This window comes from Clostridium sp. AM42-4 (assembly GCF_003480105.1).
Taxonomy (GTDB): Bacteria; Bacillota; Clostridia; order Lachnospirales; family Lachnospiraceae; genus Brotaphodocola.
On record NZ_QUIK01000015.1, the window covers coordinates 1 to 57,671 of the forward strand.

At 49.4% G+C, this 57,671-nt stretch carries 53 protein-coding genes, 1 pseudogene and 1 riboswitch (1 of these 55 running past the window's edge); of the genes and pseudogenes, 4 read left to right on the plus strand and 50 right to left on the minus strand.

Annotated features, from left to right (window positions below):
- Positions 1-205 precede the first annotated feature (205 nt).
- The 12 genes from fsa to DW922_RS12175 all read right to left on the minus strand — a co-directional run bounded on the left by fsa (position 206) and on the right by DW922_RS12175 (position 12,824).
- On the minus strand, positions 206-859 hold the full coding sequence (gene fsa, locus DW922_RS12120; RefSeq protein ID WP_118721056.1) for a fructose-6-phosphate aldolase: 654 nt from the start codon (positions 857-859) through the stop codon (positions 206-208).
- 20 nt (positions 860-879) lie between these two features.
- Positions 880-2,217, minus strand: a complete 1,338-nt coding sequence (gene rpoN, locus DW922_RS12125) for an RNA polymerase factor sigma-54 (RefSeq protein WP_118726697.1) — start codon at positions 2,215-2,217, stop codon at positions 880-882.
- Positions 2,218-2,221: 4 nt separating this feature from the next.
- The gene (locus tag DW922_RS12130) at positions 2,222-4,141 is read right to left on the minus strand and encodes a sigma 54-interacting transcriptional regulator (RefSeq protein WP_118726750.1); all 1,920 of its coding nucleotides are present in this window, start codon (positions 4,139-4,141) and stop codon (positions 2,222-2,224) included.
- Positions 4,142-4,267: 126 nt separating this feature from the next.
- Positions 4,268-5,233: a D-2-hydroxyacid dehydrogenase gene (locus tag DW922_RS12135; protein ID WP_118721057.1), complete on the minus strand. Its 966-nt coding sequence runs from the start codon at positions 5,231-5,233 to the stop codon at positions 4,268-4,270.
- 35 nt (positions 5,234-5,268) lie between these two features.
- Positions 5,269-6,165: a TIM barrel protein gene (locus tag DW922_RS12140; RefSeq protein WP_118534065.1), complete on the minus strand. Its 897-nt coding sequence runs from the start codon at positions 6,163-6,165 to the stop codon at positions 5,269-5,271.
- A gap of 49 nt (positions 6,166-6,214) precedes the next feature.
- A complete protein-coding gene (locus tag DW922_RS12145) occupies positions 6,215-7,126 on the minus strand; it encodes a TIM barrel protein (RefSeq protein WP_118726698.1) in 912 nt (303 codons plus the stop codon).
- Between the two features lie 43 nt (positions 7,127-7,169).
- Positions 7,170-8,105 (minus strand): transketolase C-terminal domain-containing protein, encoded by a 936-nt coding sequence (locus tag DW922_RS12150; protein ID WP_118721058.1) that lies wholly within the window; start codon positions 8,103-8,105, stop codon positions 7,170-7,172.
- Complete coding sequence (locus DW922_RS12155) at positions 8,105-8,932, minus strand: transketolase (protein ID WP_118726699.1); 828 nt, start codon at positions 8,930-8,932, stop codon at positions 8,105-8,107. The genes DW922_RS12150 and DW922_RS12155 overlap by 1 nt, the downstream gene beginning before the upstream one ends.
- 23 nt (positions 8,933-8,955) lie before the next feature.
- A complete protein-coding gene (locus tag DW922_RS12160; protein ID WP_118726700.1) occupies positions 8,956-9,615 on the minus strand; it encodes an aspartate/glutamate racemase family protein in 660 nt (219 codons plus the stop codon).
- The gene (locus DW922_RS12165) at positions 9,612-10,451 is read right to left on the minus strand and encodes a sugar phosphate isomerase/epimerase (protein ID WP_118726701.1); all 840 of its coding nucleotides are present in this window, start codon (positions 10,449-10,451) and stop codon (positions 9,612-9,614) included. The genes DW922_RS12160 and DW922_RS12165 overlap by 4 nt, the downstream gene beginning before the upstream one ends.
- Positions 10,452-10,617: 166 nt before the next feature.
- The gene (locus DW922_RS12170) at positions 10,618-11,787 is read right to left on the minus strand and encodes an amidohydrolase family protein (RefSeq protein WP_118534059.1); all 1,170 of its coding nucleotides are present in this window, start codon (positions 11,785-11,787) and stop codon (positions 10,618-10,620) included.
- Positions 11,788-11,804: 17 nt separating this feature from the next.
- Positions 11,805-12,824: a 2-keto-3-deoxygluconate permease gene (locus DW922_RS12175; protein WP_118721062.1), complete on the minus strand. Its 1,020-nt coding sequence runs from the start codon at positions 12,822-12,824 to the stop codon at positions 11,805-11,807.
- Positions 12,825-13,214: 390 nt separating this feature from the next.
- Here DW922_RS12175 and DW922_RS12180 point away from each other — a divergent pair, with 390 nt between their 5' ends.
- Positions 13,215-15,134: a sigma 54-interacting transcriptional regulator gene (locus DW922_RS12180; RefSeq protein WP_118726702.1), complete on the plus strand. Its 1,920-nt coding sequence runs from the start codon at positions 13,215-13,217 to the stop codon at positions 15,132-15,134.
- A 488-nt stretch (positions 15,135-15,622) separates the two neighbouring features.
- Here DW922_RS12180 and hxlB read toward each other — a convergent pair whose 3' ends face one another.
- The 6 genes from hxlB to DW922_RS12210 are packed head-to-tail and all read right to left on the minus strand — an operon-like array spanning position 15,623 to position 19,393.
- Positions 15,623-16,174 (minus strand): 6-phospho-3-hexuloisomerase, encoded by a 552-nt coding sequence (gene hxlB / locus DW922_RS12185; RefSeq protein WP_118726703.1) that lies wholly within the window; start codon positions 16,172-16,174, stop codon positions 15,623-15,625.
- A 4-nt stretch (positions 16,175-16,178) separates the two neighbouring features.
- On the minus strand, positions 16,179-16,829 hold the full coding sequence (hxlA, locus tag DW922_RS12190) for a 3-hexulose-6-phosphate synthase (protein ID WP_118726704.1): 651 nt from the start codon (positions 16,827-16,829) through the stop codon (positions 16,179-16,181).
- Positions 16,829-17,275, minus strand: a complete 447-nt coding sequence (locus tag DW922_RS12195) for a PTS sugar transporter subunit IIA (protein WP_118726705.1) — start codon at positions 17,273-17,275, stop codon at positions 16,829-16,831. The genes hxlA and DW922_RS12195 overlap by 1 nt, the downstream gene beginning before the upstream one ends.
- Before the next feature lie 14 nt (positions 17,276-17,289).
- Positions 17,290-18,096 (minus strand): PTS system mannose/fructose/sorbose family transporter subunit IID, encoded by an 807-nt coding sequence (locus tag DW922_RS12200; RefSeq protein ID WP_118726706.1) that lies wholly within the window; start codon positions 18,094-18,096, stop codon positions 17,290-17,292.
- A complete protein-coding gene (locus DW922_RS12205) occupies positions 18,096-18,890 on the minus strand; it encodes a PTS sugar transporter subunit IIC (RefSeq protein WP_118726707.1) in 795 nt (264 codons plus the stop codon). Before DW922_RS12205 ends, DW922_RS12200 begins: the two co-directional genes overlap by 1 nt.
- 14 nt (positions 18,891-18,904) lie before the next feature.
- Positions 18,905-19,393, minus strand: coding sequence for a PTS sugar transporter subunit IIB (locus DW922_RS12210; protein WP_118726708.1), 489 nt, complete (start codon positions 19,391-19,393; stop codon positions 18,905-18,907).
- 322 nt (positions 19,394-19,715) lie between these two features.
- Between DW922_RS12210 and DW922_RS12215 the strand changes: the two genes are divergently transcribed.
- The gene (locus DW922_RS12215; protein ID WP_177304132.1) at positions 19,716-20,483 is read left to right on the plus strand and encodes a DeoR/GlpR family DNA-binding transcription regulator; all 768 of its coding nucleotides are present in this window, start codon (positions 19,716-19,718) and stop codon (positions 20,481-20,483) included.
- A 114-nt stretch (positions 20,484-20,597) separates the two neighbouring features.
- Here the strand turns inward: DW922_RS12215 and DW922_RS12220 are convergent, their stop codons facing one another.
- The 24 genes and pseudogenes from DW922_RS12220 to DW922_RS12335 all read right to left on the minus strand — a co-directional run bounded on the left by DW922_RS12220 (position 20,598) and on the right by DW922_RS12335 (position 47,363).
- Positions 20,598-21,590 (minus strand): tripartite tricarboxylate transporter substrate-binding protein, encoded by a 993-nt coding sequence (locus DW922_RS12220; RefSeq protein WP_118534056.1) that lies wholly within the window; start codon positions 21,588-21,590, stop codon positions 20,598-20,600.
- Between the two features lie 42 nt (positions 21,591-21,632).
- Positions 21,633-23,156: a tripartite tricarboxylate transporter permease gene (locus DW922_RS12225; protein WP_118726710.1), complete on the minus strand. Its 1,524-nt coding sequence runs from the start codon at positions 23,154-23,156 to the stop codon at positions 21,633-21,635.
- A 14-nt stretch (positions 23,157-23,170) separates the two neighbouring features.
- Positions 23,171-23,617 (minus strand): tripartite tricarboxylate transporter TctB family protein, encoded by a 447-nt coding sequence (locus DW922_RS12230; RefSeq protein ID WP_118721064.1) that lies wholly within the window; start codon positions 23,615-23,617, stop codon positions 23,171-23,173.
- A gap of 6 nt (positions 23,618-23,623) precedes the next feature.
- Positions 23,624-23,857, minus strand: coding sequence for a hypothetical protein (locus DW922_RS12235; RefSeq protein WP_118726711.1), 234 nt, complete (start codon positions 23,855-23,857; stop codon positions 23,624-23,626).
- 228 nt (positions 23,858-24,085) lie between these two features.
- The gene (locus DW922_RS12240) at positions 24,086-25,105 is read right to left on the minus strand and encodes a 4-hydroxythreonine-4-phosphate dehydrogenase PdxA (protein WP_118726712.1); all 1,020 of its coding nucleotides are present in this window, start codon (positions 25,103-25,105) and stop codon (positions 24,086-24,088) included.
- 287 nt (positions 25,106-25,392) lie between these two features.
- On the minus strand, positions 25,393-29,781 hold the full coding sequence (locus DW922_RS12245; protein ID WP_147353380.1) for a type II secretion system protein: 4,389 nt from the start codon (positions 29,779-29,781) through the stop codon (positions 25,393-25,395).
- 25 nt (positions 29,782-29,806) lie between these two features.
- Positions 29,807-30,403 (minus strand): prepilin-type N-terminal cleavage/methylation domain-containing protein, encoded by a 597-nt coding sequence (locus DW922_RS12250; protein ID WP_118726714.1) that lies wholly within the window; start codon positions 30,401-30,403, stop codon positions 29,807-29,809.
- A gap of 26 nt (positions 30,404-30,429) precedes the next feature.
- Positions 30,430-30,855 carry a hypothetical protein gene (locus DW922_RS12255; protein ID WP_118726715.1) on the minus strand — a complete coding sequence of 142 codons (426 nt, stop codon included), beginning with the start codon at positions 30,853-30,855 and terminating at the stop codon, positions 30,430-30,432.
- A gap of 26 nt (positions 30,856-30,881) precedes the next feature.
- The gene (locus DW922_RS12260; protein ID WP_118726716.1) at positions 30,882-31,673 is read right to left on the minus strand and encodes a hypothetical protein; all 792 of its coding nucleotides are present in this window, start codon (positions 31,671-31,673) and stop codon (positions 30,882-30,884) included.
- A gap of 3 nt (positions 31,674-31,676) precedes the next feature.
- Positions 31,677-32,372 carry a hypothetical protein gene (locus tag DW922_RS12265; RefSeq protein ID WP_118726717.1) on the minus strand — a complete coding sequence of 232 codons (696 nt, stop codon included), beginning with the start codon at positions 32,370-32,372 and terminating at the stop codon, positions 31,677-31,679.
- Positions 32,369-33,013, minus strand: a complete 645-nt coding sequence (locus DW922_RS12270; protein WP_118726718.1) for a hypothetical protein — start codon at positions 33,011-33,013, stop codon at positions 32,369-32,371. Before DW922_RS12270 ends, DW922_RS12265 begins: the two co-directional genes overlap by 4 nt.
- Before the next feature lie 11 nt (positions 33,014-33,024).
- Complete coding sequence (pilM, locus tag DW922_RS12275) at positions 33,025-33,993, minus strand: pilus assembly protein PilM (protein ID WP_118726719.1); 969 nt, start codon at positions 33,991-33,993, stop codon at positions 33,025-33,027.
- A 14-nt stretch (positions 33,994-34,007) separates the two neighbouring features.
- Complete coding sequence (locus DW922_RS12280) at positions 34,008-34,784, minus strand: A24 family peptidase (protein ID WP_118726720.1); 777 nt, start codon at positions 34,782-34,784, stop codon at positions 34,008-34,010.
- A gap of 14 nt (positions 34,785-34,798) precedes the next feature.
- The gene (locus DW922_RS12285; RefSeq protein WP_118726751.1) at positions 34,799-35,407 is read right to left on the minus strand and encodes a prepilin-type N-terminal cleavage/methylation domain-containing protein; all 609 of its coding nucleotides are present in this window, start codon (positions 35,405-35,407) and stop codon (positions 34,799-34,801) included.
- An 89-nt stretch (positions 35,408-35,496) separates the two neighbouring features.
- Positions 35,497-35,925 (minus strand): type II secretion system protein, encoded by a 429-nt coding sequence (locus tag DW922_RS12290; protein WP_118726721.1) that lies wholly within the window; start codon positions 35,923-35,925, stop codon positions 35,497-35,499.
- Between the two features lie 81 nt (positions 35,926-36,006).
- Positions 36,007-37,224, minus strand: a complete 1,218-nt coding sequence (locus tag DW922_RS12295; RefSeq protein WP_118726722.1) for a type II secretion system F family protein — start codon at positions 37,222-37,224, stop codon at positions 36,007-36,009.
- A 208-nt stretch (positions 37,225-37,432) separates the two neighbouring features.
- A complete protein-coding gene (locus tag DW922_RS12300; RefSeq protein WP_118726723.1) occupies positions 37,433-38,494 on the minus strand; it encodes a type IV pilus twitching motility protein PilT in 1,062 nt (353 codons plus the stop codon).
- 27 nt (positions 38,495-38,521) lie between these two features.
- The gene (locus DW922_RS12305) at positions 38,522-40,204 is read right to left on the minus strand and encodes a GspE/PulE family protein (protein WP_118726724.1); all 1,683 of its coding nucleotides are present in this window, start codon (positions 40,202-40,204) and stop codon (positions 38,522-38,524) included.
- 117 nt (positions 40,205-40,321) lie between these two features.
- The gene (gene thrH, locus DW922_RS12310; protein ID WP_118534050.1) at positions 40,322-40,921 is read right to left on the minus strand and encodes a bifunctional phosphoserine phosphatase/homoserine phosphotransferase ThrH; all 600 of its coding nucleotides are present in this window, start codon (positions 40,919-40,921) and stop codon (positions 40,322-40,324) included.
- A 99-nt stretch (positions 40,922-41,020) separates the two neighbouring features.
- A pseudogene (locus tag DW922_RS12315) lies at positions 41,021-42,208 on the minus strand (phosphoribosylaminoimidazolecarboxamide formyltransferase); the annotation flags it as partial.
- Positions 42,209-42,280: 72 nt separating this feature from the next.
- Positions 42,281-42,994, minus strand: a complete 714-nt coding sequence (locus DW922_RS12320) for an IMP cyclohydrolase (RefSeq protein ID WP_118543248.1) — start codon at positions 42,992-42,994, stop codon at positions 42,281-42,283.
- A 147-nt stretch (positions 42,995-43,141) separates the two neighbouring features.
- Positions 43,142-43,224: riboswitch (ZMP/ZTP riboswitch) on the minus strand.
- 58 nt (positions 43,225-43,282) lie between these two features.
- Positions 43,283-44,620 carry an FtsX-like permease family protein gene (locus DW922_RS12325; protein ID WP_118726726.1) on the minus strand — a complete coding sequence of 446 codons (1,338 nt, stop codon included), beginning with the start codon at positions 44,618-44,620 and terminating at the stop codon, positions 43,283-43,285.
- A gap of 97 nt (positions 44,621-44,717) precedes the next feature.
- Positions 44,718-46,577 carry a CARDB domain-containing protein gene (locus DW922_RS12330; protein ID WP_118726727.1) on the minus strand — a complete coding sequence of 620 codons (1,860 nt, stop codon included), beginning with the start codon at positions 46,575-46,577 and terminating at the stop codon, positions 44,718-44,720.
- A 12-nt stretch (positions 46,578-46,589) separates the two neighbouring features.
- Positions 46,590-47,363 carry an ABC transporter ATP-binding protein gene (locus DW922_RS12335; RefSeq protein ID WP_118707110.1) on the minus strand — a complete coding sequence of 258 codons (774 nt, stop codon included), beginning with the start codon at positions 47,361-47,363 and terminating at the stop codon, positions 46,590-46,592.
- A 371-nt stretch (positions 47,364-47,734) separates the two neighbouring features.
- Here DW922_RS12335 and pyrB point away from each other — a divergent pair, with 371 nt between their 5' ends.
- Positions 47,735-48,658: an aspartate carbamoyltransferase gene (pyrB, locus tag DW922_RS12340; protein WP_118543252.1), complete on the plus strand. Its 924-nt coding sequence runs from the start codon at positions 47,735-47,737 to the stop codon at positions 48,656-48,658.
- A complete protein-coding gene (locus DW922_RS12345) occupies positions 48,652-49,086 on the plus strand; it encodes an aspartate carbamoyltransferase regulatory subunit (protein ID WP_118726728.1) in 435 nt (144 codons plus the stop codon). Before pyrB ends, DW922_RS12345 begins: the two co-directional genes overlap by 7 nt.
- Before the next feature lie 767 nt (positions 49,087-49,853).
- On the opposite strand, the gene DW922_RS12355 is transcribed toward DW922_RS12345, so the two are convergent.
- From DW922_RS12355 to leuD, 8 genes are all read right to left on the minus strand, one after another.
- Positions 49,854-50,504, minus strand: coding sequence for an HAD family hydrolase (locus DW922_RS12355; RefSeq protein WP_118726729.1), 651 nt, complete (start codon positions 50,502-50,504; stop codon positions 49,854-49,856).
- A 239-nt stretch (positions 50,505-50,743) separates the two neighbouring features.
- A complete protein-coding gene (gene pckA / locus DW922_RS12360; protein ID WP_118721147.1) occupies positions 50,744-52,348 on the minus strand; it encodes a phosphoenolpyruvate carboxykinase (ATP) in 1,605 nt (534 codons plus the stop codon).
- A gap of 309 nt (positions 52,349-52,657) precedes the next feature.
- Complete coding sequence (locus DW922_RS12365; protein ID WP_118726730.1) at positions 52,658-53,572, minus strand: cell wall hydrolase; 915 nt, start codon at positions 53,570-53,572, stop codon at positions 52,658-52,660.
- A gap of 439 nt (positions 53,573-54,011) precedes the next feature.
- On the minus strand, positions 54,012-54,506 hold the full coding sequence (gene ybaK, locus DW922_RS12370; RefSeq protein WP_118721118.1) for a Cys-tRNA(Pro) deacylase: 495 nt from the start codon (positions 54,504-54,506) through the stop codon (positions 54,012-54,014).
- A 115-nt stretch (positions 54,507-54,621) separates the two neighbouring features.
- Entirely contained in the window at positions 54,622-55,866 is a 1,245-nt protein-coding gene (locus DW922_RS12375; protein WP_118726731.1) for a 3-isopropylmalate dehydratase large subunit, read from the minus strand.
- 14 nt (positions 55,867-55,880) lie between these two features.
- Positions 55,881-56,372 (minus strand): 3-isopropylmalate dehydratase, encoded by a 492-nt coding sequence (locus tag DW922_RS12380; protein WP_118721120.1) that lies wholly within the window; start codon positions 56,370-56,372, stop codon positions 55,881-55,883.
- A 22-nt stretch (positions 56,373-56,394) separates the two neighbouring features.
- Positions 56,395-57,639 carry an aconitase/3-isopropylmalate dehydratase large subunit family protein gene (locus DW922_RS12385; RefSeq protein ID WP_118726732.1) on the minus strand — a complete coding sequence of 415 codons (1,245 nt, stop codon included), beginning with the start codon at positions 57,637-57,639 and terminating at the stop codon, positions 56,395-56,397.
- A protein-coding gene (leuD, locus tag DW922_RS12390) for a 3-isopropylmalate dehydratase small subunit (RefSeq protein ID WP_118721122.1) crosses the window boundary here: on the minus strand, positions 57,639-57,671 show its end. The gene runs 450 nt beyond the window's last position; only the last 33 of its 483 coding nucleotides appear in the window; its start codon lies off the right edge, out of view — the gene reads right to left on this strand; the stop codon is at positions 57,639-57,641. The genes DW922_RS12385 and leuD overlap by 1 nt, the downstream gene beginning before the upstream one ends.

The following is a 57,671-nucleotide window of genomic DNA, read 5'->3' on the forward strand; positions in this document are numbered from 1 at the left end:
GTTTTAAACACTGTTCAATCTTTCATTTTCAAGGTTCATGTTGTTGCCGCGTCAGCAGCAACGTGTTATATACTATCACAGAGTTTTCTATCTGTCAACAACTTTTTTCACTTTTTTTTATTTTTTCTGTCGAAACCAGACTGAAGTCAGTACAGGGGTGGACGCACAATCGGCCCACCCCTGTATTTGTTTTATTCCCTGATTTTTACTCGCCGAATACAGCCTTGTAATCTGCCTGGAATTTTGCAATGCCCTGGTCGGTCAGCGGGTGCCTGGTCATCTGCTCTAATACCTTATACGGAACCGTAGCGATATCAGCGCCAGCCTTTGCACAGTCAATGACATGGATCGGGTTACGGATGCTCGCCGCGATGATCTCGGTCTGGATGTCGTGCATCATAAAGATCTCGGTGATCTCGTTGATCAGGTCGATACCCGGCATGGAGATGTCGTCCAGTCTGCCCAGGAACGGGGAAACGTAGGTTGCTCCTGCTCTTGCAGCCAACAGAGCCTGTGCTGCGGAAAAGATCAGAGTTACGTTGGTCTTAATGCCCTCTGCGTGCAGAACCTTAACAGCCTTTAAGCCCTCTACGGTCATCGGGATCTTTACTACCATATTCGGATGGATGGCTGCAATCTCGCGGCCTTCTTTGATCATGCCCTCTGCATCGGTGGTAGTAGCCTTTACCTCACCACTGATTGGTCCGTCCACAATAGAAGCGATCTCTGCGATAACCTGGTTGAAATCACGGCCCTCTTTTGCGATCAGCGACGGGTTGGTGGTTACTCCACAGATAATTCCCATATCATTTGCCTTGCGGATTTCCTCAACATTTGCGGTATCAACAAAAAATTTCATAATCTTATTCTCCTTTTTCTTTAAAATGCTTTCCGGTCAAAGCTTCCTCGAATTCCAATTTCTTCCCGGTATTTTGCCACAGCACGTCTTGAAATTTCAATGCCGCGCTCTTTCAAAAGCGATGAAAGCTTCTGATCGCTGTAAGGCTTATTCTTGTCTTCATTGCGGATCAGCTCCTTCATCAGTTCCTTGATCTGCATGGTTCCGACCGCATCGCTTCCTTCTGCTGCTGAAACCGATGCCGTAAACAGATGCTTCATCAATATGGTTCCGCACGGATACTGGATATACTTTCCCTTGATGGCCCGGCTCACCGTAGAAGTATGAATTCCAAGGCTTTCTGCCACATCCGTCATCGTCATGGGTTTTAAGAATCCGGTTCCATCCAGAAAATGCTCCTGTACATTCAGAATCTGCTCTGATATCTGAAGAATTGTCCTGCGTCTCTGTGCAATACTGTTCATCACAAAACGGATGCGCTCCAGTTTTTTCTGAAAATAAGCCCCAAGCTGAGGGTCTGTGGATTCCTTCATCATTTTCAGATAATAATCATTGATATGATAATCCTCCACCCATCCATCATTGAGTTCAATTTCCCATTTTCCGTCATCCTTCCGGAAAATAATATCCGGAACCACATAATCGTTGCGTTTTCCTCCAAACTCTCCCAGGGGTCTCGGATTCAGCTTTGCGATCTGATCTATGCATTTGCGTACTTCTGCGGTTGAGAGCTTCAGTGCCCGGGAAATGACACTGATCTTTCCATCTGCCACATCCTGCAGGTGTTCCTTCACCACCTGACTGACCGGAGCATTTTTTAGTCCCTGCATCTCCAGCTGTTTTAACAGGCTGTGTTTCAGGTCCGGTGCGAAAATCCCATAGGGCTCCAGTTCCTGCAGCACCTTCAGAGTCCAGGAAACTTCCGCCTCCGGCACTCCGGTTTTCTGCGCCACTTCCTCCGTCGGTATGGTAAAAAAGCCGTTATCATCCAGACAGTCTGTCATAAACTCTGCCAGTTTCCGGCTGCATGCTCCATCCGGCAGCTGATCCAGAATATAGTTTTTGATGCTTTCTGTCTCCGGCATTGGAATATCTTTTCTTCTTCGGTCTTCTTCCTCCGCAGTATCGTCGTAATTCTGTTCCAATACCGGCGGCTGTTCATAAGTCTGTCCGATATCCTCCCTGCCGCCCGGCATCGCATGCTCCTCCGAGTAATCCAAGAGAGGATTTTCCAGGTATTCGTCCTGCAAAAATTCACTCAGTTCTACACTGTCCATGGCCAGCAACTCCAGGGACTGTATCTGATTCTGAGATAACTGCTGCTTCTGTTCCAGAGACATTCCGTAATTCAGTTCCATCTAATCATTCGCTCCTTCTCTTGCTGATTTCCTGCTCCCGCTGCTTTTGCTCCAGCGCGCTCTGGCGTTTTGCCATACGCCACAGGGTCGTGCGGCTGACACCAAGCTCCTCCGCCAGCTCCTTTTTCTTTTTCTTCGGCTTTAAGCGGCTGTAGACCGTATCTTCCATCTGTTCCTCCGGAAGAATAACCGGCTCCCGCGCTTTGCTCTCGCGAAAAATTTTCAATTGTCTTAAAAGCCCGGCACTGACAAAATCGCTGTCATTCAAAACAATCAGGCGTTCACAGACATTGCGCAGCTCCCGCACGTTTCCCGGCCAGTCATACTGCATCAAAAGCTGAGCAGCCTCCGATGTTACAGTCGGGATCCGTTTTCCCATTTCGCACGCAAATCTGGTCAGGTAAAAATCAACCAGTTCCTGAACATCTTCCCGGCGCTCTCTGAGCGGTGGAATACTGATATCAAGAAGGTTCAAACGATAATACAGATCAGAACGGAACTGTCCGCTCCGGATCTTTTCTTCTATATTAATATTGGTTGCAGAAACAACACGGACATCGATCGGATGCACACTGGTGCTACCGATGCGGCGGATTTCCTTTTCCTGCAGCACACGCAAAAGCTTGGCCTGCAAAGTGATCGGAATTTCTCCAATCTCATCCAAAAAAATGGTTCCCCGGTGTGCCAGCTCAAACAGACCGATCTTACCGCCTTTGGCCGCGCCCGAGAAAGCGCCTGCCTCATACCCGAACAGTTCGCTTTCCAGCAGATTTTCCGGGAGTGCGGCACAGTTTAACGCAACAAACGGCTGATCACTGCGGCTTGATTCCTGATGAATACTGTGCGCGAATAATTCTTTTCCGGTACCTGTTTCTCCCACGATCAGAACATTGGAATTAACCCTGCTGTAACGCTGTGCCATATGGATATTCTCACGAATTGCCTTGCTTTTTCCAAGAATATCTGAAAAGGAATACTTGGCTGTCAGTCCTTTTTCTGCAAGTCCCTTCCGGATTTTTCGTTCCTCTTCCATGATCCGATCGGTATTCCGGATAAAAACCAAAGCTCCGGTCTCGGCCGCTTCTTCACTCAGGTGTTTGTACTGCACATAGTAATCCTTGCCTTTGATCTTCAGGATGCGCTCGCGCGCCTGATTTTCATGCAGAAGATTTTCCCAGTCATCTGCCTGCTCCAGCTCTGCTGCCGGACTGCCAACAAGCGAGTCGACGGTAGAAATCTGAAAAATACGGTATGCCTGATTATTGATCGCCAGAATCCGTCCTCTGTCGCTGATCGCGAGCACGCCTTCTTCACTGTGATTGAGCATGGCCTCAATGATATCACTCTTGGCACGCTCCTGCCGGATTGTCCGCGCTGCATTGAGCGCTTCCTTCATGGCCACCTCCACCGCTTCTTCATTCGTATGGATATGGACACGCTTTAATCCCAGCCGGTCACAGATTCCGCACATGGTTCCCGCACCGACAAAAATATCCGCGCCGTCCTCCATGGCCTGATGGACTGCGGCTTCCGTGGAAGCCTCATTCGGAGTATCATAAATCGTGATGGACGCACCGCAAAGCTCCTCCAGCTCCTCCATGGATTTGAATTTCCGGTTATGCAGGCAGAGTGCGATTTTTCCGGCATTCTGTTTTCTGCACTCTACCAACGCGTCAAAAATATCAAAACTGCTGACATGCACTTCGATCACATGCTTGTCCGGAAACAGATTCTTCAGCACCTCATACGTCATGCCCCGCGCGACCAGCACATCAGCATCGCCATATTTGGCCAGATCATCCGGTGTTCCGAATACATACTGCTGTTCTATCTGAATTGTTTCGTACTGCGGCAGTTTCTTCACCACATCTTCAAAGATTTCTTTCAGCTCCAGATGCGGTATAAAAACCCTTATCTTTACCATATCCGAGATTTTCTCCTTTTTCCAAGACAGTTTCATCTGCCCCTCTTCCTTGAATGGGCTATGGTAAAGTATACCATAGCCCATTCAATTTTGCAGAAAAATTATGAAAATCGTCTTGTTTTTCTGTTACTTATTCACTACATTCTGCGGAGCACCGTCGATCACGGACTTGATATTCTCTGCAGTGGTGTTCATGATGCGTTCACGTGCCTCCTTGGTTGCCCAGGAAATATGAGGGGTGATGATGCAGTTTTTCGCCTTTAACAGAACGTTGTCTTTTTTGATCGGCTCCGTGGAAACAACATCCACAGCTGCGGCTGCCACTTTTCCACTCTCTAATGCGTCGTAAAGATCCTGCTCAACGATCAGCGGTCCGCGGCTGTTATTGATGATGATGACTCCATCCTTCATCTTCGCGATATTCTCTTTTCCGATAATTCCCTGAGTAGATGGGAACAGCGGGCAATGCAGGAAGATAAAGTCAGACTTTGCAAGCAGCTCATCTAATTCCACATACTCCGCAACCGCTTTTCCTGCCTCGCTCTGGAATGCGTCATAAGCGATTACATTCACGTTCATGGCCTTTAAGATTTTTGCGGTATTCACACCGATACGGCCAAGTCCGATGATGCCTGCGGTCTTTCCGGATACCTCGATCATCGGATAATGCCAGTAGCACCAGTCTGCATTCTCTGCCCACTCACCGGCATATACAGAATCGCTGTGATGTCCGATATGGGAGCATACCTCAAGCAAAAGGCTGACAGCAAACTGGCTGACATTATCCGTTCCATATACCGGAACATTCATAACCGGAATGCCCTTTGCCTTTGCGTACTCATAATCTACTACATTGTAGCCGGTAGCCAGAACTGCAATCGCCTTTAAGTTCGGGCACTTGTCCATGGTTTCTTTACTGATCGGTGTCTTGTTGATCACGATCACATCTGCGTCACCGATGCGCTCCGCGATCAGCGGAGACTCCTCGTAAGCAGTTCTGTCATATACGGTAACCTCGCCAAGAGCTTCGATCGGACCCCAGCTGATATCACCAGGATTTTCGGTATAGCCATCTAATACTACAATCTTCATGATTCCGTTCTCCTTTTCTCGTTTTTCGGTATTTCTTAGTCTTCTACCAGTGCCCATGCGCGGTTTAAGCAGCGTTTGGTATTGGCCAGAATGATTTCATCGTCCTCACCCGGAGCCAGGGTAACCTCCATGGACAGTACCATCGGATCCTTCGCGTTGAAGAAGCCCTCTTCCTTAAGTACCTGCAGATAATCGGTCAGCTGCTCCACATCGTTGGCGCTGTTCGGATAACCCAGACGCGGATGCTTGTCACCATACATCGGACAGCCCTCTTCTACGACTGCATTTCCGAAATGAAGGTGAGTGATGTAAGGTCTTAAGGTCCGGATCACAAATTTTGAGGTCTCATAGGTGGTCGGGAAATGAGACAGATCTACCAATAATCCGAAATTGTTATGGGTCATTCTCATGTCTGCCGCAAACTGTGCCGCATAGGGAGCCGGTCCGATCAGAGCTGCCTTGTCCATATCGAAATCAAAGACCTCCAGCTCTACGTTCATGCCCTTCTTCGCTGCGTAGTCACAGACATTGCGGGTAGTTTTTAACAGCTGTGCGTAAGCCTGATCCTTGGTTTCCTCTTCCCATTTTCCTGCCAGGAATGCGATTCCCTTTGCGCCAAGGTATTCTGCCTCATCCACTGCCTCGATCAGGGTAGCCTCAGCTTTTTTTCTGCCCTCCTCATCGATGTCGTTCGGATTCAGCTTCGGTCCGAGAAGTCTCGGCTGTGCGCCATAGCAGACCTTTAAATGGGACTGCTCCAGGATTTTTTTCACCTCTTCGCGCTCTGCGTCATCGGCACATTTGGTCACCTCGATCGCATCAAAGTAATCATCTACTGCAATCCGCTTTACCTGATCTACTACACTTCTGTTCGGAAAGGACATCCAGCGGATGGTACCTACCTGAAAATATTTATGAATAGACTCTCTCATGTTCTTTTCCTCCTGCTCTGATTCATTTTATTGTTATGCAATTCTAACTTTATACAAGTTCCCACGCCAGGTCAAGTGTTCGTTTTGCATTTGCCAGGCAGATATCGGGATCTTCTTCTTCAAAGGGTTTTACCTCAAAGCTTACGATCGGACGATTCTTTTCACTGATGAATCCGATCTCCATCAGAAGCCTCAGATAATCGGCCAGTTCCTTTACATCATTTTCACTGTTTGGGAAACCAAACCTCGGATGCTCATCCCCATAAGCCGGGCACTGCGGACTTCTGATCACCGTATTGCCCATGTGGGCGTGACGGATAAATCTGCGGACCGGAAGCAGATTTTCCTCAATGGTTTCATGGATCATTGGAATATGGCTCAGATCCACCATCAGGCCAAAATTGTCATACTCCGCACAGATCGTCTCTGCGTAACGTTTCACCCGGTCAACCGGACCGATCAGAGATTTCTTTGCGATATCATAATCAAACACCTCGCAGAGAACCGGCATGTTTCCCTTTGCTTTCGCATACTCACAAAGCTCTCTGGTGGAAGCAAGAAGTGCCTGGAAGGATTCTTCCATTGTCTCTGCCTCGTAGCGGCCTGCCAGAAACGCAAAGTCCTGGGCTCCGATCTCATATGCCTCATCGATCCCCATTTTCAGGGAAGCCAGGGCCTTCTGTCGTCCCTCTTCGTTTAAGTCATTGATGTTTAAGCCAGCTCCCAGCATCAGTCCCTGACCGCCGTAAGCAGTGGTCATATGCGCAGCAGCAATCATCTCTGCCGCTTTTTTGCGCACAACAGGATCCTTCATGTGTGCCACTTCCACCGCTTCAAAATACGGGTCCGTCACAATCTTTTTTAAACATTCCAGGATCGGTCCCTCCCCGGAACCAACCTCTTTGTAGGATACATGAAGGATCGTACCGACCTTCATGTACCGTTTCATGGACTTTTCCATAATTTTTTGTTCCTTTCCGATGGAATCTGCCTGACGCGGCCGCCTATTTTCTTGCAGCTGCCTTTTTTGCCGCTGCCGCAACCGCTTCCGCATCCAGGCCGTATTTCTTTAACAGTTCACTGTAAGGACCGGATTCACCGTGACGATCCTGCATGCCGACCATCTCGACCGGTACCAGGCATCCGGATTTTGCCAGAACCTCGCTGACTGCTCCGCCAAGACCGCCGATCACGCTGTGCTCCTCCGCTGTTACGATTGCGCCGGTTTCTTTCGCGCATTTCTCAATCAGCTCTGCGTCAATCGGTTTGATGCAGTACATATCAACCACTCTTACGCTGATGCCCTCTTTCTCCAGCATCTCAGCGGCAGTGATCGCGGTGCTCACCATCAGGCCGCATGCGATGATGGTAACATCGCTGCCTTCTCTTACAACCATGCCCTTGCCCATTTCAAACTTCGCATTCTCCGGATGGCAGTCCGGAGCCGCATCTCTCGAAAGACGGATGTACATCGGCTCATTGACTTCAATCGCGGTTTTGACCATCCAGTCGGTAATCTGCGCATCGGAAGCTACCATAACATTTACCCCCGGAAGCGTACGCATCATGGCAATGTCCTCCAGAGCATGATGGGTCGCACCGTCAAAGGCATCGGATAAGCCGCCGTAACCACCCATCATCTTGATTGGCAGTCCGGAGTAGGACATAAAGGTTCTTGCTGCCAGGGACCCCAGTGTGGTTAAAAATACCGCAAAGGTATTGACAAACGGGATCTTGCCGTTTTTGGCCATGCCTGCTGCCATGCCCATCATCGCATACTCACTGATTCCGCAGTTATAGAAACGGTCCGGATACTCCTTTCCGAACATGGCCGATTTTGTGGAGCCGGATACATCTGCATCCAGAACTACGATATTCTCATTCATCGCGCCGTATTTTTTCAGTGTCTCTCCATATACATCACGAATTGCCTTTGCCATTACTGTACACCTCCCAGTTCTTTCATTGCTGCTTCATAATCGGCATCCTTAACCGGAGCACCATGCCAGGTGTTCTTGCCCTCCATAAAGGAAATGCCCTTGCCCTTCACAGTCTTTGCCAGAATGATGCTCGGAACACCCTTAACCGATTTTGCGGTCTCGATCGCTGCGCTGAGGGCTGCCACATTATGTCCGTCACAGACAATGGTATTATAGCCAAACGCCTTAAATTTCAGTTCGATGTCGCCCATCGGCATGATCTGCTCGGTAGTTCCGTCCAGCTGTACACCATTCCAGTCCAGAATAGAGATCAGGCGATCTGCTTTAAACTTGGAGGCGTTCATGCAGGTCTCCCATACCACGCCCTCGTTGATCTCACCATCTCCAAGGATCGCATAGGTGTAAGCGTCTACACCATCATGCATATCGGAAAGTGCCAGACCTAACGCGAACGGATAACCGGCTCCAAGAGGACCGGTAGATGCCTCAACTCCGGGAGTTTCCTTGGAACACGGATGTCCCTGCAGACGGCTGTTGATCTGACGGAGGCTGTGCATCTCTTCCATTGGGAAAAAGCCTTTTTCTGCCAGCTCCAGATAAAGCATCGGAGCAGCATGTCCTTTACAGAGCACGATCTTATCGCGGCTTCTGTCATTGATATTCTCCGGAGAGATATTTGCGTCGTTAAAATAAAGGTTTGTAAGGATCTCGCATACGGAAAGAGATCCGCCCGGATGTCCGGTCTGTCTCTCATGTAAGATTTCTATCAGGGTACGTCTGAATTTCAGGCAAAGAGCATCCAACTCCTGTTTCTTTTCGTTGGTCATGTCAGTAGTCTCCTTTTCTATTTTTATATCGTTTTTAATGTTTCCTTCACCTGCTCCATGCAAAGTCCGGGACTTGACAGAACAGGGATCTTACAGATTTCTTCTATTTTCTGATCCAGATGTGCCATGGATGCCTGAGCCAGCACCACACAGTCATATCCGGAAATATCTTTTGCCATATCCAGAAGGATCGCATCGTGGCGGTCCATCTGCACTGCTTTCATCGCCTGGAACGCTTCTGCGTTGGCTTTGAAATCAATCTGGATGGTCTTATTTAATTTTGCTGCCTCTGCGTTTAACTTTTCCCGCATCGGTCCTTCGGTACTGCCTGCTGTCGCAAGAACCAGGATCTTATCCCCGTAGGTAACCGCTTTTCTTCCCATTGCATCGTCGATGGCAATCAGCGGAACCTTCACAAACGGACGGATCATGTTTACAACCGGAGTCAGGGTCGAACAGGTCACCACGATCATATCGGCTCCCGTCATCTCTGCAGACTTGATATCGTTATACAGGCGGCAGCGGTTTTCTATGGTAAACTCCCCGATCTCATTCGGATTATTCGCCAGGAAATCGTCCCAGAGATTATGGATCTTGACCGGTTCCCTCACATAATCCTTCAGCTGCTGTTCAAAGGAATTCGCTACCGTCTTTACGGTATGGATCAGTGCGATACTTTTCATGCTTCCTCCTGTCCGTAAACCTTCTTCATGATCGGGATCAGATATTCAGCTGCACCCTTTGCCGCGCCTTCCATGCTTGGCAGCTGGAATATTTCCGTGGTAAATGCACCATCATATCCGCATTCTCTGAAGGTAGAAATGATTTTTTCAAAATCCAGTCCGCACTGGCCTGGATAGCGGCGGTTATTGTCAGCCAGATGGACATGGATGTTATAGGAGCTGTACCGACGGATAGCCTCAAACAGATCCTTTTCTTCCAGATTTAAGTGGAACACATCCAGCATCAGGCGAAAATTCGGCCGGTTTACCCGATCCACCATGTCTGCGCCCTCCGCGCAGGTGTTGATGAAATTCGTCTGCATGATGGTGACGGTTTCCAGAGCAATCTTTACGCCCTTCGGCGCCGCGTAATCAGCCAGCTCCCGGAACGCGGCAACCGCCAGCTCCTCCGTCTGCTCTTTTGTCAGCTCCTTGCAGTACTGTCCGCGGATACGCCCGATGTTGATATTGGCTCCCAGATAAGCAGCAAAGTCAATGATCTCCTTACTTCTGCGAATTGCCTCTTTCCGGTTCTCCGGATCCGGGTTTGTGTAGCTGAGCCCCAGCTGACCGAAGATTTCACCGGTGCAGACCAGAACCACCTTCAAGCCGTTTTTTTCTGCCTCACATTTTACAAACTCCCAGTCAAGCTCTGACGGATTTAACGTCATCAGCTCCACTCCCTGATAACCAAGCTTTGCGAGATCTGAAAAGCTTTTCTCCAGAGGTCCCTGATATGCCGTAACCGAATCTGCGATCGCAACATCCGGTGTGGCAACCTGATAACATAACTTCATACCCTCACTCCTTTTCTCTGACTTCCTGATACCAGTATATAGAGCAAAACATGTGCCAGGTCTTGCCGGTGCATTTTTCTGTCCCTTTTTCGTTTTTTCAGGAATTATGTTTCATTTTGTTTCGTTGCGTTTTTCATTTTGTTTCTTAATTCTGCTCGCAAATGTTTCACTTCCGTTTCACAACGTTACCATCCTGCATTACAAACGGTACGTTTGCCAGGCACTCCACATCCGTCAGCGGATTCCCATCCACTGCAATGATATCTGCAGCATAGCCTTTCTTTAAGCTTCCGATCCGGTCTCCCAGTCCGCAGACCTTCGCGGCATTGGAGGTAACGCCCTTTAATGCGGTCACAATATCTGAACCGAGCTCTACCGCATATCCGACCTCGCGGTACAGATAACCATGGTAAGCATCGGTTCCCAGAACATACGGAACACCTGTACTCATCAGAAGCTTCAGTCTTTCCCGGACGCGTGGCCGGTTTTTGCGAACCCGGTATGCATTGTTTGCCGACAGAGTTTCCTCGCGCGTCGGATCCAGGAAAATACCGGAAGTAAAATCAACAATACATTTGGAATTTGCCAGCCATTCCGCATCCTGCGGAGTGCACATATACATATGCTCAATGACCTGTACTCCGCCGTCGATACAGTCTTTTAGGCCCTGACCGCCGATACAGTGCGCAGCAACCGGAAGATTCTTTCTTGCCGCCTCACTGACTGCCATGGCAATCTCCTCCAGACTTAAAAAGCTCGGCACAAACTCGCTCTCCGGATCCGGAACGCCCGGAGTGATAAACAGCTTTAACAAATCGACACCCTTCTTTAAATTTTCGCGGGCAGTTTTCCGGATCTCCTCCGGTCCGCAGTGCGGACTTCCGATATATCCGGCACCGTGGCTTCCCTTCATGCCAATGCCTGCTGCGAGAAGCTTCGGTCCTGCCACCTTTCCCTGTTCAATCAGCTTTTTCAGTGTTACATCAATATAAAAACGGTCTCCCATGCAGCGTGCTGTTGTGACTCCGCTCATCAGATCTTTCCGGAACCCATCCAGAGCGATCAGGGTCAGCTCACATTCTGTACTCCATGCCAGAAGCTCCAGATGCTCCGGGATCGTGGCGTCAATAGAAAGATGGTTATGGCACTCGATCATGCCGGGCATGAGGGTCGTATTCTTTAAATCGATCACCTCCGCACCTTCTACCGCAGGACACTCCGCCTGCGGTACGATCTCCTCTATTTTTCCATCACGGACGATCACTGCCATGTGCTCTTTTAAATTCAGATCCTCGCCAACCAGAACACGGTCAGCTTTTAAAATAATATCGCTCATATCTGTTTCCCCCTGCTTTATTCTGTCTCAGCCATCATGGCTTTTACTCCGGTCTTCTGCTGTTTTGCATTGCCAAGGCCATGCTTTTCGTTGAATTTTCTGGACCACCGTGCCAGAAATGCCACCAGAAGCGGTGTCACGATCGCTGTCACAATGGTTGCTGCCGCAATCTGCGCACTTGCAGTCTCAACCTGCGGAGCAAAGGACGGATCTGCATCTGCAATCGCTGCCGGTGTTGTTGCGGCAACGCCTGCCACCGTACCGATCGCTGCTCCCATCGGATCTGCTTTCCTTCGGATCAGGCTGTAAATGATAAACGTAAGAATACCGGTTACCGCAACTGTCAGCAGTCCGAGAAGGATACCGGAAAAGCCGGCGCCTGCAATAGTGAAAAAGCTCATGCCTGCTCCAAGACAGAAACCATTGAACGGTGGGAGAAGTGCCATAGCAGTGGAAAGAGTTTCTCTCCACTCATGATCCAGGTTACCGATGATAAAACCAATGATCAGCGGGATAATGCTTGCCATGATCGCGGTGATCGGGAATTTTCCGATCCCTGCTGTTCCAAGCGCAATCATCGTGAAAAACGGGCCGTCATTTAAAGTCAGGATCGCGGTTGCTCCTACGTCAGACTCATCGCCATACTCACCGGCAAGAGTTGCATAAATAACACCATTGGAATTGGTTACTGCGCCAATGACTGCCAGCGGAAGCAAACCCAGAAATCCGGCTTCTCCAAAAATTGCATTCAGAAGAAGTCCGATACCAAAGCCGCCAAAGAACTTCAGGGCTGTCAGAAACACGCCCTTGTATACCGTCTCTCCTGCTGCTTTTACATCAATCGTTGCGCCGCTGCAGAACAGATACAAACCGATCAGGGTTGGGATTCCATTCTTGAAAAGTCCCGTTGTGAAGCCTCCGATTTTTAAAGCTTCCGGGAAAAATGTGTTTACCGTGCATCCAAGCAGCAGCGGGATTACCATTGCGCCTGCCGGAAATTTTTTCATTGTTCCGAGTATTCTGACATTACCAATCATAACCTGTACCCTCCATACAAATCCTACTATGTTTTTTTGTTTCTGAACCAGTTCTGACATACTATAGAGCAAACCTTATGCCTATTTTTCCTTTTCACGCAGATTTTTTCTTTTTTTCTGTTTTTCACATCCCTTTTTATGTATTTTGCACAAATATCAATCTCTGTTTCAATGCATTATCACAATTGATTCTTTTCGCATTATCTCTGCTGCATTCTATATTTTTCCAACTTCACCCGTTTTAAGATTGCATATCGTTTCATCTAATTGCAATTTATATCTTATTAAAAATCATTTTGCAATCTTTTGCAATTTTTACTTTCTTTTCCGTGCAAATTCCTCTATAATCATCATCAGACAATAATTTTCATGTACAAATGGAGGTTTTCTATGATCCACATGATTTTTTATGCTCCCTATCCCCAGATCGTCCCTCTCATTAAGCAGGTTTTCCAGGAACGTCCTGACTGTGATGAGCTTGAATACGAAATTGTACAGGATTTCTATAATAATCCGCTTCAGGATCTGAACGCCGATGTCGTGATCGCCCGCGGCTTCTCTGCCCTGACCATGAAGCAGCGCGGCTACATCTGCGCAGAGCTGAAGGTCGGCGGCTATGATGTCATTGCTGCCGTCCTGAAAGCGCGCCGCATGTCTCCTGGGCTGTCTCACATTGCGGTGATCGGAGCCTTTAACATGATCTACGGTATTGAAAGCATCCGGGATGCATTTCCTGACATGAAGCTCTCTACCTACCCGGTCAATTCCGAACCCCTGCTTGCTGACGCCATCCGGCAGGCGATTTCCGATGGATGTGACGCCCTGGTTGGCAACTATACAGGCGTTGAGCTGGCCAAAAAAAGCGGTCTTCCGGCTGTCATGATCGAATCCGGCCAAGAAGCCATCAACAATGCGATCGACGAGGCAAAATCCGCAGCCGAAATTGACTTAAGAGAGAAAATGCGCAGTGCCCAGATGGCCAATATCATGAACTATTCCTTTCAGGGCATCCTTTCCACAGATCAGAACGGCATCATCACATTCGCAAATAAATACTGCTATTCTATCCTGGACTCCGGCCACGCGCTCCTTACCGGACGCAGCATCCTGGATTTTTTCCCCAACCTTCCGGTGGAGGAGGTTACCAGAAACGGAAAAAAGCTTCTTTCCGAGCTGCACATCTATGCCTCTTACCACCTGATGGTAAACTGCGTTCCGGCGCCGGATAACAGCGGAAATACCGGCTGTGTTCTGACATTTCAGGATACAAGCCGCATCCAGGCAGATGAGCTGCAGGTACGAAAAAAGCTGCGTCATTCGAGTTTTCAGGCAAAATATCAGTTTTCCAATATCCTGCACAAAAGCAGGATCATGGATTCTGTGATCTCCGATGCCATGACCTACAGCTATTCCGACTCAAATATCCTAATCTGCGGAGAAACCGGAACCGGAAAAGAGCTCTTTGCGCAAAGCATCCACAACTCCAGTCCCCGCAAAAACCATCCCTTTGTGGCGATCAACTGCTCGGCACTCCCGGAAAACCTTCTGGAAAGCGAACTGTTCGGCTATGTAGAAGGCGCTTTTACCGGCGCTTCCAAAGGCGGAAAAATGGGCTTCTTCGAGCTGGCACACAAAGGCACTATCTTCTTAGATGAAATCGGAGATGTCTCTCCAAACCTCCAGAGCCGTCTGCTGCGTGTTCTGCAGGAGCGCGAGGTTGTGCGTCTCGGAAGTGATACCGTCATTCCGGTTGATGTGCGCGTTATCTCTGCCACCAACAAAAACCTGAAAGAGGAAGTGGCTAACGGCAGGTTCCGTCAGGATCTGCTTTACCGGCTGGATGTTCTGGAGCTGAACCTCCCGCCGCTGCGAAACCGGGAGCAGGATGCGCTCTTTCTTCTGAGTCAGCTGATTTCCTATGAGCACGAGCGCACCGGCTGCATCCTGACAGGGCTTTCCGAAGAAGGAGCCAGCCTGATCACGCAGTATCCCTGGCCCGGAAATATCCGTGAAATGCGAAATTTCTGTCAGAGACTCTCCATACTGACCCCGAATCCGCTTGCCACACCTGCAGATATCCTGAAGGTCCTTCCGGATGCAGCTGCCGCCCTCACTCCAAACGGGCCGAAAAAAACGGACCGGTCAACGCCCGGGGACGCACCGGTCTATTCCCTTTACGATGAGCGGGAAGAAATTCTGAAGGCGCTCTATACCTTCCACAACAGCCGCACAAAAACTGCTGAATTTCTCGGAATAGACAAAAGCACCTTGTGGCGGAAAATGAAAAAATATCACATTCTTCTTCCATGATCTTTTACATCAAAAATGGGGAATGCGCGAAATGGCGCATTCCCCATTTTTGATCAGTATTTTCCAAAGCCCGTGTTACTTTAATCCATTTTCAGCCATATAGTCAGCCTCATACTTCGTCACGTATTCCGTTGCCGCTGTGGTATCCATGTAGTCTGCGATCAGCTTATTTGCGTCAATGTACTCATTAGGCATAGCGACAGTTATGCCTGTTTCTCATGCTCATTTTTATTCATTTCGAATAATATTCACTTTTCAATGTTCATCACCAGCTGTGCTGGATATTTCTCCTTGAAGCTAACCGGTATTAAACAGGAACCTGCAGCCAAGAAATATTTCCCAGTCTGACCATTGCCTGATCCGTCACAATAAGAGCTTTGCTCCCCAACGCCCTTATTTCTTTTTTGCCGTCATCCAGCGCCTAGTTTTCCAACCTGACATGGCCGGACATGATAAATCCATACGCCATGTTTTTCCTCCCTGTCCGCCTATTCCAGATTCGTATGGTTTTTCCGCATCAGCTCTGTAGTCATATGCTTGATCTCCATCAGCTCCATAATCACCATATCCGTATACAGCAGCAGGGACTGCTCAAACCGGTTGCCCATGGGCTGAACGGTCTGCACCGTATTGTCGGGACGTTTCGTAGGCGCCTTCAGTATCACTGTAATGTCCGCAAGCTGCGCCAGGGTCGATTCTTTGTTGGTGGAGATCAGAATAACCGGAATACCTTTGGCCTTTACCCGCTTTGCCAATATGATATTTCCCTCTGTCTCTCCCGATCCTGAGCCAATCACCAACAGATCTCCCGGCTGAATGCTGGTAGTCACAATCTCTCCCACCACATTGACTTGATAGCCCAGGTGCATCAAACGCATAGCAAAACATTTCATCATAAGCCCTGCCCGTCCTGCGCCGGTGATAAAAATGCGGTTTGCCCTCTCCAGATTGTCCTTTAGGCTTTCCGTGTCCTCACGGCTGACCTCATGGATTGTCTCCATCAATTCTCCAAAAATTTCCTTTTCAAACCTCATTCCCATAGTGTCAACCTTCCTTTTCCATAATTTTTTTCATTTCAGCCGCAACTGTCTTCGGATCTTCCTGCTTCCTGATGCCGTTGCCCACAATGATTACATCCGGCTTTTCCTTCACAATATCAGAAATCGTAGACAGCTTGATTCCTCCTGCTACTGCCACCTTTGCAGTCCTTGCCGTTGCCTTTGCAATTCTCAGCTCCTCAAGGGGATTTGCATTTTTCGCCTTCTGCACATCCACGCCCATATGTACGCATACATAATCAGCGCCCAGCTTTTCCACCTCCGGAATCCTCTTTGCAATATCAGAAACACAGATCATATCTACCATAACCTCTTTGTTCACCTTGTGTGCTGACCCGATCACATTTCCAATGGTGGCATCATCAGATACTGCCAGGACAGTCACAATATCTGCCCCAAAGGAGTAGGCCATCCTGGACATATGGCCGCCGCCATCCATGATCTTCATGTCTGCCAGTATCAGCTTATCTGGAAAGGCCTGTTTTATTTCCTGCACGCCCTCCATTCCGAACCGGTATACGCAGGATGTACCAAATTCCACAATATCCACACTGTCATATATATTGCTGATAAATTCCTTAAATTCTGCAATCGTAAGCCCATCGGCCGCACCGTCCATTGCCATCTGTAAAAGCATTATAATATCTCCTCCTCATCTTCCTTTTCTGTTTCTTCCTGTTCTTTTTGATAGACCGTAATGCCCTCGCTGCCTGCATGGCTGGCTGCATTTGCAATCTCCTCCAGGTCTGTGGAGCCTGACATCACACCCATACACAGCTCTATCAGCATTGGAAGGTTTAAGCCTGTCATAATCTTATAGGAAAAAGCGCCTTTGCTCCCTTCCAGGATTTCCACAGCTCCGTTAAAGGGACTTCCAAAAAAGATATCGCAGATGCACAGAACGGTATCCTCCTTTTCCAGTTCTGCCAGGGCCGCCGCAAATTCCTCCTTGAAGCTCTCAATCCCCTGCTGTTCATCTAAGCATACTGCCCTTATATACTCCTGTTTCCCTATGACCATCTCACAGGAATCTTTGATTGCTGCCGCAAACCGTCCATGAGATACCAATATAACTTTGACCATAACCCATCCCTTTCCTAAATAATATGGAAAAATGCTAATACAAAGGTAAATAACATCAGAAGCAAGATCATCCTGACAGTTGACACTTTCTTCTTTGACATGATCCCATATACGGCAAATACCAGAAGCAGCGGTATCAGCTTTGGAAAGATGCCATCCAGAATGGACTGGACCTCTACCACATCCTCACCGCGGGGGATGACTAACTTTGTAGTAAACTTTATATAGCTTGCAGCAATTCCTCCCATCAGGATCACTCCCAGCAGAGTGATCGCTTCCGTAATCCTCTTTGCGGTCTCTCCCAGAAACAGATTCACTGCGTCAATTCCCAGATGATAACCGGTATTAAACAGGAACCTGCAGCCAAGAAATATAATCAGCGGATAGGCAATCATATAGAAAATCGGTCCCAGCGGGTTTCCTCCCTGGGCCAATGCAACGCCTATGGACAATAAGATCGGGATCATTACTCCCTGCACCATAGCGTCGCCAATGCCTGCTACCGGCCCCATAAGACCGATTTTTGTCGTCTTAATCAGCTCATCATCCACATCCTTTCCCAGTGCCTTCTGCTCCTCCAGGCCTGTGGTAATACCGAAAATAAGACTTCCCACCTGCATTTCCGTATTGTGCATATCCGTATGCCTCTGAAGGCCCTCGATCTGCCCCTGACGGTCATAATATTTCTTAAACAAGGGGATCAGCGCATATCCATACCCCATACCGTGATACCGCTCATAGCTGCTGCCCGCGTTGTACCACATCATATAACGATGATATAACGTATTTAACTCTTTTTTGCTCAATTTTTCTTTCGACATTACAGCACCTCCTCATCATCTGCTATCTCAACGTTCCCCGCTGCCAGCACGGTATTGCCTGTCCTATAGTATAAGAAGGCGATCACCCCACCAACAATCGTCAGGCCAATAATGTTCAGTCCCATAAAAACGATTCCGCAGAATCCAAATAAGAAAAACAGGAGGAACCACTTATTTCTCACGCTTTGGGTGAGAAGCGCGCACACACCTACAACCGGGAGAATGCCGCCCAGAGCCATAAGCCCTGTGGTGATGAAAGCCGGAAGAGAATCAATGAAATTGCCAACGATCTCCGAACCAACATACACTACCAGAAATGCAGGAACAGCCCTCAGGCAAAAGCCCATGATCTGGGGATAGACGATAAAGGTCCTTGTAATCCCTGGATAATCCAGCTGTTCAATCTTCTCGTCCTCCATGTGGTTAAAAACAGACGCAAAGGTTCTGAAAAACGTAATTGCAAATGTTCCGATAACCCCAATGGTAGATCCTACCGCCACTGCAGTACCTGCATCCATCTTAGAAACAAGGGCGATAGCAATAGCGGGATAGGAAATAAAGCCGATGTCTACGGGGAACGCACCTCCCGGTGTTACCAGCGCCAGATAGACCACCTGGAGCGCACAGCCTAACAGGATTCCCGTCTGGATATCCCCAAAGATAATACCGCAGATAAACCCTCCTACCAGCGGCCTCCCCAATGTGTAAAGCCCAATCGTAAAGCCATAGCAGGGCGTTGTATTGGATGCCAACCAGCATAATATCGCTACAATAAATGACTGTACAAAAAACATACCTCGTTCCTCCTTTATAGACCGTATTTCTTTCTCAAATCTGCCCAGTACTCCTTTGGATGAGTGAAAATGGGCTGCATTCCCACCTCCACTCCCAAATCCGTCAGGCGGCTGTAGATCTCCATCTCATCTCTCTCCAGATACAGGCCGCGCATAATGTTCTCTCCCCCTGCTTTGGAGCTGGTGGGCCCAACCTCAATGACTGGCGGCATTTTATATCCGGCATCTAGAAGCTTTCCGACCGTGCGGACGTTTTTGAAGATGACAAAATAGTTCTTTTCAGACCGCTCTGCCTCCGGAAGCTTTACCAATGCCTTCTCTGCCGTAAAGGCCAAAACCTTGATGTCTGGCGGAACCACATTTTTGTAAATTTTCTTCAACATTTCGTTCTCTGCGATCCCATCGTCCACAATCAATATTCCATTGCATGGATTTCTTCTGATGAGAGTGGTAATGGTCTGTCCATGAACAACCCGGTCATCTACCCTACAGTAAGTAATCATAATCCCCCTCCTATTCGCACCATCATTGTTTGATTTGCAATTTATTTATTGCAATTTTTATTATATTTTAAGTTTTCACATTTGTAAACTGTTATTTTATTGTGATTTTAACGATTTTATTTCGATTATCGCTAATTATTGCGCTTTTTCGCTCTCTATTTTGCATTTATAATTGCGTTTTTTTAATTTCTACCAAAATTTTTCTTGACTTTCCGGGCTTTCTGCCGCTATAATACTTCTATATTTTATGGTTTTTCATCTTTTATGCAATTTTACATATTACATTTCACAAATAAAGAATTTGCGTTTTGGAGGATTTTTTATGAACAGAAACAGCAAAGAACGTCAGGCAAAGATCATGGATCTTTTAAAAGAACAAGAGGTTGTGAAAACAAAAGAGCTGATGGAGTTATTCCAAACCACCTCGGAAACGATCCGGAAGGATCTGCTCCATCTGGAGAAGCTAGGCCTGGTCGAAAAGGGCCATGGATTTGCAAAAATCTCCCCCTCCTATATAGAGGCCCCTGTCACGATCCGCAGCCAGCTCAACAGCATGAAGAAAAACAGCATTGCGGAGACAGCCATCCACATGATACCAAACGGTTCTGTCATCTTCCTGGACGGCGGAAGCACCTCCTTTTCCCTCGCAAAGCTGCTTGTACAGAAGGACCAGGTAACTGTCATCACCACATCTCTGCCCATTGCCGACCTGATCACCTCCAAAACCTCAAACATCGCATTTTTGGCCAATGGTTTTGTGAAAAAAGGAGCCTTAACAGTGAAGGGGCCTTATACGGTAGAATCCCTGGCCCATTTTAAAACCGACTTTGCTTTTATGGGCACAAACGGCATGCTATACCATGACGGCGCCACCTGCAAAGATTACGATGATATCCCTATCAAAACGGCGGCAATCAATAATACGCAAAATGCCGTCCTCCTCTGTGACAGCCAGAAATTCTCTTCTGGAGCTATTATGGAATATGCAAAATGGGAAGATTTTTCCTATCTGATTACCGATACCGATGTATCGGAAGAAATAAAAACAAGGATCCGGGCCAAAACAAAGCTGATCCTTGCATCAGTTTGACTTGTATATAGAAGGGAATGCAAAAATTCATTGAATTGTGATGGATATAAACACGAAGCTGTCGCACATTAGTGAGACAGCTTCGTGTTTTATCAGTATTCTCAAAAGTCCATGTTACTTTAATCCATTTTCAGCCATATAGTCAGCCTCATACTTGGTCACGTATTCCGTTGCTGCTGTGGTATCCATGTAGTCTGCGATCAGCTTATTTGCGTCAATGTACTCATTCTTCCATGCATCCGTCTCTGATACGCTTCCGAGTACCTCACTCCAGTAAGCTGCAGCCTCATCACTCATGGCTGCCGGAGCTGCAACACCACGCCACACCGGAACCTCTACATTGTTGTAATCTCCCACCTCACTTAAGGTCGGAGCATCTGCCAGATTGCCGGTATAACGCTCATTCGCCAGTGCCAGGATCGGGATCAGGGAACCGGCCTCGACATATTCAGAGGCTGCTGCAGGTTTTGCGATCACAAACTCCACATGTCCGCCTAATGCCGCTGTGATCGCGTCACCGGTAGAATCATAGGTAATGTAAGTCAGCAGGTCTTCGGATACTCCCAGTTCTGCGATCAATGCCTGATAGGTAGCGATGTCATCACCCTTTGAGCCTCCGATTACTACCTTATTGCCTGCCTTTACTGCGTCAATGACATCTGCAAAGGTATCGTATTTTGCGTCTTTTCCCTTGAATAAGAGCTGCTTGTCCACTGCCATAACCGCAAGAATACGGAAATTAGAGGAACGGTTCTTGGTATTGGTCACCATTGGCATCAGATCGCCGCTATTGAAGGTCAGAAGCTGATAATCCGCATTCTTTTTCAGACCTGCCACTTCATTACGTCCTACCTCACCGGAACCGTCTGTCTTGTTTGTCACTACGATGGTCTGGCCATTGACAAGATTCTGGGCAGTCATAATATCGCTGATCTTACGGGTAAAAATATCCGATCCGCCGCCGGCGCTGGATGTACACATCCACTGGATTGTTTTAGTCGGAGTAAAGGTTCCATCCTTCACATCCTTGCTTCCGCCGCAGCCGGTCACCAGTACAGATGCTGCCATAACGCCTGCCATGATACCTGCTAAAAGTCTCTTTTTCATAATATAAACCCTCCATTTTTTATTTTCACAGTTTTTGTATTTTCAGGCTGCCGCACCTTTCTTTTTGGCCAGAACCGGGCGCAGGGCTGAAGCAAGAATAATCGCAAAGAAAATGATCATCAGCACACAGGTGATCGGTCTTGTAAAGAAAATGCTTAAGCTTCCGCCGGAAAGGATAAATGCCTTACGCATGTTGTTCTCCAGAAGCGGTGCCAGTACAAAGGATAACAGCATCGGGGCTGACGGGAAATTGTTCTTGTTTAAAAGATATCCCACAATGCCGGACAAAAACATTACAATGACACCATACATGGAATTGCTGGTGCTGTATGCGCCTACGATGCAGACTACAGTGATGATCGGGATCATGTATTTTACCGGTACGGACAGAATCTGGATCAGGAACGGAATAATACAGATCGCAACCAGTAAGGTGAAAATATTTGCCAGATACAGGGACGCGATCAGACCCCAGCAGAACTCCGGCTCGTTCTCAAACAGGAGCGGGCCCGGAGATAAGCCCCACATCATCAGACCGCCTAATAAAACAGCGCCGGTTCCGGATCCCGGAATTCCCAGTGCCAGAAGCGGTGCAAAGGCACCTGCAGCCGCTGCATTGTTTGCTGCCTCTGCTGCCGCAATACCCTCAATCGCGCCGGTACCAAGAGGCTCCTCACTCTTAAACTTTTTCTGGACAGCATAGCCCATGAAGGATCCTGTGGTTGCACCCGCTCCCGGAAGAACGCCGATGAAGGTTCCCATCAGTCCGGAACGAACCGCCGGCGGGAGCAGTCTCTTAAAATCATGTCCGGTCAGCATGGAACCGCGGATGGAAAGCTTCATCTCATTCTTTGCAGAACCGGCACGCTTCTCATTGTCAGAATCACGGTCGTTGATCAGCTTGATGACCTGCGCAAAGCCAACCGCACCAATGACAAACGGGGTAAACGGAATGCCGCCGAGCAGATGCATGCTTCCAAACTCATAGCGCGGAGCGCCGGACAGGGTATCCATGCCCATGCTTGCAAGCAGAATTCCAAAACAGGTAATGACTACACCCTTGATGGGATTTTCTCCGACCAGCCAGCTGATGGATGTCATGGCGATCAGCAGGATCGCTGTCATCTCGGACGGACCAAATTTCAGTCCCAGGTTTGCAAGGCCGGGTCCCATAAAGGTCAGGATAAACATGCCGATGGTGCCACCGATGCAGGAGGCCATGTTTGCGGTTAAAAGTGCCTGTCCGGGTCTCTTTCTCTTTGTTGCCATCGGGTAACCGTCCAGAGTGGTGCATACCGCAGGAGAATCACCCGGGATGTTTAAAAGAATTGCGCTGAAGCTTCCGCCGTACATATTGGAATAGTACAGGGCGCCCAGCATGATAATCGCCGTTGCCGGATTAAACTTGTATGTCAGCGGCAAAAGCAGTGCAACACCGGCCAGAGAACCAATGCCTGGCATTGCGCCAACAATCAGTCCAAGGACTGCTCCAAGCATACATACTCCAATGTTCATCGGAGTCAGTGCTGTGCCAAAGCCCTGGATCAGCATGGAAAAGTTTTGCATATTCCGTTTCCTCCCTACATAAAGTTTTCAAACAGTCCCCATGGGAACTGAACCTGCAGCCATCCGGCAAAAACCCCAAGCACAATGACTGCCACGATCGCTTCAATGATGATGATGTGCAGGATCGGGGTTCCCTTCTCAATCACCAGAAGCCAGAAGAGCACATACAGAAAGATCATCGGGATCATGCCAATAATGAAGCTTCCCGCGATCACACCTGCGCCGCCTGCAATAACCAGAAGCTCATTTTTGTTATACTGTGGTTTATCCTCCTCTTTCAGTGTCTGGAAGAATGCGGCCACACTGGAAATCACCATGACCACAGCAATGATGCTGGGAAAAAATCCCGCTTTCGGTTCCTTGTCCCAGAACCCCAGCTGCGTAAATCCAACCACTGCAAACACCACTCCCATCAGTGCCATTGCGATCGGGATCAGCTGTTTTGAACCAAACCTTTTCACCTTGTTCTACCTCCTCTTACTCACATCCTGCTTCGGATGTCCTGATAAGCATATAGAAAGCAAGGCTTGTGCCATGTCGCTGTTATTTGGGCTATTTTTTGTAAAACATTGTTCAAAGTGCCAAATTCCATTGTGATTTTGTTCAATTTGGCACTCTGTTTCTTCGTTTTCACTCATCACTTTGTCCTGATCTGTTTCTTTTTTCTCAATTATGTTTCCATCTCCTTTGTTACGTTTCATGTTGTTTCATTTTAATTCGCATCGTTTCATTGAAATAAAAAAAGAATGTGCCTTGGCACATTCTCGCGCCGAGGCGCGGTTGCTTCGGCAACCATCTGCCTTTGCGCCGAGTGCGCATCCTCGCGGAGCGTTTTTGTATGATAGGACGCAATTTCCTATCATATGAAAAAGGACCCCTTTCGGAGTCCCCTTCCTATATGCAATACAAAATTTTACCGAATGGCTTTGTTATTTTGCTGCAACAGCTGCCATGGTAGCACACTGTTTTACAGCATTCTCAAACGATGCCGTTGTCACCACACCTTTTCCTGCAATGTCATAAGCAGTTCCATGTCCGCAGGTAACAATCGGGATTGGGAAGCCGCCTGCAACGGTAATACCTCCCTCGAAACCAATCAGCTTCAGCGCGATCTGGCCCTGATCGTGGTACATGGTAACCACGCCGTCAAATTCCTTCTTAACCAGAGCCTTGTGGAACACGATATCAGACGGATATGGGCCGGTAGCATTGATGCCTTCCTTCTGTGCCCACTCGATAGCCGGACGGATGACATCAATTTCCTCGCGTCCGCAGTCCCCATTCTCACCGCAATGCGGATTCAGCGCAGCAACGCCGATCCTGGGATTCTCAATTCCTGCTCCAGTCAGGGTCTTATAGGAAAGACGGATTGCCCGCTTAATGCGAAGTCCGTCATTTTCACGCAGATCTGCACTTACCTGGGAAATCGGAATGTGGCTCGTGGTTCTGGTCGTGTAAAGACCGTTGGTCACATTGATTTCGCCAAATGGATCTGTGTGTCCCAGAAGCTTTGCAAGATAATGATGCTCACTCTCCAGGGTCAGTCCTGCATCATGCATGCCGGCTTTATTTAACGGCCCAAAGACATAGCCGCCAATCTTGCCTGCCTGCCATAATTCCACGCCAAGCTTCAGCATATCCAGGCATGCCTTACCGCTTACTACAGTCTTAGCTCCAAACGGAACCTCCGCAGGATCCACATTTTTCTGATCCAGCACCGGAAGTCCCTTCTCCCAGTCTGCCTCTTCTGCCTCGGATATCACCTGAAGCTTCACCTTATCCTTTGCCCCGATCACCTCAAGCGCACGCTCCAGCACCCGGAGATCTCCGATCACGATCGGCTTACAGTACTGCTCATAAAATCCTTCTGCTGCACACTTTGCCACAAGCTCCGGACCAACACCGGCAGCATCTCCAAGAAGCACACCAATCACTGGTTTTGTTGCCATATCAAATACCCTCCTTTTTCCTTAAATGCACTGATATTTTTTTGCATTTATGTTCTGACCATATAATAAGCAAGGTATATGCCAACCTGGCGCATCCGGCTGTTTTTTTCTTTTTGCAGGTATTGTGCACCTTTTTACCGCGTTTTTTTCATACTTCAGACGTTCTCTTTTCCTGCAGTCTGTTTCATTTCCATGCAGTCGGTTCACTCTTCCCCGTTTTTATGTTTCATATTTTCATATACTTTTCTTTTTGTTTCTTTTTGTTTCATTCATTTTGCGCTTACCGGTTACTGGATCCAGTCACCGCGATAGGTCTTTACGCCGTTTTCGGTGGTCCAGAGCTTGTATGGATAAGTCCGGCCCTGTAAAGCAGGGTCACATGGATAGGTTATAACAGGACCGTCGTTATCGGAAGCTCCGGGCAGAGTTCCCGCTGACTGATTTCCGTCACTGTTTTCGGATACCCCAAGCAGTTTTCCCGCAAAATAGCAATCGGTCAGCTGCACATCTGAATCTTTATCAGCCTTACCGACCAGGCCTCCGACTCCGCCTTTCCAGCCTTTTCCTATATCGTATATACTCGCTGTGCTGAAGGAGTTGGAGATTGCCACAGGTCCCTGCAGCCAGCCTACCAGACCTCCCACCGGCCGCTGGCCTGTAATACTTGCTCCGCCTGTCAGCGGGTCTGCTTCTGCAGCACTGGCATAAGACTGGTTTCTGCCTGCAACATAGCATTCTGTGATCTCTGCTTCTGCCTTCTGGTCCGGACCATAGGCAATCTCAAGGTGAGCAATCAGGCCTCCCGTTGCATCACTGACATATCTGCCATCCAGAAATCCTGAAAAAACAGACTGCCGGATCTTCATGCTTTTTCCGATTCTGGCATGGCCGATCAGGCCTCCGACCGTTTTTCCGTTATATTCATATATTTTGTTGATCAGGGCATTCTTTCCGTACACATACACATGATCCAGTTCCAGCTCTTCCACATCCGCAGATGCTACTGCACCACCAACATCACCATTGTCACCGTTCGTGGCGGTGATACACATATCGTCTCCGTAAATGCGTATATTCTCTAAACGCACATAGGTGTCTTTTGCGGAATTTCCCTTTGCAAATGCCAAAATCCCGGCTGCAGTTCCATTGCCCTTTACCTGCAGATTCTTCATACTCAGATCCTGAACCTTCAGATGCGTGTTGGATAAAATAAATGCGGATGCATTGCCCCATTGCTGTTTATAATGCTTCTGGATTCCAATGTTCAGTCCCGCGATGGTATGATGGTTGCCATTATATAATGTAAGATCCGGATTCTCGATACACTTGAAGCTGCCGGCTTCGGTATAGCCCTGACTGTCATAGTCATGAAAAACCTGAACCGGCTCACCCGGATACCGTTCTTCCAGCTCATCGCAATATGGCGCAGTTTCCGCAAGAACCGGAGCATCCGGATCCTCATCCTTCCTCCAGAGAATATTATCTGTCTGCTCTACAGTCGTAATCTGGAATTGTTCCCTATTGTAAAAGCTCAGATTGATCAGATGTCTGGCACTAAAAACCTCTGCGGTATGCTCGTGAAGCTCCCCGAAATAGCTGTTTACCGTAATGCTGCCGGGATCTGAAGGAGCCGGGATCACATTTTTTTCGCTGACCGTTACCGTTGCATCCTCACCGGCCCAAAAGCCATTCCTCAGGTTTTGATAGCCCATCTGCAGAAATTCCTTGCTGTCCAAGAAAAAGCGGACCTGCAGCTGCGACGTTCCGGCTTTGCTGATGGCAAAGCGGTGATCTCCTCCGGGAACAGAGTCCTTATAATCCCATTTCCATTTGATGGCGCTGTTATCCGGATTCTCTCTTAATTCCAGGATATCTCCCGGATTGCTGTTTCCGTAATATTTGAAATCGTCCGGGTTTTCGCCGATCTTTAAAATAACATAGGTTGAAAGCCCGCTGGATTTTCCATAAACAGAGAAAATCAAATACTTCGGCTCTGTCCCTTCCGGCATGTCTGTCACATAATCCACCCACAGCTCATTGCCATTATGTTCTTTCAGTTCTCCGGATGGCTGTGCCTGAACCTTGAACCAGTCTCCCACATGCACACGCGCAAATTTAAAGATCTGCCGGGTGCTGATACTGCCTTCACCGGTGTCATTACGGATGGCACTGCTGGTTTCCGGATCCTCCTGCATCAGCTGGAGCACGGTCGGCATGGGGTAGGTGCTCTCCTGTGTTGTGTCATATGGGAATGCCTGCTTTTTACTGAAGGAAGCATTCTCGGCAAAATAGCTCTCAAGCTGATTGGAATTTGAGTACTCCAGGATCTGTTTTCCCTTTACTGTACCGGCATTTTCTCCTCCGCTTACCACTGATGAGGTATAGCAATACGAAAAATCAGATGCTTTCTTTCCGATTACGCCATCATCCATGCTCAGGTTTCCGTATTTTGTTACGAATGCAGTCACGTCTGCTTCGTCCGGGGCATACATCCCTCCGGACCAGACAGATGCTGTCACGTAGCTTCGCTTCACAGCGCTGCCCTCCGGCAGGACTGCCGCAAGTCCTCCGGCAAGCCCCCGGGCGGAGACAATATTATAACGTCCCTTTGCCGTGTTGAAGCCCTCTGTCCCCGGATACAGCTCCGTCAGGCATTCCTGATTTCCGGTATGTCCGGCCACATAGCAGTTCTGGATCAGAACCTGCGCAACCCCATTATCCGGTGTATTCACCTTTGCGACGAGTCCTCCGGCAAAGGACTGCGCCTCCACATAGACCGATGCCGCACAGCCTGACAGGGTCACATTTCCGCCGACAGAGCCGATCAGACCGCCTGCCGCTCCTGCTTTAGCCTCAATCTTAAATGCTTCGGCCTGGTCCGGCCTGGTCTGATCTATCGAAGAAGGCTCCTTCACTCCGGAACGATAGGTGTTTGCCGCCATAACAGATTTCACAGTCAGCACCGTTCCCCGGAACGCCCCGACCAAGGCTCCGGCATCTGCAGGTTCCAATACGGTACCGCTGCCCTTTGAGGTGATCACCGGATACTGCACCAGCACATTTTCCACGGAAATTTCAAGGGATGGTGCATCTGTCTCCTTCTTTCCGCATCCGATCAGCCCTCCGGCATGGTCATCTGCAGTGATAACCGGATGCACCACCTTTAAATCGGTCACCGTCAGATTCTTCGACACGGTTCCAAAGCAGCCGCCTGCCCCCGGTGTATTTACGACAAGCTCACTGATCTTTTTGCCATTTCCCTCATAGACCAGATCAAATTCCGGCTCCAGCGGTGCATAACAGCCCGGAGCTGTCCCGGTCCACTCCTCCGTCAGAACCTCTCCCTGTTTCTTGTATATTTTGTAGTAAACAGGGATGTTATCAGCCGCCTGGACCGCCGATGCATGGCTGCTGTGAATTTCACGCACGACGGCACTCCGGTAATCTGTCCAGGACATATCTTCGCTTTGCGATACCACATATGCGCCCGGCTGCTCTGCCGGAGAGCTCAGTCCCAGCTTCTGCTCATTTGCTGCCGGATGGAAATCCGAAACCCGTCTGTCCAGATTTTCCAGGTGCCGGATATTGGAAACCACGATTTTGCCGTTGGCAACCTTCTGAAACAGGCTGTTTGTCTGGCACACCGGACTGGCTGCCTTATTACCGCTTTCGGTCACTGCTTCCGCGTAAATGCAAATATCCTCTCCCGGGATCAGCGCAATGTCATTTCCTCCATGATCCGATCTCAGATCGCCTCTCAGATCCGCAAAGCGCGCGCCCTGAATCGAAATATCATCCAGGATCACATCATAGACACTGCCGGCTCCCTTCGTAAGGACACGTTCATCCTGCGTAAATCTGTTTAAATCGATCCAGCCCTTTGCTCCGCTCGCCGCACCCTCAACCCACAGCTTTAATCCGTTCACACCTGACGGAGTCTCTACTTCCGCATATAAAACATCTTTATTATAAACGGCAACCTTCATTTCCATCTGCTCCGGCTCTTTCCTTTCCGGCTCAGCCAGAGAGGCTCCTGCATAATATCCGACTGCTTCCCCATAGAAACGCTCACGTCTTTTTGGATCTTCGGTAAGCCCGGACAGCTCTGAAAATTCCGCTGCGGTTCCCTGAAAGATATAGCGGTCAGAGTACCACACTTCCCGGACAGCTCCTGTCCCGGGGGCATAGACGATCAAATAGCTGCCATCCGTGCGGACTGTCTCATCGATGGAGCCAAAGGGAAGCAGACGCGCCCGTATCCCTTCCGTTGTATTGCCTGCGCCTTCGCCCGGCTGATACAAAATACAGTACAGATCATCTGCATCTGCTCCGGTGCTTCCGGTAATTGCAGTCAGCGCAATTCCGATCTTGTCCGCCGAAGCATTTGATTCCGTTTTCAAAGTACCGTTTGTATTTTCTGTGTCATTCCCACCATACTGATGCAGAAGGCGCTCCATGACTCCGCCGGATTTTGCCAGACTCAGATTATTCTGGGCTGCCAGGAAAATTTCCTTCGCGGTGCGGTCCATCTCCATGCGCCGCAGACTGCTCTGATAGCGGATCGCCGCAACAAAAGAAACACCGGCAAGAATCAAGGTGATTGCAATGACCACCAGAAATTCCGCCAGTGTAAACGCTCCGCTCCTGTGTTTTTTTGTATATGATCTGTATTCCATCTCTTTCTCCTCCGGGAAAGCATTTTTACTCATCCTGTCCTTCCAGATTCACCGCACGCACAACCAGTTCGTCCAGATGTGCCGCAGGCTCACGGCCCGCATTTGCAGCATCACGCTTGTAGTAGACGTTGATATCCTCCAGTATAAAGCAGCTGTCCGCATACCGGTATTGGTCCACATCAAAGCTTGTATAGAACAGCCCGCCCATGGCGCCATCCGAGAGAAGCGGCACCTTTGTATCGTCACTCAGATACGCTTTGCAGATGCCGGCCCGTTCTTCCCCGGCGACCTGATATGGCACAACAGAAAGACGCATCCAGTCTCCGGTCTCGCCACTGAAAAATTCAGGACCGCAGTCTCCGCCGGACCTCACCTGCTGCGCCTCGGACAAAACATCGGTAATCAGCTCCACCGTAGTGGCAAGTACCTGCTGCGCCTCGGCTTTTTCCGTGGTTTTGCGGTACGCATCTTTTACCGCAGCAACACCGCCGGCAACCGCCACCGCAGACATGGCAAGAATCAGCACTGCCGCCAGCATCTCCGTCAGGGTCATACCTGCCCGGGAGCGGACACAGCGCCGCACTATTTTATTTTTCACTGTCTGATACCACTGCCTTTTCATGCGTTCTGCTCCATATGTTCCTGTCCTTACTGCCTGCTGTAACGATAATCGCTTTCTGTCTTCTGCATTTTCTCCTCAGCATCGTCCGGATCCTGACCGGAATACAGGCTGACCGGATACTCTCCCACATTCATGGTCCCGTTCCTGTGCGCGAAGCCGATCACTTTATGATTTACGCCTTCCTCCAGGCGGAAGATGAGGTCTGCCTTCGTCTTATAAGCGCCGGAATCTGAATCCGCAGAATCCTCCAGCTCCAGCCGGTTCCGGCCGGCATAATACCGGTTTATGATCTGATCTCCATCTGCCAGCATCCTCCTCGCCGCCATGAGTGCCGAGGCAAACATGGTAAGCGCAAGAACGATCACCAGCACAGAGACTAAAAGCTCCGTCAGGGTTTCTGCCCTGCGGGACTGTAATTTCGCACGATATATTCGGAATAAATGCTGCCGCATCGGCCTCACCTCCTGTTTTCCGGATATTATTCTCCATCCGGATGTGTCCGCTCGATCAGGCCCCGTTCCCAGCAGATGGTTGTAACACGGGTCGTGGTCGTAATCGTCCACTCCTCCTCCACATCTCCATCCGGGCCCGTTCTTTCGTAATCCTTTTCCTCCACGGTTTCCTCGGTCTCTGTCTTTGCCGGAATGGTCAGCTTCCGCTCACAGCGGTCCTCTTTCCTTGTATCATCCGTCTGTGTATCAGAAAGAATGGCTGTGATATGATAGTCCGAATCCATCGTCAGCTTCACCCGTGCCTCGAGCTGATCGTAATACTGTGTGCTGCCCTTTTTCCTGACTGACATCAGAAAATCCTTTTCTGCCTTCTCCTGCTGCGGCGCGTTTTCCTCATCCTGCTGCAGGGTACGGTACAGCTCCACCACACAGGCATCGATCATATTCCGGGCAGGATCCAATGCCGTTTTGTCGGAATACAGATAGGTCAGGGTCGGATAGACTGTGGACTTATTGTCTCTGCTGTCCTCTACCCTCACATCCGTGATCGTGATCTTGTTTTGGCTGTCCCTCATCTCATCCCGCAAAAACGCGGCTGCCGATTCCACCGCAAAGCGCTTCTGGTCTGTTTCGGGAAGTCGCTGCATCTTCCCGGCAGAGGCAGAGGCCGCTGCCAGAATGACTGACGCTCCGACTCCGCACAGTACAAAAAACAGGAGCGCAGCCGCCAGGCTTGCGCCCGTTTCACTGCCAAGCACTGTATAAACACGTGGACGGCGCTTTCGCTGCCCACCAGATTGTCTGCCTGCCTTCTTCATGCTTTATTCTCCAAGTGCTGCCTCTGCCGCGGTTTCCAGATCAGAGCGCTGCAGATCTGACAGATCCGCATTCGCAAGTCCGCCTGCCTGTTCCTGCGGTGTCTCCTCGGCCGGCAGTCCCTCCAGGCTGTCCGCGCCTACGGTGGTCTCATAGTAGGTCATATTGAAGGAAAGGGATACGCGCCCTTTCTTAAGGTCCGCCATCTGATTCGCAAGTGCGCTTGTCATGCTGTTTATGCTGACGTCATGGATCATGCTGCGGTACGGTCCCTGCAGGATCTGACGCATCAGCTCTGCTGCCGCATCATAATTTTCTGCCTCACAGTACACTGCAATGTTGCGGCGTACACCGGTTCCATCCACCTCAGGCTCCGAGAAAGTAAACGAAAACTCATAGGCGTGGCCGTACACCTCATTGAGCTGTTCCAGCTCCTGCTTGAAATTGTTGTAGGAAGGAACGACCGGCGCGCCGGAGGCCCGGTTTTCGTCAATCTCCGCCTGCATGGTCTTGATCCTGGAGGCTTTCATCTGCTCCAGGGCCATCTCATCCTCCAGTCCGGCTGTATCAGCTGCCCGGATGCGGTCCTGGATCGGCGTGTAAATTTCTACATACCAGCCGGCCAGCAGCACCAGCAGCGCAAGGAGCACAAGAACCAGCTTCTGTGTTCTTGTCAGTACATATTGCATTAAGAATCTCATCCGTTTTCTTCCCCACTCTCTCCAGGAACTTTAAAGTAAACTGTCACATGTGCCACCACCCTTTTATTGAGCGCCAGTTTCGTACTAAATGCAGCGGCGGCGTTCGCATCATCCGATGCTTCCAGAGATGCCGTCACATAGCGGACAGACTCATCCTCCTCAAGCTTTCTTACCAGCTCCGCAAGCATGCTTCCGCGCTCCAGCTCACAAAGAAACTCCACATGATCATCCACGATCGAGACAGCCGGAATATGCCTGCAGAGCGGGAATACCCGGTCCTTTATGAGAGCCGTGATTTTCAGCCGGTCCGGGATCTGGCGCTCCTTCTCATTCTGCCAGGCACTGCCATAGTGGGCATATGCCTCCTGCACCTCCGGCATGACGCTGTTTGCCTGCTTCATGGCAGCCAGCTGCTTCTCCATGCGCTGATAATCCTGCTCCACGCGCTCTGCCTCCTGAAGCGGCATGACGATGCCCACCTGGACAAAGCCATATAAAAAAACCAGAAATACCGCAAACGCAGAGAGCTGCGCCGCGATTACGCGTTTCTTAAATTCGCGCTGATACAGATTGATCCGCTTTTTGCTCGGGTATTTCGGACCGCCAATCTGGATATTCGCGATAGTTTTTAAATCAGCCACGATATACCTCCTTAATCAAGCAGCACGCCAACCGTCTGCGGACTGTCTACCCATTCCGGGCTGTTGTTTCCCTCTGCATCAGGAAGAAGTTCGCCTATGCTTTTTACCGGAATTTCCACCGTTTCCGCAAGCTCGCTGATCAGGGCCCGGTATCGCGCGCCTCCTCCACAGTAATAAAGCGTATCGATGGTATTATCCGCATTGTTGAAGCTATAGAAGTTCAGGACACGCATAACCTGTACTGCAATGCTCTGATAACGGTCCTGCAGGTGCCTGTCGATCGCTTTCTCACTCTGTGCTGTCCAGAATGCATCTTCCGCATCCATATCCAGCTCATCCAGCCTTGTCCTGTCACCCCGGTGCAGCCGTTCGATTTCCTCGCAGCCCGGTTCCATGGTACGGGTAATGTCATAAATCCCTTTTCGGAAAAAATGCACGCGCAATGCCTTTGTTCCAAGGTCAACCACCGCGAAATCCTTATCCCGCTCCCCGTTCTGCATATGCTCCAGAATCCGTTCCAGACCCACCACGGAAGGAACAAGTCCCACCAGCTTCAAATGCGACAATTTGGCCAGCTTCTTAAGCTGTCCGCAAAGCTCTTTCCGGCAGGCAGCCGCCAGAAGATCCAGCTGCTCCTCCGTCCGTTCGATCACTGCATAGTCAAACTGATACGCCCCCAGCTCCTCTCCGATATAGTCGTGGAACTCATAGGGAAGATTCAGCTTCAGCTGGTCCGTTGTCATCAGCGGCAGCCTGCAGCGTTTTACATAGGTATCTTCCTGACGCAGCGCAAACACTACATTTTTGCAGCGAATGTTATTTTCGCGCAATACATCCTGTATAAACTCCGCATATAATTTCATATCCGTAAGCGTATCATTATCCAGGCGGACCGACACATATTTCTTCAGCTCACCCCGCTCCATATATGCAATTTTAATGCGGTAATGTCCAATTTCAATTCCCAAGCAATTTTTCATCGTATGTACTCCGCTTAAAATAATCCGGTATACCACCGGGTCATAACGTCTCCATATAGTATCATCACAAAGCACGCCGCCGCGATTGCCGGTCCAAACGGAAGCCGCTGCGATTTGCGCAGTGCCGCGAGCCCGAGTCCAAGCAGGCAGCTTAAAATCAGATAAAACAAAAGCTCCCAGGCTGAATTCAGATACAGCCCGGTCATAAAAAACAATTTGATATCCCCGCCGCCAAGGCTTTCCTTTCCGGTCAGCCGGTCAAACAGAAGGGATAAAAGCAGCATTCCGCCGCCAAGCACCGTTCCAAAAAGCAAACCATGCAGTATACGGGACACCGGTTCCGGCAAAAGGAAGGCCGTCAGCAGAAACACCAGACAGCCCGCTATCTGCAGCCGGTCCGGAATGATCCAGCCATGAAGATCAGTCAGAGCCATGGTCAGAAGGATCAGACCGAGAAGAACGCCCCGCAGGCTCATGACAGACAGGTCAAAACGGTAAACGATCAGGCAGCAGCCGATTCCCGCAAGCAGCTCGGTGAAAAAGCACTCCGCCGGAACCTTTGCGCCGCAGTAGCGGCATCTGCCCTTTAAAAAAAGCCAGGAGAACAGAGGCACCAGGTCCGGCGCATTCAAAACATGGCCGCAGCTGTCGCAGTGGGAACGTCCGGCAAGGGCCGACTCTCCCGATAACAGGCGCATGGCCAGGCAGTCCGCAAAGCTTCCCAGGCAGCAGCCCAGAAGGAAGGTGATACAGAGGATGTAGGCTGTGAGGCCAAAACTGATATGTAGCATGATATTCTCCCAGATTATGAAGCTGTTTTGTATAACATCTTTTCGAGATTGGACGGATTCTTTTCCTGTCCTGCAGCGCCATTCTGATTTTTATAACCAGAATACATTCTGCTGATGAATTCGCCTTTTTCGTTGTAGCCAACCTCAATGATGATCCAGTCCCAGCCGTTTTTATCTCCGTTACTGTGCGTGCGCAGGGCCACTGCATCCAGACCATATGCCTTCAGGATATTCTCCACATCCTTGTTATAGGTCCAGTCATGATCCACGGTATGACCGTGAACGGTAACGCCTTTATTCGCACCGCACCACATGCCTTTTACTGTTTTTCCGTTGTCGCGGTAAGCCTGAGGTGCGTATTCTGTTGTGCCGTTGCAAAGCATGACCCATGTACCGTATCCGTTGGCACTGGTGCTTTTGGGAACCTGAATTTCCTCGTTGTTATAGGCCAAAACCAGTGCTGACTTAATTTTCCTGGCTGTATCCATGTCCACTGCACGTCTCGCCTTCTCGCGCTGAGAAGCAAAAACCGGAATGCTGATCGCCACCAAAATACCGACGATGGCAACCACTACGAGGAGTTCAGATAAGGTAAATGCCTGATTTTTTCTGTTTTTTATCATAAAAAGCTCCTCCCACTGGCTCATTTTCTTCCATATAGTAAAGAAAGGATGGGAAACCCCATCCTCTCGTCCACTGTATGTGGTTTCTATTAGTTGGCCGGTGTAACCGGATATAAGTCAACAGAATCTGATGCCTTTGTACCTTCTGCTGGTGTAACTTTCACATAAATTTCTTTGTAAATCTTATCCTTACTTACATCATCAGTATTTACAACTACTGCAGTTCCAGTGCACTTATCTTTACTCTCAGAAGAAATCACACCTGAATCAACCTCATACTTATAACAGCTCGGTTCAGTACCTCTTGTGTTTTCATCACTTAAGTACTCAGCCACTGCAGCTGCTTTTGCTGCTCTTAAGTTTGCGTTGTTAGTTGCTCTTCTTGCTTTACCAAGCTGTGCGGTAAATACCGGTACAGAAATTGCAACCAGAATACCCACGATTGCTACTACTACCAGCAGCTCTGCCAGGGTAAAGCCTTTTTTGTTTCCACGAATCTTCTTGAATAAGCTTTTCATGTTTTGAGTCTCCTTTTGTAAAAGTTTTATTATTGATCGAAGGGGAGCCTTCGTTTCAAACGTGTTGCATACCGTTTTTCATCACATCAGATCATACATGGTGAAAATCGGAAGGTAGATCGACACCACAATGAATCCCGCGAAGATGGACAGCAGGATCAGCAGCGTCGGCTCCAGCATGGCGAGGAGTCTCTGGATCCGGAAATCGGCTTCGTTGGTGTAGTAATCCGCTACATTCTCTAACGTATCCTCCAGCTCACCGGTTTCTTCTCCTACCGCGCACATATCGATCATGGTCTGCGGAAAATGCTTCCTGCCCTTCAGACAGTCTGTCAGGGTACGGCCCTGCTCAATGGTTCCGCGCATGGCCTGGACCTCGTCCCGGAACAACGCGTTATCCATGACCCTGGCTGTGGTTTCCACGGCCTGGTCCAGCGTGATGCCTGCTGCCAGAAGAACGGACATGGTATTGGCAAACTGCGCTGCGGCGTTCATCTGGTTGATGATGCCCACTAACGGCAGTGATAACGCTATTTTTGCCTTCCGGATTTTTCCGTCCGGTGTCTTTGTGTACATGCGGAATGCAAGAATAAAGACAGCCCAGAACGCGATCATGACCAGCCACCACGCAGCGAAGAAGTCTGACGCGCCGATGAGCATCCGGGTCATAAGCGGAAGCTTTCCTCCCAGATCCTCAAATACATTGGCCAGCGTCGGGACTACCTTGGCCATAACAATGATGACGACCACTACTGCGATCGCAATGACAAATATGGGGTAGGTGAGAGCGCTTTTGATTTTCTCTGTAGTCTTATAAGCCTTGTCGTAGTATTTGTGCAGCCGTTCAAAGGACTGATCCAGGGTACCGGACTGTTCGCCTGCCCGGATCGTCTCGATAAAGGTAAGCGGAAAGCGTTCCCGGTGCTTCTCCAGTGCTGCAGCCACGGTGCTTCCTGCTGCAACCTCTGTGGCTGCTTCCGCCATGACCCTGCGCAGACGTTTATCGCTGCACTGCCCCGCCAGCATCTGCATGGAACGGGATATGGACATTCCTGAGCGAAGCGTGATGGCAAACTGAGAACAGAGAATGGATAAATCCTTGGTCCTGATCTGCTTATTACCAATTTCCATCTGCAGCAGGCTTGTCTGTTTTTTCTTTTCAGCCTCGCGGCTGATGCTTAGCAGTACCGGATAGCTGTCCCGGACCCTGGTTGCGTCAGCCGTTTCTGTTTCTGCCTGGAGCACACCGCGGACTTCCTTTCCGTCTCTGCCGAGTGCCCGATATGAAAAAGTCGGCATATCTCAACCTCCAAGCGCATGTCTTACAAGGTTATGAAGAAATTCTTAATAGCCTTTCAGATTTTCATTCTGATTTTATCATCTTACTATTTCGTTGTAAAGAAACACTTATTTCTGAAGCGTTATTGTACTAAATAAAATACATTAAATTATGACAAATACGCTGTCTTTTATGACAAATTATTTGTTTTTTATTTCATAACTTATTTTAGCGTAACAAAAAGCTCTTTTGCAGCTCGGCCGGATCATACGCAGATTCCATTGCAGTCTCCGGCATGATCACGCCGCGCTGTGCCAGCTCAAGCAGGGAATGGTCCATCGTAACAGAACCATCCTTTGCTCCGGACAGCAGATAGCTCTGCATCTGCGGAGTGCGGCCGTCCCGGATCAGATTCCGGATCGGAGTCGTGATCATCATAAGCTCGCAGGCTGCCACGCGCCCCTTCCCTTCGGCACGCGGTACCAGCTGCTGTGCCAGAACTGCTTTCAATGTCATGGACAGCTGCAGACGGATCTGCGGCTGCTTATTTTCCGGGAACACTCCTACAATCCGGTCGATGCTGTCGACTGCAGAGTTTGTATGAAGGGTAGAAAAAACCAGGTGCCCGGTTTCTGCCGCCACCAGCGCGGTCTCGATGGTTTCCGGCGTCCGCATCTCACCGATCAGGATCACATCCGGGTCTTCCCGCAGGGATGCGTAAAGCCCATGCTCATAGTCTTCTACATCCACGCCCACCTCACGCTGGTTAATGATGGCCCGCTGCGGGGTATACACGTACTCGATCGGGTCTTCCAGGGTGATGATGTGGACGGGTCTTGTCTGGTTGATCTGATCCAGAATGGCTGCCAGAGTAGTGGACTTTCCGCTTCCGGTTTCACCGGTCACCAGAACAATGCCCTTATTCAAGTGTGAAAACTGGCGCACGGCATCCGGCAGTCCCAGCTCCTTTAGTCTTGGGATGGTATTGCTTAACAGGCGCAGCGCAGCGGAAAGCGCACCCTTCTGGCGAAACAGATTGATCCGGATACGCCGTCCTGCAAGCGTTGCGGAAAAATCCAGCTGGCCGATCTGGTCTATCCTTCTGACATGTTCCCCTGCCAGCTGTCTTCCAAGCTCCTCGCAGTCCTCGTAAGACAGGGGTTCGTCTGTCAGGCTGCGGATCTGGCCGTCAATCCGGCATTTTGGCGGCAGGCCCGCAATCAAGTGCACATCTGAGGCTCCCTTTTCTGCTGCTATTGCAATCAGTATTTCTGCGGTATATCGATACATATTCGGATTGTTCCTTTCTTTTCCTGTTTAGAAGATGGACAGCGTTCGGATGATTTCGTCCACGGTTGTAGTTCCATTGTCCAGAAGCTTCTGCGCATGCTCTGACATCGGGATATACGCGCTCTCCCTTCTCGCAGCCTCCATAAAGTGCGGCCGGTCTGCTCCTTCCATAATGCAGCGGCGCAGACCTTCCTGGATCACCATAACCTCAAATACACCGATCCGTCCGCGGTAGCCGGAGCGGAAGCAGTGGTCACAGCCGGCTCCGTGCCAGTAGATCCGGCCTGGAATATCCGGTATTTTCGCAAGCTCCAGGGCTTTCCTGGGCGGCACGATCTGCTCTCTGCAGCTTGGACAGATGCGGCGCAGCAGACGCTGGGAAATGACACCGCGCAGGCCTGCCGCGATCAGATAAGGCGGTACGCCCATATCACGCAGCCGGTCAATGGCGGAAATGGCATCCTCGGTATGGATCGTGGTAATGACCAGGTGCCCGGTCATAGCAGCGCGCATGGCGATCTCTGCGGTCTCGCCGTCCCGGATCTCACCAACACAGATGATATCCGGGTCCTGGCGCAGGATAGAACGCAGACCGGAAGCAAAGGTCAGGCCGACCTTTTCGTTGATCTGCACCTGCGTTGCGCCTTTCATATGATACTCCACCGGATCCTCCAGCGTGATCAGGTTTGTCCGGTCGGAAAGCAGCTCACGGATCAGGGTATACATGGTAGAGGATTTACCGGAACCGGTCGGTCCCACGATCATGATCACACCGGAAGTCAGGCCCAGCAGCTTGTCGATCTTGGCATCCTCAAGCGGCGGGATACCGATACCGCGCCGGTTCAGGGTTTCCTCATTTCTGCGCAGGATACGGATCACCACCTTTTCGCCATAGATCGTCGGCAGCGTGGAGGTTCGCATATCCAGCTCCGTTTCTTTTACGGAAAGGACTGCGCGTCCATCCTGCGGGATCCGCTTTTCCACGATGTCCATGTGAGACATGATCTTCAGACGAGATATCACGGAATCCTTCAGCTCTCCCGGAATGACCATGATGCGGTGCAGCTGGCCGTCAATACGCATGCGGACGATCAGCTCCTCCTGCGTCGGTTCAAAATGGATATCGGATGCATTCTCCGTATAGGCCCGCTCGATGATGGAATTGACCAGGCGCACCATCGGGGTTGCGTTTTCCTGACTTTCAGATGACCGGGCCGCTGTCTCCGTTTCCATGGTGGCCGCATTCTCCGCACGGATCTGCGCCATGGCCTGAGCTGCTCCTTCATTGCCATAGAGCACGTTGATGGCATGCTGTACAGCCTGTTCTGAAGCGATCATCGGCACAATCCGCTTCCTGGAAGTGCGCTGTGCCTCCTCCACCGCCATAAAGTTGAGCGGATCTGCCATGGCCAGAAACAGCTCCTCCTTCGAGCAGCGCACCGGTACAATGCTCATGCGCTTTGCCAGATTTTTCGGGACATACCGGGACATCTCCGGCACTATGTCCACCTTGGTCAGGTCAATATATTCAATGCCAAGCTGCATGCGAAGAGCATCGATCAGCTGCCGCTCCGTAATAAAGTTATGCTCGATCAGAATAGAGCCCAGACGGCCTTTTTCTCTGGATTGGAATTCCAGGGCCTGCTTTAACTGCTCCTGTGTGATCAGTCCCATTTCCAGAAGCATATCACCTAATCGTTTTGTACGCATAGTTTCTCCTTCCTGTAAATCAGATATCCTATTTCAAATCCGCCAGGCACAAAAGGCAGATCCCTGCACAGCCGGGAATCTGCCCTTTTACTCATGGTAGTATCTCTGTGTTCTGTTTTATACTGCTGCCTTAATCGCTGCCAGCAGCTCCTCATAGGTCTCGTACGCCGGAAGATCCGGATTGTCGTTCTTGATCTGATCGGTGCTCTTAAAGAGGAAGCCGGCCTTGCTGGCGCGGATCATGCCAAGGTCATTGTAGCTGTCGCCGCTGGCAATGGTCTCAAAGCCGATGGACTGCAGCGCCTTGACAGTACTGAGCTTGGACTGCTCAATGCGCATTCTGAATCCGGTGATCTCGCCGTCCTCTGCTACTTCCAGCTCGTTGCAGAAAATGGTTGGCCAGCCCAGCTTTTTCATGAGCGGCTTTGCGAACTGGGTGAAGGTATCGCTGATGATGATTACCTGTCCCAGCTCCCGGAGCTCATCCAGAAACGCTCTTGCCCCCGGCATCGGATCGATCTTCTCGATGGTTTCCTGGATCTCCTTCAAGCCAAGTCCGTGCTCCTTTAAGATTCCGAGACGCCATTTCATCAGCTTGTCGTAGTCCGGCTCATCGCGGGTGGTGCGCTTTAACTCCGGGATGCCGCTGGCCTCAGCGAATGCGATCCAGATTTCCGGTACCAGAACTCCTTCTAAGTCTAAACAGGTAATAAACATCTTTTCATCCTCCAATTTCATGTTTTTTGTTCCACTCCGGCAAACATGGGGGATGCAGCAGCCCTGCATGTTCTGGCTGCTGCCGGTTTCCCGTATCTCCTAGTGGTGGAACAGGCGGATGCCGGTGAAGGCCATCGCCATGTTGTATTTGTTGCAGGTCTCGATCACGTTGTCATCGCGAACAGAGCCGCCCGGCTGTGCAATGTATTTCACGCCGCTCTTATATGCACGCTCGATATTGTCACCGAACGGGAAGAATGCGTCAGAGCCCAATGCCACATCGGTCATCTGGTCTAACCATGCGCGTTTTTCTTCCTTGGTGAATACCGGCGGTTTTACCTTGAAAGTCTTCTCCCATGTACCATCTGCCAAAACATCCATGTACTCGTCACCAATGTAAACGTCAATCGCATTGTCGCGGTCTGCACGCTTAATCCCATCCACGAACTGCAGGTTCAATACCTGCGGTGCCTGGCGTAAAAACCAGTTATCCGCTTTCTGGCCTGCCAGTCTGGTGCAGTGTACGCGGGACTGCTGGCCTGCGCCGATGCCGATAGCCTGACCGTCCTTTGCGTAGCACACAGAGTTGGACTGGGTATATTTTAAGGTGATGAGGGAGATTACCAGATCGATCTTCGCCTGATCCGGGATTTCTTTGTTCTCCGTCACAACGTTTGCCAGCATCTCTTTGTTGATATCCAGGTTATTTCTGCCCTGCTCAAAGACTACACCGAACACCTGCTTGCGCTCGATCAGCTCCGGCTCATAATCCGGGTCGATCTGGATTACGCAGTAATTGCCTTTTTTCTTTTCTTTTAAGATGGCCAGTGCTTCCGGCTCATAGCCCGGTGCAATGACACCGTCAGAAACCTCACGCTTGATGAGCTTTGCGGTAGAAACATCGCAGACATCGGACAGGGAAATGAAATCTCCGAAGGAAGACATGCGGTCCGCACCACGCGCTCTTGCATAGGCACTTGCTAACGGAGAAAGCTCGCCCATGTCGTCAACCCAGTAGATCTTTGCCAGGGTCTCGGAAAGCGGCAGACCAACTGCAGCTCCGGCCGGGGATACATGCTTAAAGGAAGCTGCTGCCGGAAGTCCGGTTGCTTTTTTCAGTTCTCTTACCAGCTGCCAGCCGTTAAATGCATCCAGCAGGTTGATGTAGCCTGGTCTTCCGCTCAGTACCTGGAATGGAAGGTCTTTGTTATCGTTCATAAAAACTCTTGCCGGTTTCTGATTCGGGTTACAGCCATACTTTAATTCCATCTCGTTCATCGTCACGTTCTTCCTTTCTTTTGTTTGGCAGCTTTGCTGCCCATTGGCATTTGTCTCTCCTGTTTTTCCTGACTTTTCGTCTTACTTGTTCTTATTCACGATTTTCGTCTCATATGCGCCGGTTGTGATATCGATGTAGCGCACAAACAGGGAAACCTTGTTGTCCGGGTTTAAGCTGTTCCACAGCAGCTCAGTAAAAGCATCCATATCGTCTAAGATTCCTACTAATTTCGGCTCGCCCTCAAAGCTCGGAAGCGGGTTGCCATCGTGCATGTAAGTATGAATGAAATGTCCCTCACCTGCTACCGGATTCTCGTAAGCAAAAGTGTAACGGTTGCAGGCATCCGGGTTGCCGTTGTTGCTCTTTAAGATGGACATGGCATAGTTATAACGTCCGTTTTCAATGTGAAGAATGCCGGAAATACGCGGGGTGTAGTTCGGTGCATCCGGCTCAAACTCACGGCTTCGGAGGGACTGCTCAAAGGTAAGCTGTTTGTCCATGCCCTCGTAGATGGTGTCGGTCTGGTCACCATTTGTGACGATAGTCTTGTTTCCAAGCACACGGACCGGCGCATAGATGATCAGGCTCGGGTCAGTCAGCTTGCCCGGGTCAAAGGCCTGGGTACGGATGCCCTCACCGTCTTCCACAAAAACCCGGTTACGGCTGTTTTCGCTGCGGCCCATGATAAAGTAGGCCGTCACTGCCTTCGTGCCATCCGGGGTCTTTCCAATGACAATGCCCCTTCCCGGGTATGCGTTTGCCTGTAACTCTTCCTGCAGGGATAACTGTTTCATCGCTGTTTCCTCCTATGAATGAACATTTGATGGATCTCACTGTTTCCATATCTTGCAGTATCTTACCAATCGGCTGTTTCTTTTTTCAGAACTGTTTCGGGTTTCATCTGCCCGACATTTGCAAAAAGGCCGCCTGAGTACCACAAAATATGGTGCCCAGGCGGCCGGCAATTCAAACTTGCGTGCTCCCCTGTGGTTTCCCACTCTTTCCGCCAGTCACACGCTCTGTATACAGGATAGCGGATTCGCGTGGAAAATGCAAGTATTTTTTCAAGTGCTTTTCATCCACTATTCATTGCGGATTGCTGCAAGCGGGCTCAGCTTCATGGCCCGCAGTGCCGGGAAGAACCCGGCCGCCATGCCCATCAGCACGGCAAAGCCTACCGAGGCTGCCGCCAGCCACAGCGGAATCCGGGAGATGTTGCCGCTCATGCCGGTCATGGTCTGGCCGATCTGAAGAAAATGGTTGATGGCAAAGGATATGCCCGCACTAAAGATCAGCCCCACAATACCGCCCATAAACCCGATAAAACCGGATTCCAGCAGGAACATATTACGAATCACTTTCATGTCACATCCGAGCACTTTTATGATTCCGATTTCTTTCGTGCGCTCGTAGATGGACATCATCATGGTATTGGCAATGCCGATCGCTGCCACAAATAAAGAGACCGCACCAATTCCGCCAAGCACTGCCTGGATCATGTTGGACTGCTGCTCCGACTGCTTCATCCAGTCGGCGTTGCTGGATGCCTGAAACCCCATGTCGGTAAGCTTCTTTTGTACTTCGCCCACATGCTCTATATCATCCACATTGACGCTGCAGGAATTGTAGATGAAATAGCGGTAAGGTTTTCCTTTTTTGGTTGTCGGCTGTCCCGGAATGGCTTTTTTCTTAAATATCCGCTTCAGCTGGGTTTCCAGAAGATCCAGCCTGGTGTAAACGTTATAGGCATAGCTGTTGTAATCGTCCACGCCGCCTTCTACCACACCGTCTGCTTTCAGCAGATACTTCTTCGGCGGCTTTGGAGCATCTTCCCCACCATTCTGGGACTGGTAATAGGTATCCGTATCAAAGATCACAAACATCGGCTTTCCCATGAAATCCACGTTCGGAAGTTCCCCGGTTTCCCAGTAGGTGTTATTGCCTTTCGCATCGGTAAACCACTGGATGATGGCATTGCCGTAAATAAGCTTTAATTCATGATCGGATGAATATGAAAGCGTTCCCTGCCCCAATGGAATTTTTTTCAGATACTCGTAAGGCACACCGTTTAAGGTCACATTGCTGGTATATTTTCCCTGCTGCATCAGCACATCCACCTGCAGCATCGGATACACCCCAGTCACATAGGGAAGTTTTTCCATCTGCTTTACCACATCATCCGTCAGATAGAGCGGATCTTTTGTGCTGTCGCCATTATAAGGATTGTTGACCGTGATCTCGGTCAGGCTTCCATAGGAAGAAATGAGTTCCCGGTTCAACTCACTAAGCCCAATGCCAAGGGAAACCATGACGACAATGGACGCTGTACCGATCACGACACCAAGGACCGTCAGAGCGGTCCTCAGTTTTCTTCTGCTTAAATTTTTCAGGCTCATCGCCAGCAGATCTACAAATTTCATTGTGTTTGTTTCCTCTCAACGTTCCATTTCAAATGCTTCTGTTTCGGATGTTTGACAGAATCCAGGGCATTCATCCTGTTTTCCTGTCCTGCACAGGCTATTTTCCTTCCCGGGTGTCAGCTTGTTTATCATCTTCGTCCTGCAGTTCCTCTTCGTTTGCCAGCAATGCCTGCTCTTTTTTCCGTTTCCGGTGCTTGTATACAACACAGCCAGCTACTGCTCCGGCGACGATTGCCACAGCGATCAGCACGATCTTTCCGTATTTCTGCATCGGTCCCGGCTCTTCCTGCGGCATATCGTCCATACCGCCCAGATCCATCTCGTCCATATCCGGAGCAGGTTCGCTTACAAACAGGGTCAGTTCTTTTTCTACCTCTGACACCTCGCCATTTTCATCCTCGTAGGAAATGATAACTTTCACTTTACCGTCGTCTGTGGTCGGTGTCGCTCCGGTTACCATGCAGTCCACGTTTCCGGTCTCGCCGGATTTGATATTGCCGACGTAGGTGTCTGTGGTCTGGATGGAGTCTGCCTCAAACTTCGCCATCACATTGTAAAGAGTCACCTTGCCGGTATTGTTGATGCCAAACATGATATTGGACTCTTCGCCTACATTGATGGAATCCGGGGTCACCTCAAAGGTTCCCGTGTTCAGGCGCGGAATCTGCTTAACCGGAATGTCTACCGCCATATCTTCCTCCGCATTTTTAAATTCCGGGCTATCGAACTTTGCCTTGATCGTAAGTCCATAAGAACGCTGATCTACCCCCGCCCGCGATGCCATGCGGAAACGCACCTGCGTCGATGCACCTGCACCAAGTGAATTGACTGCTACAGAACTGGATCCGGATTCCGTGGTGAATACCGGACTGTCGGAAACTTTCTCCGATTCTGCCGTCAAAAGAATGTCCGATGCCGAAACACTGCTGGAAGCGTTCTTCACGGTAAGAAGCAGGTCAAAGCTTTCTCCCGCAATGATGGTTTCCGGATCGGTACTGTATCCGTCGATAATCAGGCGGGCCTTGGTGCGGTCATGTTCATTAAATTCATCGTAATCGTCCTTAGTCGGCTTACTCACAATATGGACAAAGAAGGACGTCTCATAGGTTTTCAGTTCCTCCCCGGTGGAACTATCTGAATAATAGATTTTCATGGCGATCGGGTAATAACCGGTGTAGGACTCCTTGCGGATAGCAAAGCTGTAGTCCAGCTGCACCGTCTCATCAACCGCGATCTTGTCAAACATGCGGTCGTAGTTGGCATCATTGATTTCAAACGGGAACTTCGTATTGTCCGCATCCAGGACCATGCTCGCTTTCACATTGTATACCGTTGCCGGACTGTTGTTACGCAGGCCAATGGAAAAATTCATCACATTCGGATAAACGCCGCGCGGAGCATCCTGCCCTTCGCCCAAAACAAAATCGTAGGTTTTGTTAGTGTCATCGTCGTCATCATCCTTGGAAGTGGATTTGGTGATCCAGACGCGGAGGTCCTCATGACCGATCCAGCCCCCGTCTTTGTCCATGACTACAACCGGGACCTTATAGTAACCCTCAGATAAATCCCGGCGCACAGTACCGGTCAGGGAAACTTTCTTTTCTTTTCCGTCCGAAATGGTTCCGATTCCCTTTGGATGATCGGTATCGTTCAGTTTTCCGGTCACCTCAAACGGAAAGGAATAGCCATACTGGCGGTCTTCCTCGTCTTCATCCCAGATTTCACCGCCGCTGGTGTCAAACGCAATCTTTGCGTCTTTGATATCACTTCCGCTTTGATTCTGAATGGTAAAACTGACCGTCAGGGATTTCCCTGTCTTTCCCCGCTGGATCTTGTCAGAATACACCGCTACCTCCGATGCATAGGTCTGCACCGGCATGGTAAGTGGCACAGCTCCTGCAAACAGCATCGCAGCCAGTACAAAGGCGGCAAGCCGCTTCCATTTCATTTTTTTCATTGCTCTTCTCCTCTATTTCAAACATGTTCCGAACCGTTCTGGTTCTGTTGGTTCTGATTCCGCCATTTTTTCTCCCACTTCGTCCGCTTTCTGCTCCTCAATTTTCAGAATTTTTCCATCCACAATGTGGAACTGCCGGTCCGCAAACCCGGCTATGTAATTGTCATGCGTGACCATAACCAGGGTCTGGTTTTGCTCCCGCACAATCCGCTGCATCAGCTTTAACACTTCCATGGTCGTTTTGGAATCCAGGTTTCCGGTTGGCTCATCCGCAAAAATGATCTTTGGATTTACCACCAGCGCCCGTGCAATGCCTACACGCTGCTGCTGACCACCAGACATGGCGTTCGCCATATGCTTCATCTGCTTTTCCAGACCAACCAGCTTTAAATATTCTTCTGCCTTTGCATTTCGTATCTTCTTTGGTACTCCACGGAACGAAAGAGGCAAAGCAACGTTTTCCACGGCATTGAGCGTTTTCAATAAATTGTAGGACTGAAAAATGAAACCTACATTTTCCCGCCGAAACGTCACCAGCTGGTTTTCATCCATCCGTTCCATATGTTTCCCGGCTATGATGATCTCGCCTTTTGTCGGTTTTTCCAACCCGGCTAACATATTCAGAAGCGTAGACTTTCCGGAACCCGATGGACCGACAATCGCACAAAATTCCCCTTTGTACATCGTGAAATCCACACCGTTTAAGGCATAGACCTTATTTGTGCCCACCTGGTAAATTTTATATAAATTCTTCACCCGGATCACGGGTGTCTTCTTTTCTTCCATTTTCATCTCCTCTGAGAGCATCGTCGTCCCAGTCCTGCGCTGCACGGACCAAACACGTTCCGGCTGCTCCATGCCTCACAGATATCTGCTGTTTTTGGAATACACAAAAACAGCTTTTCTTCTCTGTTCACGCTCATTATACCGTACTCTCAGCTTTTTAGATATCCACTTTTTCTTAATCTTCCTTACAGATTCATTACAGTGAATTTTAGAAAAACTATCCAAAAATATCACAAAAAAGAGGATGTATTTTTATGAAATATTTTCTAAAAAAGGGACTGGTAATCCCAAACAAAATCCGCTATAATGTCCTAAGACTTGCGGCCGGATAATTTGTCCGGCTGCCAGAAAAAAAGTAAAGGAGATACGTTATGAGACATTTGTTGAATCCGTTGGATTTTTCCGTTGAAGAGACCGACGAATTATTGACACTGGCATCTGACATCGAACACAACCTTAAAAAATACGCTCACGTTTGTGACGGCAAAAAATTGGCGACTCTTTTCTATGAACCAAGTACAAGAACCCGACTTAGCTTTGAATCCGCAATGTTAAGTTTAGGAGGCAGCGTACTTGGTTTTTCTTCGGCCAATTCCAGCTCTGCAGCCAAAGGTGAAAGCGTTGCAGATACCATCCGCATGATTTCCTGCTACGCAGATATCGCGGCTATGCGTCATCCGAAAGAGGGTTCTGCACTGGTTGCTTCCATGAATTCCAGAATCCCGGTGATCAATGCCGGTGACGGCGGACATCAGCACCCGACCCAGACTTTAACCGATTTAATGACCATCCGCTCCTTAAAGGGCCGTCTGGACAACTTAACCATCGGCTTTTGTGGTGACTTAAAATTCGGCCGTACCGTTCATTCCTTGATCAACGCCATGGTCCGCTATCCAAATGTTCGTTTCGTACTTATCTCCCCAGACGAATTAAAAGTTCCGGAGTACATCCGTGAAGACGTCCTGCGTGCGAACAATATCGACTTCAAGGAAGTCAGCAATTTAGACGCAGCCATGCCGGAGCTTGACATTCTTTACATGACCCGTGTCCAGAAAGAGCGTTTCTTCAATGAGGAAGATTACATCCGCTTAAAAGACAGCTATATCCTGGACAAGGAGAAAATGAAATTAGCCAAAGAAGATATGTATGTTCTGCATCCGCTCCCTCGTGTCAACGAGATCTCCACTGAGGTGGATGATGACCCGAGAGCTGCTTACTTCAAACAGGCTCAGTACGGTGTTTATGTCCGTATGGCTCTGATCATGACTTTACTGGAGGTGGAAAAACCATGTTAAATATCAGTGGATTACAGGAAGGCGTAGTTCTGGATCACATTCAGGCAGGCAAGAGTCTTGACATTTACTATCACCTTGGTCTTGACCGTCTTACTGACTGCCAGGTAGCCATCATCAAAAATGCACGCAGCAGCAAAATGGGTCGTAAGGACATCATCAAAGTAGAGGGACCGATCGACAACATCGACCTTGATGTACTTGGTTACATTGATCACAACATCACCGTAAACGTGATCCGTAACAACAAGATCGTTGAGAAAAAGGCACTGAACCTGCCGAAGAAGATCACCAACGTGATCCGCTGCAAGAATCCGCGCTGCATCACCTCCATCGAACAGGAGCTGCCGCACATCTTCTACCTTGCAGATGAGAAGACCGAGACTTACCGCTGCATGTACTGCGAAGAGAAATACGGAAAATCGAAATAAAACCAGACGTGCACTGTTGAGCGCACCAGAAAGGAAGGAGCACAGATGCCAATGGCGTCTCTGCTCCTTCTTTTGTTCTTTGTATATCCTTTCGTATTCTTTTCATTCCAAAAATCCCGGTTTCTAAACGTCTCTCTTCTATAACCTGCATTGTCATCTTCCACAAAAACACATCACTCCTACACAGTACTATTTCACAAACTTTCGGTTTTGTGTAAAAAAGCATTGGAAATCCACCTCCAAATTCTGGTAAAATAAGTGTGTAAATTTCGTTTTATGTTAACGAAAAGGATGTGTGAACATGTTTGAAAAAGGCGATTATATCGTTTACGGAACAACCGGCGTATGCCAGATTCAAGACATTACTACCATGGATCCGCTTCAGACCGGAAACGGACGGCTTTTTTATGTACTGGTGCCTTCTTTCCAGAAAGGCAGAAAAATTTTCACTCCAACAGACAGCACCAAAAACTATATGCGCAAAGTATTAAACCACGATGAGGCAGAACAGCTGATCCGTGAAATACCGGACATCAAAGAATTGTGGATTGCCAATGAAAAGCAACGGGAGGATCTCTATAAAACCTGTATGAAATCCGGTGACTGTCGCCAGTGGATCCGGATCATCAAAACTTTATACCTGCGAAAGCTGCAGCGAAATGCACAGGGAAAACGGATCACTGCAGTAGACGAGAAGTATCTGCGCATGGCAGAGGACTGCCTCTACAGTGAGCTTTCGGCCCTCGTTCGTTACTGTGCTAAATTGTTTATAAGGTCCGCAGTACGCGTCCCAGCTCCTGCACATCGTTTGCGATATGACAGGCTCCGGCATTTTCCAGTTCTTCGCGGCTTCCATATCCGTAAAGAACGCCGACGGATTCGATTCCATTCTGCTTTGCACCGTTCATGTCATTTTCCCGGTCTCCGATCATTACAATCTCGTCCGGGTTGGTCAGATTGCAGCTTTCCATAACATAACGGATCACATCGCCTTTATGGACTCGTGTTTCGTTCATGTCTGCACCGCCGACCATCTCAAAATACTCTGCCAGTCCAAAATGTCCGATGATCTTTACGGAATACGGTTCCGGTTTGGAGGTTGCCACGTAGAGCTTGTATCCGTCTTTTTTCAGTCCGGCAAGCAGCTCCGGAATTCCCGAATATACGGCATTCTCGAACATGCCTTTCTCCTCAAAATATTCCCGGTAAATCCCCACGGATTTTTTCGCTTCTTCACGGTCGAAGTGATAATATTTCATAAAACTTTCCACCAACGGCGGTCCTACAAACACATTCAGGGATGTTTTATCTTCCACAAAAATGCCGTTGCGTTTTAATGCGTAAGCGACGGAATTGGTGATTCCTTCCGCCGAATCCGTGAGAGTTCCATCCAAATCAAAGAATATATATTTTTTCATCCTCGTCTCCTTTTTTTATTTATGATTCCAGTATAGCAGAAAATACAACCGATGCACATTCTTTTCTTCTGGAATCCACAGAAGTGCCTTTGCTTTGTTTTCTGTTCACGCACGCGTGTCCAGCAACAGGATTTTACCGATGCTTTGTCAACACTCCGCCCTTGCCTCCTGTGAAGCAGGAAAGGCTGCCACAAGGGCAGCCTTTCCATGAATATTGCAATATGAAATTAATCTCGCAATTAGATCTGCGGACCAGCTGCAACCAGAGCCTTACCAGCTGCGTTGCCTTCGTATTTTGCGAAGTTCTTGGTGAAACGCTGTGCCAGATCTTTTGCCTTGGTCTCCCACTCAGCAGCATCTGCATAGGTGTCTCTCGGATCGAGGATGCCGGTGTCTACACCCGGAAGCTCGGTCGGGATCTCGAAGTTGAAGTACGGAAGCTGTTTGGTCGGTGCTGCGTTGATGGAACCGTTTAAGATTGCATCGATGATACCACGGGTATCTTTGATGGAGATACGTTTGCCTGTACCGTTCCAGCCAGTGTTAACCAGGTATGCTTTTGCACCGCTCTTCTCCATTTTCTTAACCAGCTCTTCTGCGTACTTGGTCGGATGCAGCTCCAGGAATGCCTGTCCGAAGCAAGCAGAGAAGGTCGGGGTCGGCTCGGTAATACCACGCTCGGTACCTGCTAACTTAGCAGTGAAACCGGACAGGAAGTAGTACTGGGTCTGCTCCGGAGTCAGAATGGATACTGGCGGAAGTACGCCGAATGCATCTGCGGACAGGAAGATTACGTTCTTAGCTGCCGGTGCTGCGGAGATCGGACGTACGATGTTCTTAATATGGTCAATCGGGTAAGATACACGGGTATTCTCGGTTACGCTCTTATCTGCGAAGTCGATCTTGCCGTTTGCATCCAGGGTAACGTTCTCAAGCAGAGCGTTTCTCTTGATCGCATTGTAGATATCCGGCTCGGAATCCTTGTCCAGGTTGATAACCTTTGCGTAGCAGCCGCCCTCGAAGTTGAATACACCGTTGTCGTCCCAGCCGTGCTCGTCATCGCCGATGAGGAGACGCTTCGGGTCGGTAGAAAGGGTGGTCTTACCGGTTCCGGACAGACCGAAGAAGATAGCGGTGTTCTCACCGTTTAAGTCAGTGTTAGCAGAGCAGTGCATGGAAGCGATGCCCTTTAACGGCAGATAGTAGTTCATCATGGAGAACATACCCTTCTTCATCTCGCCGCCGTACCAGGTATTGATGATAACCTGCTCACGGCTGGTGATGTTGAAGACAACTGCAGTCTCGGAGTTTAAGCCAAGCTCTTTGTAGTTCTCAACTTTTGCCTTGGATGCGTTGTAAACAACGAAGTCCGGCTTGAAGTCTTTCAGCTCTTCCTCAGTTGGCTTGATGAACATGTTGGTTACAAAGTGTGCCTGCCATGCAACCTCAACGATGAAGCGGATTGCCATGCGGGTGTCTTTGTTTGCGCCGCAGAATGCATCTACTACGAACAGTCTCTTGTTGGAAAGCTCTTTCTTCGCGATTTCCTTAACAGCTTCCCAAGCCTCTTTGCTTGCCGGATGGTTGTCGTTTTTATACTCGTCGGAGGTCCACCAAACGGTGTCCTTGGAGTTCTCATCCATCACGATATATTTGTCTTTAGGTGAACGACCTGTATAGATACCGGTCATAACGTTGACAGCGCCAAGCTCGCTGACCTGTCCCTTCTCATAGCCTTCCAGACCTGCTTTGGTCTCTTCCTCAAATAACACTTCGTAAGAAGGATTGTAAACCACCTCTGTGGTTCCGGTAATACCATACTGACTTAAATCGATATTTGCCATCTTCATTCAACCTCTCTTTCACTTTCCTCGATATCAATTTTTACCGAAATTCGCGTTTATTATCTCATTGTGTGAAGAAAAAGTCAATATTTGGAAATAAAATTTCCATAATAAAATCCTCATGTAACCCATAAGTTTTGGATTATGTATACAGTGTTTTTTTAAGTTTTCCTTTATGCACAAAAAGAGAATCCATTTGGACTCTCTTTTCGTTTTTCTGCCTTATGGCAGATTCTGTCTGTTTTTTAACAATGTTTATGATTCTTTTCATTTTCGCAGCTGAATATTTCTTCAGCCGGATTCTTCTTTTTATCGAAAGAACTCATGCTTTTCGTGCTGGAACAGATAGGTCAGATTACGGTCGAACCAGCTGACATTACTGGAACGGGACCGGATCCGGTTCATAAAGAACAATGCTCCCTGGGAGTAATCCTCCCCGGAGAGTGCACGGTTGACTGCCTCCACCGTTTTTTCAGACACGCTGCAGCTATTTAACCGTCCATCGCTAACTGGCGAAAACTGGGACCGCTGGTAAACCACATCGGTAATGGTAGACGGGAATTCCCCGTCGCGCACGCGGTTTAAAATGACATTGGCTACCAGGATCCTGCCCTTCATGTCGCAGCCACCTGCCTCAGCCTCTACGATCCGTTTCAAAACCTCATAGTCCTGATCCGAGAAAGAGATGACCGATGACGCCCGCACAGCCTCTGCTGCTGCATGCCTGCGCTCTTCCTCTGCCCTTCTGGCTGCTTCTTCCTCAGCCAGTCTGCGGCGCTCCTCCTCGATCCGCTCCGTCTCTTTTGCGTTTGCTTCGATCACAGCCTTCTGTTCCTGACGCATAGCATCCTGTTCCTGTATATCCCTTGCTATGGTATCACCCACAAGGAGCTGCCCGCTCCTCAAATTGTCAGGATCTGTAAGACGCAGTTGCACCTTTGCTTCCGTTAACAGTTGCGTTTCTCCAGCGATCTCTTCCATCGCTTCGTCCAGTGTTTCCGTGTCCGGAACTTCCCCGTCAGAAGTTTCTGCATAAGCAGTCAGGGCGTTGTGTCCGCCCGCCGCAAATCCAGCGGAAGAAAAAGTCATAACGGCTACCACTGCAGTTCCAGCCATGATGACTGCCGCACTGCGGTATAAACGCTTGGTCATGTTCACTACCGGAGTGAAGATGTTTTTTACAAACTGGCAAACCGTCTGGAGAAATGAACACCATGGATACATGGATATGCTCCTTTCTTCTTTCAGACAAGTGATTCCCTAAATATGGCATTTTTCCGGCTCAAAGTGGGAGTTGAGTCCTGAAATCACTTTTTTTCTTGTGACAGGCGATATTATAGTGGGGGACAAGTGGAACTGTCAATAAGTTTTTCACACTTTTGTCATAAATGCCACCCGGAATTTTCAGGAATTTGCTCTTTTCTATAGCTTTTCACAAAGTTTTTCCGCTTAAACAGCCATTTTTTTGTTTCATTTTTCTTCCGAACTATTACGCAATTATTACATTTTTGTTAATTATACCGTTATAAAAAAAGAGCCGAACATTGTCGGTTCTTTTTTATGTAAACTTATCTTTTCTTTTTTCCATGAAACTCCAGCAGATTGCCAGGCAGATCCGCAATTTTCGCTGTTTCACAGCGGCAAACATGCCGGAAGAGTGTGGTCATTCAACCGTCAGACTGGCATATTCTGCCTCGGTGTAGGCCTTCAGATCCTCCGGATTTAAGATGACCTGCGCACCGCGGATACCTGCGCTGACTGCGATCTCATCAAATAAAATTGCTGTTTCTTCTATATAAGTAGGAAACTTTTTCTTCATGCCGATCGGAGAACAGCCACCACGGATGTATCCAGTGGTCGGGAGAAGCTCTTTCATGGGAAGCATCTCCACTTTTTTATCGCCCACAGCCCTGGCTACCTTTTTTAAGTCCAGCTCCTCTGCCACGGGAATGCAGCAGACCAGATAGCCCCGCTTCTCACCCTTTAACACCAGGGTCTTAAACACACTGTCCGGGTCCTCGCCAATCTGGTTTGCTACGTGGATGCCGGAAAGGTCGTTCTCATCCACCTCATACTCCTGGACACGGTAGGAAATGCCTGCTGCATCTAAAAGACGCATGACATTCGTTTTTTCCTGTTTTTGTGCTTTCATATACATAATCTCCATGCAACGGGACAGCCGTAAGCCGGTTTCCCTAGTCATATTGAGCCCCAAATGCAGCTCAAACCGGGCTGCATTTCCAGGCAAAAATTAAGTTACTTTGTTTCCATGTTTATACCGGGCTCACGATCTTACCAGCTACAGCACAGGCTGCAGCGGTTCTCGGGGATGCCAGGTAAATCTCTACTTTGGAGGTTCCCATACGTCCTAAGAAGTTGCGGTTGTTGGTTGCCACAACGCGCTCGCCGTCGCTTAAGATACCGCCGGTACGGCCGCAGCAGAGTCCGCAGCCCGGATGGGTTACGATCGCGCCTGCCTCCATTAAGGTTTTGATCGCGCCGCATGCTGCTGCCTCCTGGTATACCTTGCGGCTGGCCGGGGTAACGATGAGCTTGACATACGGAGCCACGCTCTTGCCTTTTAATACCTCTGCTGCTGCCTGCAGGTCCTCCAGACGGCCATTGGTGCAGGAACCGATAAACACCTGGTCAATGACGTTGCCTTCCAGCTCGCTGACATTGCGGATCTTATCTACCTGGGAAGGACATGCCATAACCGGGACAAAATCTTCCGCCTTGTAGTGAAGTTCTTTTAAGTAAACTGCATCCGGGTCGCCTGCCAGGCTCTTCTGGAAGTCATCCAGCTTAATCTCGCAGTACTCCTCGGTCTTCTCATCCGGGGTAAACAGCGCGCATTTTGCTCCTGCCTCAATTGCCATGTTCGCCATGGTTGTGCGGCTGGCAATGCTCATGTTCTTCACTGCAGAGCCGGTAAACTCCAGGGCACGGTAAGTTGCACCGTCTGCGCCCAGGTCTCCGATCAGGCGGAGGATCACATCTTTGGACATAACGCCCTCCGGCAGCTCGCCGTCAATGACAACTTTGATGGTTTCCGGCACCTTTACCCAGAGAGTTCCGGTTCCCAGGATGGAAGCCATCTCGGTGTAGCCGATTCCGGTGGAGAATGCGCCTACACAGCCGTAGGTCGTGGTGTGGCTGTCGGTACCAAATACGACATGGCCTGGCTTTACATAGCCTGCCTCCGTCATCAGCTGGTGGCAGATTCCGTCACTTCTGTGAATGTTTTTGATGCCATACTGCTCTACGAATGCATCGCCTACGCGGAAATGACGGGTGTCGTCCTGCTGGCTTGCCGGTACCAGATGATCGTAAATCAGAACGACCTTATCCGGGTCCCATACTTTTGCAAAGCCCATCTCGTGGAACTTGTCCACGATGAACGGGATCATGATGTCATCTAACATCACGCGGTCTACGTTTACGGTAACAATATCGCCCGGCTTTACATCCTTGCCGGTATTATGTGCTAAAATTTTCTCAATGATTGTCTGTCCCATAGCTTCCTCCTACTCTAATCCAGCCCGTTGCGTTTGCGCATGGCTTTGACCAGACCGCCGGCCTCGATGATCTCCATTAAGTTCTCCGGCAGGGAAGCGATCGGGTATTTCTTTCCATTATAATCAACAGCTTCATTCACGGTAACGGTGATGGTATCGCCCTCGTTTACCACATCATGAAGCTCCGGCTGTTCCAGTAAGAGCAGTCCGTTGTTTAAGGCATTGCGGTAAAAAATGCGCGCAAAGGACTTAGCGATGATGCAGGGAATGCCAAGTGCCTTGATAACCTCCGGTGCCTGCTCTCTGGAAGAGCCGCAGCCGAAGTTTTTGCCTGCTACAATGATATCTCCCGGCTTGATCTGACCCGCAAGCTCCGGACGGAGCGGGGAAAAGCCGTACTGTTTCATATCGTCAATGGTCTTTAAGGCCAGGTACTCGGTCGGGATGATGATGTCGGTATCGATGTCATCGCCCAGGACCCAGACCTTTCCGGTATACTGTGCCATAGTTTTTATCCTCTTTCATTTTTTATAACATATCAGCCGTACAGATCTCGCCCTTCACGGCAGATGCTGCCACGGTTGCTGCGGAACCTAAATAAACCTTGGAGCTCGGATGTCCGGCACGTCCCTTAAAGTTTCTGGTACCGGTGCTGATCAGAACCTCATTCTCGCCGATCACACCCTGACAGCTTCCCCAGCAGACGCTGCAGTTCGGGTTCATCACGATCGCACCGCTCTCCATGAAGGTCTGGATCAGTCCCTCATCCAGTGCCTGTAAATAAACCTCGCGGCTGGCCGGAACAACCAGGAAACGTACATGGTCAGAAATTTTCTTTCCTTTTACAATGGCTGCACCGACTCTGAGGTCGTCGATACGTCCGTTGTTGCAGGAGCCAAGGAATGCCTCGTCAATGCGGACACCGCAAACCTCTTTTGCAGGCACAACATCATCCACGAAGTCCGGACGTGCTGCAACCGGCTGGATTTTGGAAAGGTCAAAGGTATACTCTCTTGCGTAAACCGCATCGGCATCGCTCTTGAAAACAGCCTTCGGCTCACGGCCTCTTGCCTTTAAGTACTCCAGGGCGATCTCATCTGCCTCGAAGATCGCGGTCTTTGCACCTGCCTCTACGGCCAGGTTGCAGAGTACCATACGGTCGTTGACGCTTAACGTCTTCGCACCGTCACCGGTAAACTCCATTACCTGATAGTTCACGCCATTTGCACCGATCTCACCGATGATGGTAAGCATCAAATCTCTCGGATATACGCCCTCCGGTAGCTTTCCAACCAGATTAAATTTCACGGTCTCCGGAACCAGTACCCAGGAGGTTCCGGTTACCATGCCGTAAAGCAGGTCGGTACAGCCAACACCGGTACCGAATGCGCCCAGCGCACCGTAGGTGCAGGTATGGCTGTCTGCGCCGAAGATCAGCTCACCCGGACAGACATAGTTTTCCATCATGATCTGGTGGCACACACCCTTGCCCTCCCAGAAATCAATGTTGTTTTCCTTTGCGAAATCACGCATCTTCTTCTGGGAAGCAGCGGTCTTCGGGCTGTCAGCCGGTACGTTATGGTCGACGATGAAGACCATCTTCTTCGGATCAGCAATGTGCGGATGTTTTAACTTATTGTTGTACATGTCGACGGTTAAATGTGTGGTTCCGTCGTTGCTCATCATGCGGTCTAAGGTTACGGTATGGATATCTCCTGCTTTTACCTCCGGCACACCGGCTGCAAGAGCGATGATTTTTTCAGCGATTGTCATTAGTCTTCCTCCTTATTCAGTGATGCGATCAG

What these genes read in the sequence shown, in the direction of transcription:
- fsa (WP_118721056.1), bottom strand. Translation starts at nt 859, where the DNA reads ATGAAATTTTTTGTTGATACCGCAAATGTTGAGGAAATCCGCAAGGCA.
- rpoN (WP_118726697.1), bottom strand. Translation starts at nt 2,217, where the DNA reads ATGGAACTGAATTACGGAATGTCTCTGGAACAGAAGCAGCAGTTATCT.
- DW922_RS12130 (WP_118726750.1), bottom strand. Translation starts at nt 4,141, where the DNA reads ATGGTAAAGATAAGGGTTTTTATACCGCATCTGGAGCTGAAAGAAATC.
- DW922_RS12135 (WP_118721057.1), bottom strand. Translation starts at nt 5,233, where the DNA reads ATGAAGATTGTAGTATTAGATGGCTATACCGAAAATCCTGGTGATATC.
- DW922_RS12140 (WP_118534065.1), bottom strand. Translation starts at nt 6,165, where the DNA reads ATGAGAGAGTCTATTCATAAATATTTTCAGGTAGGTACCATCCGCTGG.
- DW922_RS12145 (WP_118726698.1), bottom strand. Translation starts at nt 7,126, where the DNA reads ATGGAAAAGTCCATGAAACGGTACATGAAGGTCGGTACGATCCTTCAT.
- DW922_RS12150 (WP_118721058.1), bottom strand. Translation starts at nt 8,105, where the DNA reads ATGGCAAAGGCAATTCGTGATGTATATGGAGAGACACTGAAAAAATAC.
- DW922_RS12155 (WP_118726699.1), bottom strand. Translation starts at nt 8,932, where the DNA reads ATGACCAACGAAAAGAAACAGGAGTTGGATGCTCTTTGCCTGAAATTC.
- DW922_RS12160 (WP_118726700.1), bottom strand. Translation starts at nt 9,615, where the DNA reads ATGAAAAGTATCGCACTGATCCATACCGTAAAGACGGTAGCGAATTCC.
- DW922_RS12165 (WP_118726701.1), bottom strand. Translation starts at nt 10,451, where the DNA reads ATGAAGTTATGTTATCAGGTTGCCACACCGGATGTTGCGATCGCAGAT.
- DW922_RS12170 (WP_118534059.1), bottom strand. Translation starts at nt 11,787, where the DNA reads ATGAGCGATATTATTTTAAAAGCTGACCGTGTTCTGGTTGGCGAGGAT.
- DW922_RS12175 (WP_118721062.1), bottom strand. Translation starts at nt 12,824, where the DNA reads ATGATTGGTAATGTCAGAATACTCGGAACAATGAAAAAATTTCCGGCA.
- DW922_RS12180 (WP_118726702.1), top strand. Translation starts at nt 13,215, where the DNA reads ATGATCCACATGATTTTTTATGCTCCCTATCCCCAGATCGTCCCTCTC.
- hxlB (WP_118726703.1), bottom strand. Translation starts at nt 16,174, where the DNA reads ATGGGAATGAGGTTTGAAAAGGAAATTTTTGGAGAATTGATGGAGACA.
- hxlA (WP_118726704.1), bottom strand. Translation starts at nt 16,829, where the DNA reads ATGCTTTTACAGATGGCAATGGACGGTGCGGCCGATGGGCTTACGATT.
- DW922_RS12195 (WP_118726705.1), bottom strand. Translation starts at nt 17,275, where the DNA reads ATGGTCAAAGTTATATTGGTATCTCATGGACGGTTTGCGGCAGCAATC.
- DW922_RS12200 (WP_118726706.1), bottom strand. Translation starts at nt 18,096, where the DNA reads ATGTCGAAAGAAAAATTGAGCAAAAAAGAGTTAAATACGTTATATCAT.
- DW922_RS12205 (WP_118726707.1), bottom strand. Translation starts at nt 18,890, where the DNA reads ATGTTTTTTGTACAGTCATTTATTGTAGCGATATTATGCTGGTTGGCA.
- DW922_RS12210 (WP_118726708.1), bottom strand. Translation starts at nt 19,393, where the DNA reads ATGATTACTTACTGTAGGGTAGATGACCGGGTTGTTCATGGACAGACC.
- DW922_RS12215 (WP_177304132.1), top strand. Translation starts at nt 19,716, where the DNA reads ATGAACAGAAACAGCAAAGAACGTCAGGCAAAGATCATGGATCTTTTA.
- DW922_RS12220 (WP_118534056.1), bottom strand. Translation starts at nt 21,590, where the DNA reads ATGAAAAAGAGACTTTTAGCAGGTATCATGGCAGGCGTTATGGCAGCA.
- DW922_RS12225 (WP_118726710.1), bottom strand. Translation starts at nt 23,156, where the DNA reads ATGCAAAACTTTTCCATGCTGATCCAGGGCTTTGGCACAGCACTGACT.
- DW922_RS12235 (WP_118726711.1), bottom strand. Translation starts at nt 23,857, where the DNA reads ATGAAACGTAACAAAGGAGATGGAAACATAATTGAGAAAAAAGAAACA.
- DW922_RS12240 (WP_118726712.1), bottom strand. Translation starts at nt 25,105, where the DNA reads ATGGCAACAAAACCAGTGATTGGTGTGCTTCTTGGAGATGCTGCCGGT.
- DW922_RS12245 (WP_147353380.1), bottom strand. Translation starts at nt 29,781, where the DNA reads ATGGAATACAGATCATATACAAAAAAACACAGGAGCGGAGCGTTTACA.
- DW922_RS12250 (WP_118726714.1), bottom strand. Translation starts at nt 30,403, where the DNA reads ATGAAAAGGCAGTGGTATCAGACAGTGAAAAATAAAATAGTGCGGCGC.
- DW922_RS12255 (WP_118726715.1), bottom strand. Translation starts at nt 30,855, where the DNA reads ATGCGGCAGCATTTATTCCGAATATATCGTGCGAAATTACAGTCCCGC.
- DW922_RS12260 (WP_118726716.1), bottom strand. Translation starts at nt 31,673, where the DNA reads ATGAAGAAGGCAGGCAGACAATCTGGTGGGCAGCGAAAGCGCCGTCCA.
- DW922_RS12265 (WP_118726717.1), bottom strand. Translation starts at nt 32,372, where the DNA reads ATGAGATTCTTAATGCAATATGTACTGACAAGAACACAGAAGCTGGTT.
- pilM (WP_118726719.1), bottom strand. Translation starts at nt 33,993, where the DNA reads ATGAAAAATTGCTTGGGAATTGAAATTGGACATTACCGCATTAAAATT.
- DW922_RS12280 (WP_118726720.1), bottom strand. Translation starts at nt 34,784, where the DNA reads ATGCTACATATCAGTTTTGGCCTCACAGCCTACATCCTCTGTATCACC.
- DW922_RS12285 (WP_118726751.1), bottom strand. Translation starts at nt 35,407, where the DNA reads ATGATAAAAAACAGAAAAAATCAGGCATTTACCTTATCTGAACTCCTC.
- DW922_RS12290 (WP_118726721.1), bottom strand. Translation starts at nt 35,925, where the DNA reads ATGAAAAGCTTATTCAAGAAGATTCGTGGAAACAAAAAAGGCTTTACC.
- DW922_RS12295 (WP_118726722.1), bottom strand. Translation starts at nt 37,224, where the DNA reads ATGCCGACTTTTTCATATCGGGCACTCGGCAGAGACGGAAAGGAAGTC.
- DW922_RS12300 (WP_118726723.1), bottom strand. Translation starts at nt 38,494, where the DNA reads ATGTATCGATATACCGCAGAAATACTGATTGCAATAGCAGCAGAAAAG.
- DW922_RS12305 (WP_118726724.1), bottom strand. Translation starts at nt 40,204, where the DNA reads ATGCGTACAAAACGATTAGGTGATATGCTTCTGGAAATGGGACTGATC.
- thrH (WP_118534050.1), bottom strand. Translation starts at nt 40,921, where the DNA reads ATGTTTATTACCTGTTTAGACTTAGAAGGAGTTCTGGTACCGGAAATC.
- DW922_RS12320 (WP_118543248.1), bottom strand. Translation starts at nt 42,994, where the DNA reads ATGAAACAGTTATCCCTGCAGGAAGAGTTACAGGCAAACGCATACCCG.
- DW922_RS12325 (WP_118726726.1), bottom strand. Translation starts at nt 44,620, where the DNA reads ATGAAATTTGTAGATCTGCTGGCGATGAGCCTGAAAAATTTAAGCAGA.
- DW922_RS12330 (WP_118726727.1), bottom strand. Translation starts at nt 46,577, where the DNA reads ATGAAAAAAATGAAATGGAAGCGGCTTGCCGCCTTTGTACTGGCTGCG.
- DW922_RS12335 (WP_118707110.1), bottom strand. Translation starts at nt 47,363, where the DNA reads ATGGAAGAAAAGAAGACACCCGTGATCCGGGTGAAGAATTTATATAAA.
- pyrB (WP_118543252.1), top strand. Translation starts at nt 47,735, where the DNA reads ATGAGACATTTGTTGAATCCGTTGGATTTTTCCGTTGAAGAGACCGAC.
- DW922_RS12345 (WP_118726728.1), top strand. Translation starts at nt 48,652, where the DNA reads ATGTTAAATATCAGTGGATTACAGGAAGGCGTAGTTCTGGATCACATT.
- DW922_RS12355 (WP_118726729.1), bottom strand. Translation starts at nt 50,504, where the DNA reads ATGAAAAAATATATATTCTTTGATTTGGATGGAACTCTCACGGATTCG.
- pckA (WP_118721147.1), bottom strand. Translation starts at nt 52,348, where the DNA reads ATGGCAAATATCGATTTAAGTCAGTATGGTATTACCGGAACCACAGAG.
- DW922_RS12365 (WP_118726730.1), bottom strand. Translation starts at nt 53,572, where the DNA reads ATGTATCCATGGTGTTCATTTCTCCAGACGGTTTGCCAGTTTGTAAAA.
- ybaK (WP_118721118.1), bottom strand. Translation starts at nt 54,506, where the DNA reads ATGTATATGAAAGCACAAAAACAGGAAAAAACGAATGTCATGCGTCTT.
- DW922_RS12375 (WP_118726731.1), bottom strand. Translation starts at nt 55,866, where the DNA reads ATGGGACAGACAATCATTGAGAAAATTTTAGCACATAATACCGGCAAG.
- DW922_RS12380 (WP_118721120.1), bottom strand. Translation starts at nt 56,372, where the DNA reads ATGGCACAGTATACCGGAAAGGTCTGGGTCCTGGGCGATGACATCGAT.
- DW922_RS12385 (WP_118726732.1), bottom strand. Translation starts at nt 57,639, where the DNA reads ATGACAATCGCTGAAAAAATCATCGCTCTTGCAGCCGGTGTGCCGGAG.